Source organism: Xenorhabdus sp. TS4, from assembly GCF_014467265.1.
In the GTDB taxonomy this organism is placed as follows: domain Bacteria; phylum Pseudomonadota; class Gammaproteobacteria; order Enterobacterales; family Enterobacteriaceae; genus Xenorhabdus; species Xenorhabdus ehlersii.
The window spans coordinates 1-46605 of record NZ_NKHQ01000017.1; the positions used below are offsets into that span (position 1 = coordinate 1).

The 46605-nt window shown below is 43.4% G+C and carries 38 protein-coding genes, 1 tRNA gene, 4 pseudogenes and 1 CRISPR repeat array; of the genes and pseudogenes, 20 read left to right on the forward strand and 23 right to left on the reverse strand.

What is annotated here, in order from left to right; all coding sequences use genetic code 11:
* Nucleotides 1-96, forward strand: a pseudogene (locus Xets_RS09855) (IS5/IS1182 family transposase); the annotation flags it as partial.
* Nucleotides 97-106: 10 nt separating this feature from the next.
* On the opposite strand, the pseudogene Xets_RS09860 reads toward Xets_RS09855, so the two are convergent.
* The 3 genes and pseudogenes from Xets_RS09860 to Xets_RS09870 all read right to left on the reverse strand — a co-directional run.
* A pseudogene (locus tag Xets_RS09860) lies at nt 107-1351 on the reverse strand (DUF5906 domain-containing protein); the annotation flags it as partial.
* 138 nt (nt 1352-1489) lie between these two features.
* Nucleotides 1490-2764, reverse strand: a pseudogene (locus Xets_RS09865) (tyrosine-type recombinase/integrase).
* A 164-nt stretch (nt 2765-2928) separates the two neighbouring features.
* Nucleotides 2929-3013: transfer RNA gene (locus tag Xets_RS09870), tRNA-Leu, on the reverse strand.
* Between the two features lie 397 nt (nt 3014-3410).
* Here Xets_RS09870 and ampH point away from each other — a divergent pair.
* Entirely contained in the window at nt 3411-4616 is a 1206-nt protein-coding gene (gene ampH, locus Xets_RS09875) for a D-alanyl-D-alanine-carboxypeptidase/endopeptidase AmpH (RefSeq protein ID WP_187651532.1), read from the forward strand.
* Nucleotides 4617-4687: 71 nt separating this feature from the next.
* Here the strand turns inward: ampH and lptG are convergent, their stop codons facing one another.
* Nucleotides 4688-5764 carry an LPS export ABC transporter permease LptG gene (lptG, locus tag Xets_RS09880; protein ID WP_099133876.1) on the reverse strand — a complete coding sequence of 359 codons (1077 nt, stop codon included), beginning with the start codon at nt 5762-5764 and terminating at the stop codon, nt 4688-4690.
* Nucleotides 5764-6861, reverse strand: a complete 1098-nt coding sequence (gene lptF / locus Xets_RS09885; RefSeq protein WP_099133877.1) for an LPS export ABC transporter permease LptF — start codon at nt 6859-6861, stop codon at nt 5764-5766. The genes lptG and lptF overlap by 1 nt, the downstream gene beginning before the upstream one ends.
* A gap of 280 nt (nt 6862-7141) precedes the next feature.
* Here lptF and pepA point away from each other — a divergent pair, with 280 nt between their 5' ends.
* The 5 genes and pseudogenes from pepA to Xets_RS09910 all read left to right on the forward strand — a co-directional run bounded on the left by pepA (nt 7142) and on the right by Xets_RS09910 (nt 13023).
* Nucleotides 7142-8650 carry a leucyl aminopeptidase gene (gene pepA, locus Xets_RS09890; protein WP_099133878.1) on the forward strand — a complete coding sequence of 503 codons (1509 nt, stop codon included), beginning with the start codon at nt 7142-7144 and terminating at the stop codon, nt 8648-8650.
* Between the two features lie 81 nt (nt 8651-8731).
* On the forward strand, nt 8732-9208 hold the full coding sequence (locus Xets_RS09895) for a DNA polymerase III subunit chi (protein ID WP_187651533.1): 477 nt from the start codon (nt 8732-8734) through the stop codon (nt 9206-9208).
* Between the two features lie 13 nt (nt 9209-9221).
* Complete coding sequence (locus Xets_RS09900) at nt 9222-12119, forward strand: valine--tRNA ligase (protein WP_099133880.1); 2898 nt, start codon at nt 9222-9224, stop codon at nt 12117-12119.
* Nucleotides 12120-12392: 273 nt separating this feature from the next.
* A pseudogene (locus tag Xets_RS09905) lies at nt 12393-12552 on the forward strand (type II toxin-antitoxin system HicA family toxin).
* 63 nt (nt 12553-12615) lie between these two features.
* On the forward strand, nt 12616-13023 hold the full coding sequence (locus Xets_RS09910) for a type II toxin-antitoxin system HicB family antitoxin (protein ID WP_099133881.1): 408 nt from the start codon (nt 12616-12618) through the stop codon (nt 13021-13023).
* A 93-nt stretch (nt 13024-13116) separates the two neighbouring features.
* Here the strand turns inward: Xets_RS09910 and Xets_RS09915 are convergent, their stop codons facing one another.
* The gene (locus tag Xets_RS09915) at nt 13117-13446 is read right to left on the reverse strand and encodes an AzlD domain-containing protein (protein WP_099133882.1); all 330 of its coding nucleotides are present in this window, start codon (nt 13444-13446) and stop codon (nt 13117-13119) included.
* On the reverse strand, nt 13443-14123 hold the full coding sequence (locus tag Xets_RS09920) for an AzlC family ABC transporter permease (protein ID WP_187651534.1): 681 nt from the start codon (nt 14121-14123) through the stop codon (nt 13443-13445). The genes Xets_RS09915 and Xets_RS09920 overlap by 4 nt, the downstream gene beginning before the upstream one ends.
* Nucleotides 14124-14361: 238 nt before the next feature.
* Here Xets_RS09920 and Xets_RS09925 point away from each other — a divergent pair, with 238 nt between their 5' ends.
* The 5 genes from Xets_RS09925 to Xets_RS09945 all read left to right on the forward strand — a co-directional run bounded on the left by Xets_RS09925 (nt 14362) and on the right by Xets_RS09945 (nt 19119).
* Nucleotides 14362-15135 carry an amino acid ABC transporter substrate-binding protein gene (locus Xets_RS09925; RefSeq protein ID WP_187651535.1) on the forward strand — a complete coding sequence of 258 codons (774 nt, stop codon included), beginning with the start codon at nt 14362-14364 and terminating at the stop codon, nt 15133-15135.
* Between the two features lie 156 nt (nt 15136-15291).
* Nucleotides 15292-15999 (forward strand): amino acid ABC transporter permease, encoded by a 708-nt coding sequence (locus tag Xets_RS09930; protein ID WP_099133885.1) that lies wholly within the window; start codon nt 15292-15294, stop codon nt 15997-15999.
* Nucleotides 15977-16741 (forward strand): amino acid ABC transporter ATP-binding protein, encoded by a 765-nt coding sequence (locus Xets_RS09935; protein ID WP_099133886.1) that lies wholly within the window; start codon nt 15977-15979, stop codon nt 16739-16741. The genes Xets_RS09930 and Xets_RS09935 overlap by 23 nt, the downstream gene beginning before the upstream one ends.
* Before the next feature lie 56 nt (nt 16742-16797).
* On the forward strand, nt 16798-17571 hold the full coding sequence (locus Xets_RS09940) for an amino acid ABC transporter substrate-binding protein (RefSeq protein ID WP_187651536.1): 774 nt from the start codon (nt 16798-16800) through the stop codon (nt 17569-17571).
* A 573-nt stretch (nt 17572-18144) separates the two neighbouring features.
* Nucleotides 18145-19119 (forward strand): methyltransferase, encoded by a 975-nt coding sequence (locus tag Xets_RS09945; RefSeq protein ID WP_187651537.1) that lies wholly within the window; start codon nt 18145-18147, stop codon nt 19117-19119.
* Between the two features lie 178 nt (nt 19120-19297).
* Here the strand turns inward: Xets_RS09945 and Xets_RS09950 are convergent, their stop codons facing one another.
* Both Xets_RS09950 and Xets_RS09955 read right to left on the reverse strand, forming a co-directional pair.
* On the reverse strand, nt 19298-19687 hold the full coding sequence (locus Xets_RS09950; protein ID WP_187651538.1) for a DUF4440 domain-containing protein: 390 nt from the start codon (nt 19685-19687) through the stop codon (nt 19298-19300).
* Entirely contained in the window at nt 19687-21069 is a 1383-nt protein-coding gene (locus Xets_RS09955; protein ID WP_187651539.1) for an MFS transporter, read from the reverse strand. Before Xets_RS09955 ends, Xets_RS09950 begins: the two co-directional genes overlap by 1 nt.
* A gap of 108 nt (nt 21070-21177) precedes the next feature.
* On the opposite strand from Xets_RS09955, the gene Xets_RS09960 reads away from it, so the two are divergent.
* On the forward strand, nt 21178-22083 hold the full coding sequence (locus Xets_RS09960; protein ID WP_187651546.1) for a LysR family transcriptional regulator: 906 nt from the start codon (nt 21178-21180) through the stop codon (nt 22081-22083).
* Between the two features lie 146 nt (nt 22084-22229).
* On the opposite strand, the gene Xets_RS09965 is transcribed toward Xets_RS09960, so the two are convergent.
* Both Xets_RS09965 and Xets_RS28655 read right to left on the reverse strand, forming a co-directional pair.
* Nucleotides 22230-23435: a PrpF domain-containing protein gene (locus Xets_RS09965; RefSeq protein WP_187651540.1), complete on the reverse strand. Its 1206-nt coding sequence runs from the start codon at nt 23433-23435 to the stop codon at nt 22230-22232.
* 902 nt (nt 23436-24337) lie between these two features.
* Entirely contained in the window at nt 24338-24418 is an 81-nt protein-coding gene (locus tag Xets_RS28655) for an inverse autotransporter beta domain-containing protein (protein ID WP_222941555.1), read from the reverse strand.
* A 478-nt stretch (nt 24419-24896) separates the two neighbouring features.
* Here Xets_RS28655 and Xets_RS09975 point away from each other — a divergent pair, with 478 nt between their 5' ends.
* On the forward strand, nt 24897-25847 hold the full coding sequence (locus Xets_RS09975; protein WP_099132570.1) for an Rpn family recombination-promoting nuclease/putative transposase: 951 nt from the start codon (nt 24897-24899) through the stop codon (nt 25845-25847).
* Between the two features lie 47 nt (nt 25848-25894).
* Nucleotides 25895-26398 carry a GNAT family N-acetyltransferase gene (locus Xets_RS09980; protein WP_187651541.1) on the forward strand — a complete coding sequence of 168 codons (504 nt, stop codon included), beginning with the start codon at nt 25895-25897 and terminating at the stop codon, nt 26396-26398.
* Between the two features lie 82 nt (nt 26399-26480).
* Here Xets_RS09980 and rraB read toward each other — a convergent pair whose 3' ends face one another.
* Nucleotides 26481-26903: a ribonuclease E inhibitor RraB gene (gene rraB, locus Xets_RS09985; RefSeq protein ID WP_099132572.1), complete on the reverse strand. Its 423-nt coding sequence runs from the start codon at nt 26901-26903 to the stop codon at nt 26481-26483.
* Nucleotides 26904-27135: 232 nt separating this feature from the next.
* Between rraB and argF the strand changes: the two genes are divergently transcribed.
* The 4 genes from argF to Xets_RS10005 all read left to right on the forward strand — a co-directional run bounded on the left by argF (nt 27136) and on the right by Xets_RS10005 (nt 31149).
* Nucleotides 27136-28149, forward strand: coding sequence for an ornithine carbamoyltransferase (argF, locus tag Xets_RS09990; RefSeq protein WP_099132573.1), 1014 nt, complete (start codon nt 27136-27138; stop codon nt 28147-28149).
* A gap of 475 nt (nt 28150-28624) precedes the next feature.
* Nucleotides 28625-28930: a hypothetical protein gene (locus Xets_RS09995; RefSeq protein WP_099132574.1), complete on the forward strand. Its 306-nt coding sequence runs from the start codon at nt 28625-28627 to the stop codon at nt 28928-28930.
* Between the two features lie 44 nt (nt 28931-28974).
* The gene (locus tag Xets_RS10000) at nt 28975-29397 is read left to right on the forward strand and encodes a hypothetical protein (RefSeq protein WP_099132575.1); all 423 of its coding nucleotides are present in this window, start codon (nt 28975-28977) and stop codon (nt 29395-29397) included.
* Between the two features lie 471 nt (nt 29398-29868).
* Complete coding sequence (locus Xets_RS10005; protein ID WP_187651543.1) at nt 29869-31149, forward strand: bifunctional O-acetylhomoserine aminocarboxypropyltransferase/cysteine synthase; 1281 nt, start codon at nt 29869-29871, stop codon at nt 31147-31149.
* Between the two features lie 105 nt (nt 31150-31254).
* Here the strand turns inward: Xets_RS10005 and Xets_RS10010 are convergent, their stop codons facing one another.
* The 7 genes from Xets_RS10010 to Xets_RS10040 form a co-directional block, all read right to left on the reverse strand.
* Entirely contained in the window at nt 31255-34269 is a 3015-nt protein-coding gene (locus Xets_RS10010; protein ID WP_167450609.1) for an inverse autotransporter beta domain-containing protein, read from the reverse strand.
* 442 nt (nt 34270-34711) lie between these two features.
* The gene (locus Xets_RS24640; protein WP_099132580.1) at nt 34712-35188 is read right to left on the reverse strand and encodes an RtcB family protein; all 477 of its coding nucleotides are present in this window, start codon (nt 35186-35188) and stop codon (nt 34712-34714) included.
* Complete coding sequence (vapB, locus tag Xets_RS10020) at nt 35188-35370, reverse strand: type II toxin-antitoxin system VapB family antitoxin (RefSeq protein WP_099132581.1); 183 nt, start codon at nt 35368-35370, stop codon at nt 35188-35190. The genes Xets_RS24640 and vapB overlap by 1 nt, the downstream gene beginning before the upstream one ends.
* A gap of 84 nt (nt 35371-35454) precedes the next feature.
* Nucleotides 35455-36726, reverse strand: a complete 1272-nt coding sequence (locus tag Xets_RS10025; RefSeq protein WP_099132582.1) for a F390 synthetase-related protein — start codon at nt 36724-36726, stop codon at nt 35455-35457.
* Nucleotides 36723-37529 carry an MBL fold metallo-hydrolase gene (locus Xets_RS10030; protein ID WP_099132583.1) on the reverse strand — a complete coding sequence of 269 codons (807 nt, stop codon included), beginning with the start codon at nt 37527-37529 and terminating at the stop codon, nt 36723-36725. The genes Xets_RS10025 and Xets_RS10030 overlap by 4 nt, the downstream gene beginning before the upstream one ends.
* Complete coding sequence (locus Xets_RS10035) at nt 37522-38541, reverse strand: NAD(P)-dependent oxidoreductase (RefSeq protein WP_187651544.1); 1020 nt, start codon at nt 38539-38541, stop codon at nt 37522-37524. Before Xets_RS10035 ends, Xets_RS10030 begins: the two co-directional genes overlap by 8 nt.
* Nucleotides 38538-39536, reverse strand: a complete 999-nt coding sequence (locus Xets_RS10040) for a 3-oxoacyl-[acyl-carrier-protein] synthase III C-terminal domain-containing protein (RefSeq protein WP_099132585.1) — start codon at nt 39534-39536, stop codon at nt 38538-38540. Before Xets_RS10040 ends, Xets_RS10035 begins: the two co-directional genes overlap by 4 nt.
* Before the next feature lie 832 nt (nt 39537-40368).
* Here Xets_RS10040 and Xets_RS10045 point away from each other — a divergent pair.
* Complete coding sequence (locus Xets_RS10045; RefSeq protein ID WP_187651545.1) at nt 40369-41241, forward strand: phosphorothioated DNA-binding restriction endonuclease; 873 nt, start codon at nt 40369-40371, stop codon at nt 41239-41241.
* 59 nt (nt 41242-41300) lie between these two features.
* Here the strand turns inward: Xets_RS10045 and potD are convergent, their stop codons facing one another.
* The 4 genes from potD to potA form a co-directional block, all read right to left on the reverse strand.
* Nucleotides 41301-42353: a spermidine/putrescine ABC transporter substrate-binding protein PotD gene (gene potD, locus Xets_RS10050; RefSeq protein ID WP_187651547.1), complete on the reverse strand. Its 1053-nt coding sequence runs from the start codon at nt 42351-42353 to the stop codon at nt 41301-41303.
* A gap of 203 nt (nt 42354-42556) precedes the next feature.
* A complete protein-coding gene (potC, locus tag Xets_RS10055; RefSeq protein ID WP_099132589.1) occupies nt 42557-43336 on the reverse strand; it encodes a spermidine/putrescine ABC transporter permease PotC in 780 nt (259 codons plus the stop codon).
* Nucleotides 43333-44193 (reverse strand): spermidine/putrescine ABC transporter permease PotB, encoded by an 861-nt coding sequence (gene potB / locus Xets_RS10060; RefSeq protein WP_099132590.1) that lies wholly within the window; start codon nt 44191-44193, stop codon nt 43333-43335. Before potB ends, potC begins: the two co-directional genes overlap by 4 nt.
* Complete coding sequence (potA, locus tag Xets_RS10065; RefSeq protein ID WP_099132591.1) at nt 44177-45292, reverse strand: spermidine/putrescine ABC transporter ATP-binding protein PotA; 1116 nt, start codon at nt 45290-45292, stop codon at nt 44177-44179. The genes potB and potA overlap by 17 nt, the downstream gene beginning before the upstream one ends.
* Before the next feature lie 598 nt (nt 45293-45890).
* A CRISPR array of direct repeats spans nt 45891-46469; the repeat unit is 29 nt; unit sequence CGGTTTATCCCCGTACTCACGGGGAACAG.
* The last annotated feature ends 136 nt before the right edge of the window (nt 46470-46605 follow it).

Consider the following 46605-nt stretch of genomic DNA (forward strand, 5'->3'; position numbering starts at 1 on the left):
TGGCGTGGTATAGCCACTCGCTATGCAAAAAATAGCGCGTCTTTTCTTGCCGCAGTGCAAATCCGTTGCCTTGTCCTTTGGCTGAAAATCTCATGACGATAGCATCTAGTAAACGCCTAGCTAATTGTGGATCAGCGAACTGATGCAGCAAATGCCGGATAATCACGGGCAATTCTGCCGCAATTTTATCCCGCAGGAGTGGATCACGCTCGTTTTCTGGCACGACTTCGGAAAAGTTGAAAATCACCCGGCGGCGCGATACTCCACCACTGCGATCACTGAAACTCATGGCATTATTGTTTACTGCCAATACCACCGCTGGAATACGAGTTGAATAGGGTTGTTTGTGCTTCGGATCGATAGCAACTTCATCACCACCCGTGATTGCCTTGATGCCGGAACCATCGCCCACATAGCGAGTTTGGTCTGGCAGGATAATCAGCGAATAACCGACAATCAACGCCCGTTCCCGTGGGTTTTCCAGTGCTGCCATACTTGCGGAAACGGTATTACCTTTACCTGCCAGCATGGAACAAATTTTGGCAAAGATACTTTTGCCACTGCCTCCGGCTCCGGTGACTTCCAGAAAAAGTTGCCAGTCATAACGGTTACCTGCGTCTATTGCAGCCAGAACGGTGCCTTGATGTAATTGGCTAACGGTCAATGCCGTGGCGTAACCTTCGGTAATGATCACTGTGTCTGGATGTTCTCCCAACTTTGATAATGCAATAAAAGCACTTTTCTTTTGGCTACCAGACAGTAATTTCTTTGTTCCATCCAGTTTGATGATCTGCGCACCTGTAACTTTTTTATCCAGTGTGATCAATGGCAATAATAACGAACCATCTTTCAGTAATCGCTGGTTAGAACAATGCAATCCTTTTGCAGTTAAATAGGGAGATTCTCCGGCGACAGTTAGCGTCATTAGTGCCGCTACTCTTTCGGCAATTGGCTGTGTTGTTTGAATGGTTTCTTTGGCTGGTTTATATTCTGGCAAAGGCAGCGCCAGCACGTTAGCCACAACTTTAGCAGCTTCCGTAATCGAGATCCTGTTGGTTTTTGCCACTAAATCCAGTCCATCGCCATAGTTTGGAGCGTCACACTGGCGACAATGCCAGTTGCCGTTATGGTGATCATCAATAAAGTGAAAACGGTCAGTTCCGCCGCAAATAGGACAGGAGCCATGTTTGCCTTTTGCGGGAATATCAACACCACAGGCAGGTAGAAGATTTTCCCAATGATACATAGCAGATTTTTTCACGGATTGGATTAGGTCGAGCGGTTTTTGTCCGCCTGTTTTATCTGAATGTGTAAATTTAGGGTGAGTTTGGGTATGCTGTATATCAGCCATCATCGTTACTCCTAATAACGGTCATTGGTTAGACGCCTCAGATGTGTATCAGCACATTGGGGCGTTGTTTTTTTATGTCATTCTTTTATGCAATATGTAATTGGTTATCCCATCAGTAAAAAATTTTCGTTGATCGAGCTACTGCTTTTTTCTATCACGAAACGGTTTGGCAAAATCATAAGGAGTTACAAATTGCTCCTTGTTAGCATCCAGATAATCCGCCCACCATTGCACCATCAGCCGCCGTTCATCCAAATGTTTGGATGTGTGAATATATGCCGCTCGGATATTATTTCTTTCTATATGGCTTAGCTGGCGCTCGATTGCGTCATCACTCCACAGGCCAGATTCTCCCATTGCACCACGTGCCATTGTGCGGAATCCGTGTCCGCAAACTTCTGTTTTGGTGTCATAGCCCATTGTACGTAACGCATTATTGACGGTGTTTTCACTCATTACTTTCTTTGGATCGTGATCGCCGGGAAACATTACCCCACTTTCTCCGCTCAAGTTGTGCAAAGTTTCGATAAGCGAAATAGCCTGACGGCTCAACGGTACAATGTGTTCTGTTTTCATTTTCATACCACGTTGAGAATGCTTAACACCATCAATGGGTTTTCGTGTCGCTGGTATATGCCAGACAGCCCTTTCAAGATCGATTTCATCTCAACGGGCGAATCTTATTTCACTGGAACGAACAAATGTTAATAAAGTCAGTTCTACTGCAATTTTGGTCAGTAAACGCCCGCGATAACAGGAAAGACGAGTTAAAAATTCAGGTAGGCGTTCATGAGGCAATGCAGGGTGATGTTTGGGTTTTACTATAGTGAGAGTGCCTGCCATATCATTGGCAGGGCTATATTCAAGGATGTCATTTTGAACCGCATAACGCATGATGGCAGCTACACGCTGTTGTAATCTCTGGGCTATATCGTGTTTGCCATCAGTATCAACGGTTTGGATCGGTGCTAACAGTTGGCTGGTTCGCAAAGTGCGAATATCGAGAGTACCAATGTAGGGGAAAATGTATTGCTCGAAACCTCGCATAATTCGGTCTCGATGGTCTTCACTCCACCGTTTATTGCTGGCGTGCCATTCACGGGCGATCCGTTCAAAAGTATATGCCCCCTTTGATTCGGCTTGTGCGTCTTTTTTCTCTGCTTTGGGATCAATCCCTTGAGCGAGCAATTTTTTAGCTTCATCCCGTTTAGCGCGAGCATCAGCTAATGAAACGACAGGATAGACACCAAAGGCCAGCCGATCTTCTTTTTTATCGGTGGGGCGATGATACTTCATGCGCCAGTATTTAGAACCGCGTGGCGTGATTTCGAGATATAGGCCAGCGCCATCCGCTAATTTATAGGATTTCTCTTTCGGTTTTGCAGTCTCGATTTGTCGGGCGTTTAGTTTCATTTTTGGGGCACATTTAAAATCGAAGTGTAGGTGCCCCAAATTATGCCCCTTGCTGCATGTTGATTGCAACAGACCACAGTAGACGGCAAAATAACTAAGTATCTTGATTTATTGGGTTTTTTTGGGAGTTTGTAGACTTGGGTAGACGTTAGTAAACTAACGAATGGTGCCGAAGGCCGGACTCGAACCGGCACACCCGAAGGCGGTTGATTTTGAATCAACTGCGTCTACCGATTTCGCCACTTCGGCACTGAAATGATTCGGAGAACGGGGGTTATTATACCTGTCAGAAGCGCATTCGCAACACTTATCCTTTCGATTTTGTTCAAGTGCTGAAAAAAGAGTCGCCTATTCTATTTTTTCACCAAATCTTTACCCGTAACGCTTAAAACCCAACCAACTTTGCCATCACACCCCGCAAATTCCTCTTCACACAATTCCCTCCAATCAATAGACAACCCATAAACTCCTTATATAATTCAAAACAATAAACTGCTATGAGGGAAATTATCATGACTATTATCAGTTGGATTTTTACAGGTATCCTGTTGGGTATCGTTATTGGTGCCATTATGGCGATATTTAAGAAAAACAAATAACAGCTTTATTCCCCCACTTGAATGCTCCCTGATTGGTTAATCCAAAAATGAAAAAACGGCTATATAAACTGTGTGCAGTTTCCGTCATGACATGGGCGATTTCAGCTTGTGCAGATTCTGGTCATTCACACCAGAAAAAATTTCAGCAATCCAATGCGCAACCTGCAAAATGGGAAGTGTTCGAGAGTAATGGCAATATCAAGAAAATGGCTACGGCATTGGTCGATCAGTATTCCCAATCCATCTTCGAAGAGAGCAATCCTTTGGGAATGGCGATGGTGGTCATCGATAATAATCAAGTCATACATCGCAGTTTTGGAGAAACTTATCCGGGGAGCGGCGTTCGGCCACGCCAGGATTCTTTAATTCGTATTGCTTCTATTACCAAATTGATGACCAGCGAAATCATGGTTAAGCTGGCACAGAAGAAACACCTCAAAATTACCGATCCGTTGCAGAAATACACTTATTACGGTGTCCATGTGCCGAATTATGGTGCAAATCAACCAATCCGACTATACCATCTGGCGAGTCATACCAGCGGGTTGCCTCGGGAACAGCCTGGTGGAAAATGGGGACGCCCTGTGTTTATTTGGCCGACTCAATCGAACCGTTGGACTTGGCTGAAAACCGCTAGAATAGATGCTATACCCGGCACGACGGCTTCGTATTCCAATCTGGCCTATGATTTATTGGCTGATGCCCTTTCTAAAGCAACAAGAAAACCCTATTCCCGTCTGCTGCAAGAGGAGATTACCCGTCCTTATCGCATGAAAGATACGACACTGACGCCCACCCCATCCCAATGCGCCCGCTTGATGGTAGGGGTTAAATCCAGCCCTTGCGTAAACACCATTGCCGCCGCGGGTAGTGGCGGGATTTATTCCACTCCCACAGATATGCAGCGCTGGATGCAGCAATTTTTATCTTCCCATAATCAGTTAAGGAAGCAGACTGCCAGCCGTGAACAAGGTATCTACTTTAAGCGTGCCGATCTGAAATCAATCAAAGGGATGGATGTTGCGGGTCTGGTGGATGGTATTGGGCTTGGCTGGGTATATATGGATGCCAAAGGTATTTACCAGAAAACGGGCGGCGGCGGTGGGTTTAATACCTATATGGCAATGATCCCTGAAAGCAATATCGGTGTATTTGTGGTAATGACCCGCAAGGAGCAAAGTAAATTTAGTCGTGTGACGAGTGGAGTTAATAAATTAATTGCCGCATTGGCGAGCAATCATAATCAAATTTAGTTTTTTACAAACAAATCGCCTCCACTATTGAAGGTGGAGGCGACGGATAAGTTTGCTGAGATATCAGGTTATTATTTTCTATATAAAAGTAAGTAAACACTCACAACGAAAAATAACAGACTCGGCAACAGTGCTCCTAATATCGGTGGCATACTATAAACCAGACTGAGCGGGCCGAATATCTCATTCAAGACATAGAACACAAAGCCCATGCTGATACCCACCACAACCCTGAATCCCATCGGCACGCTACGCAGTGGCCCGAAGATAAAGGAGAGTGCCATCAGCATCATCACCGCAACCGATAAAGGTGCGAAGATTTTCTTCCACATATTAAGCTGGTAACGTCCTGCATCCTGTTGGCCCTGTTGCAGGTAGGTAATATATTGATGCAGGCCGCGTATGGAAAGCGCTTCAGGATCGAGGGAAACGACGCCTAACTTTTCTGGTGTCAGCCGGCTTTTCCAGTCCGCAGAAATACGTTGTGACCCAGTGATCCGCCCATCTTGGGTTAAATCGGATTCTTCAACCTGAGATAACTTCCATTGATGGTTATCTTTGTCATACACCGCTGAAGCCGCATACCTTATGGATAACAGTTTTTGGTTGTCATCAACATGATAGATGTTAACGCCGTTCAAGGTGTTATCCTTCCCGACACTCTGGATATAGACAAAATCATAGCCATCTTTCGCCCAAAGCCCTTTAGTGGTGGACATCAATGAGCCACCATACATTTTTTGCGAGCGATAATTACGGGCTAATTGCTCTCCTTGCGGGGCAACCCATTCGCCAATGACCATCGTCAGCAAGACCAGCGGGATCGCGGTTTTCATGACTGATCCCGCCACTTGCAGGCGGGTAAAGCCAGAGGCCTGCATAACCACCAGCTCACTACGTGTTGCCAGTGCTCCCAAGCCCAATAAAGCCCCAAGCAGAGCAGCCATTGGGAAGAAAATCTGAATATCTTTGGGAATGCTCAGCAAGGTATAAATGCCGGCGGAAAGTGCGGTATATTCCCCCTGTCCGACTTTGCGAAGCTGATCGACAAACTTAATAATGCCGGAAAGCGATACCAGCATAAATAAAGTCATCAAGATGGTTTGCAGGATGGTCCGGCCGATATATCTATCCAATACCCCAAACATTATGACGCTCCTTGAGTCTTAAAGCGTGAACGCAGTTTGCGCATGGATACGGTATCCCACAGATTAAGCGCCACAGCCAAAGCAAAATACGCACTATTGATCAACCACATCCATAACAGGGGATCAAGTTTGCCTTTACTGCCATTGGAGTGCAGGGAGCTTTGCAACAGGAAGAAAATCAGGTAGAGCAACATGGCTGGCAGCATACTGAGTATCCGCCCCTGACGCGGGTTCACGACACTTAACGGCACGACCATCAACGCCATGATCAACACCGAAGCAACCAACGTCAGGCGCCAGTGAAATTCTGCACGGGAGTCGTTATCGGTGTCACGCCAAAGCTGTTCAATCGATTTTTGCTCAACTTTGTTATCGATATCTGCTTTTTGGTGCCCAATCACGGCCTGATAATTAGTGAACTCAGTAATGCGGAAGTCACGCAACAGTGCCGTACCTTCATAGCGCATTCCTTGATGGAGTACCGCCACCTGATTACCATTCGGGCGTTCTTCCATATGCCCACCATCTGCAATGACCACAGAAGGGCGCTGGTCATTCGCCGGACGGAGCTGAGCCAGGAAGACATTTTCAAAAGAATTGCCCTTCACGTTACCGATATACAGCACCATGTTGCCATCACGGGAAGGCTTAAACCGCCCTTCCATGATCGCCGCAAGGCTTGGATTGGCTTTTGCATCCGCCAGGACTTGCGCTTTATATTTGGCAGACCACGGCGTGATCCAGATAACGTTAGCTGCCGCCAACGCTGATGTGAATAGAGCCAGAATAAGGGCTGATTTCACCAATACATTTTTGCCCAACCCGCAGGCATGCATGACGGTGATTTCACTTTCGGTATAGAGTTTACTAAAGGTCATTAATACCCCAAGAAATAAACTCAGGGGCAAAATAAGCTGCGCCATCTCTGGCACACCTAAACCTAACAAGGATAAAACCAAATTTGCAGGAATATTTCCTTCCACCGCCGCACCCAATACGTCAACTAATTTCTGGCTGAAAAAGATCAGCGATAAGATGAACAGTATTGCGATTTGGCTTTTCAGGGTTTCCCGTACTAGATATCTAATGATGATCACGCTTATTACGCCTGTGAAAACTTGTCTTTTTGCAGGAAAGTCGCTAACTTCGTCGTATATCTACCATTTATATGAATCAGTTTGGCTTCCCCATCGCTAAAATGATACCAAAGCATTCCATATATTGGTTCCCAATTAGAACATAGTTATCGTTATCTAAGTACCAAAAAATAATATGCTTAGCTTAACATAACCGTTAATTTTCTTTGGGATGAATGAATGCGGAACGCGGTATTTTAGCGATTGTATCCGTCTTTGTCTTTAAGATTCAGGAGAACTCATGGAGTTTAGTGTAAAGAGCGGTAGCCCGGAAAAACAGCGCAGTGCCTGTATTATTGTCGGCGTATTTGAACCCCGCCGTCTTTCCCCTATCGCAGAGCAACTTGACAAAATAAGTAATGGCTATATCAGTGCCTTATTACGCCGTGGTGAACTTGAAGGCAAGGTAGGTCAAACCTTGTTGCTACATCATGTTCCGAATGTACTGTCTGAGCGTATTTTGCTGGTTGGATGTGGAAAAGAGCGCGAACTGGATGAACGCCAGTATAAGCAAATTATCCAGAAAACGATCAATACTCTCAACGAAACCGGCTCAATGGAAGCAGTTTGTTTCTTGACAGAACTGCATGTGAAGGCACGTAATAATTACTGGAAAGTACGTCAAGCGGTCGAAACAGCCAAAGAGTCACTGTATGTTTTTGATCAACTCAAGAGCAGCAAAAATGAACTGCGTCGCCCACTGCGCAAAATAGTGTTCAATGTACCGACCCGCCGCGAATTGACCAGCGGTGAACGCGCTATTCAGCACGGTCTTGCCATTGCATCGGGTATCAAGGCGGCGAAAGATCTCGCCAATATGCCACCCAATATCTGTAATGCTGCGTATTTGGCATCACAGGCGCGCCAGCTTGCTGATAACGTGGCTAATCTGACCACCAAAGTCATTGGTGAAGAGCAGATGAAAGAGCTGGGTATGAATTCTTATCTGGCGGTTGGTCAGGGTTCGCAGAATGAATCCCTGATGGCAGTCATGGAGTATAAAGGCAGCACAGACACCAATGCGAAACCGATCGTATTGGTGGGCAAAGGGCTGACGTTTGATTCCGGCGGTATCTCGATCAAACCCTCCGAAGGCATGGATGAGATGAAATATGATATGTGCGGCGCCGCTTCTGTCTATGGCGCCATGCGCGTTGTTGCTGAACTGCAATTGCCAATCAATGTCATCGGTGTCCTGGCAGGTTGTGAAAATATGCCTGGCGGACGCGCCTATCGTCCTGGAGACATTCTGACTACCATGTCCGGCCAGACCGTTGAAGTGACAAACACCGATGCGGAAGGTCGTCTGGTACTGTGTGATGCGCTGACTTATGTTGAGCGTTTTGAGCCGGAATCGGTCATTGATGTCGCAACCTTGACCGGCGCCTGTGTCGTCGCTCTGGGTGGCCATTATACTGGCCTGATGTCTAACCATAATCCACTGGCACATGAACTACTGAATGCTTCAGAGCAAGCAGGCGATCGTGCATGGCGTCTACCGTTGGCTGATGAATATACCGAGCAGTTAGAATCCAATTTTGCGGATATGGTAAACGCGTGCGGACGCTCTGGTGGTGCAATTACCGCAGGTGCTTTCTTGTCCCGCTTTGTCAGCAAATACCACTGGGCACATCTGGATATCGCGGGTACAGCATGGCGTTCAGGTAAAGCGAAAGGAGCAACAGGTCGTCCGGTTGCACTCTTATCACAATTCCTGTTAAATCGTTCAGGTTTGAATTCTGATGATTAATGCTCCTGCCGCTTAATGGAATTAAGGGTATTGCAACTGCAATACCCTTACTGTTTCCAGTAATCTTGCAACCAAGAAACTATGAAAAACGCCACCTTCTATTTATTAGAAAAGCTGTCACCGGAAAAGCGGTTATCGGAACAATCATCGTCAGATGATCTACAGCCACATGAATGGCTGGCATGTCAGCTTGCTGCTGATCAATGGCGTGCAGGAAAGCGGATCCTGATTGCTTGTGAAAGCCAACAACAGGCCGAAAAATTGGATGAAGCATTATGGCAACGAGAGCCGAGCCAATTTGTACCGCACAATCTTGCCGGCGAAGGTCCCCGCTATGGCGCCCCCGTGGAGTTGTGCTGGCCGCAAAAAAGAGGCAATGCTCCCCGCGATGTGTTGGTGACACTGCTTCCTCATTTTGCAGACTTTGCCACAGCTTTCCATGAAGTGATAGACTTCGTTCCTATTGATGAAAATCTGAAACAGTTAGCGCGCGAACGATATAAATCTTATCGTAGCGTCGGCTTTAATTTGACCATGGCAACCCCGCCAACCTATTGAATATCAAGACACAATGGAAAAGACACCCGCTAATCAAACGCAATCTGAGCCATCTCTCGATAAAACATACAACCCGACAGAGATAGAGCAACCCCTTTACAACCACTGGGAACAGAGTGGTTACTTCAAGCCGAATGGCGATACCAGCCGTGAAAGTTTCTGCATCGTCATTCCGCCACCAAACGTCACTGGTAGCCTGCATATGGGACATGCATTCCAGCAGACTATTATGGATACCATGGTGCGTTACCAACGTATGCAGGGTAAAAATACCCTGTGGCAAGCAGGGACTGACCACGCGGGTATCGCGACTCAAATGGTTGTTGAACGCAAAATCGCGGCAGAAGAAGGCAAAACCCGCCATGATTATGGTCGTGAAGCTTTTATCGACAAGATTTGGCAATGGAAAGCAGAATCGGGTGGCAATATCACCAACCAGATACGCCGTCTGGGTAACTCCGTAGATTGGGAGCGTGAGCGCTTCACGATGGATGAAGGTTTGTCCAAAGCGGTTAAAGAAGCCTTTGTTCGTCTGTATCAAGAAGATTTGATTTACCGTGGCAAGCGCCTGGTTAACTGGGATCCGAAATTGCGCACTGCGATTTCTGATCTGGAAGTCGAAAACCGTGAAGTGAAAGGTTCCATGTGGCACCTACGCTACCCGCTGGCTGACGGCGCTAAGACTGCGGAAGGCAAAGACTACCTGATTGTTGCCACAACTCGCCCAGAAACCATGCTGGGGGATACCGGTGTTGCCGTGAACCCGGAAGATCCACGTTATAAGGATCTGATTGGCAAAGAAATCCTCTTACCACTGGTGAACCGCCGCATTCCTATTGTTGGCGATGAACACGCAGATATGGAAAAAGGCACTGGCTGCGTGAAAATCACCCCAGCCCACGATTTCAATGACTATGAAGTCGGTAAGCGCCACAACCTGCCAATGATCAACATCCTGACTTTCGACGGCAATATTTGCGAAGCCGCAGAAGTCTTCGATAGCAACGGCGAAGCTTCCGCTATCTACTCGACTGACATTCCTGTTGAATACCGTGGCATGGAGCGTTTCGCTGCCCGTAAAGCGATTGTGGCCGAATTCGAAAAACAGGGCCTGCTGGTTGAAATAAAACCTCATGACCTGACAGTTCCTTACGGCGACCGTGGTGGCGTAATTATCGAGCCAATGCTGACCGACCAATGGTATGTTCGTACCGCACCACTGGCGAAAGTGGCGATTGAAGCGGTTGAGAACGGTGATATCCAGTTCGTACCAAAACAATACGAAAACATGTACTACTCCTGGATGCGTGATATTCAGGATTGGTGTATTTCCCGTCAGTTGTGGTGGGGCCACCGTATTCCGGCGTGGTATGACGCACAAGGCAATGTTTATGTTGGCCGCGATGAAGAAGAAGTTCGCCGCGAGAACAATTTAGGTGCAGATATCATCCTGACTCAAGATGAAGACGTCCTGGATACCTGGTTCTCCTCTGGACTATGGACATTCTCCACCCTTGGCTGGCCTGAGCAAACTGAAGCGCTGAAAACCTTCCATCCAACTGATGTGCTGGTCAGCGGCTTCGATATTATTTTCTTCTGGATTGCCCGCATGATCATGCTGACCATGCACTTCATCAAAGATGAAAACGGCAAGCCACAAGTGCCATTCAAGACAGTCTATATGACTGGCTTGATTCGCGATGAAGAAGGCCAGAAGATGTCAAAATCCAAAGGGAACGTTATCGACCCTCTGGATATGATCGACGGTATCTCTCTGGAAAACCTGCTGGAAAAACGTACCGGCAATATGATGCAGCCACAAATGGCAGAGAAAATCCGCAAGCGTACCGAAAAACAGTTCCCGGAAGGCATAGAAGCCCACGGTACTGACGCCCTGCGTTTCACTCTGGCAGCACTGGCTTCTACCGGTCGTGATATCAACTGGGACATGAAGCGCCTGCAAGGCTATCGTAACTTCTGTAATAAACTGTGGAATGCCAGCCGTTTCGTGCTGATGAACACTGAGGGACAGGATTGCGGCCAGAACGGTGGTGAAATGTCGCTATCACTGGCAGATCGCTGGATTCTGGCAGAGTTCAACCAGACCGTTAAAGACTATCGTGAAGCACTGGATACTTATCGTTTCGATATCGCCGCTAACATTCTATACGAATTCACATGGAACCAATTCTGTGACTGGTATCTGGAACTATCCAAACCGGCAATCAACAAAGGTACAGAAGCTGAAGTCCGTGCAGCTCGCCATACCCTGATTGAAGTTTTGGAAGGTTTGCTGCGTCTGGCACACCCAATCATTCCATTTATCACTGAAACCATCTGGCAACGAGTAAAAGTCGTCAAAGGCATCGAGGCAGATACCATCATGCTGCAATCTTTCCCTGAATTCGATCAGGAGAAAGTCGATGAATTGGCGCTGAACGATCTGGAGTGGATCAAGGAAACGATCATTGCAGTACGTAACATTCGTGCAGAAATGAACATCGCGCCAAGCAAACCGCTGGAAGTTCTGCTGCGTGATGCAAATGATGATGCACAACGCCGTGTCGCTGAAAACCTCAATTTCCTTCAGGCAATGGGCCGTCTTTCTTCTGTTACCGTATTAGCGGCAGGAGAAGAAGCACCTGTTTCTGTCACCAAACTAATCAATGGGGCTGAAGTGCTGATCCCAATGGCCGGTTTGATTAATAAAGATGCAGAACTGGCGCGTCTGGATAAAGAAATCGAGAAGCTGGATAAAGAGATTAGTGGTATTGAAGTCAAACTGACTAACGAAGGTTTTGTCAGCCGTGCACCGGAAGCCGTAGTTACCAAGGAGCGCGAACGCCTGGCAACCAACAAGGCCGCAAAAGAGAAATTACTGGCGCAGAAAGAGACTATCGCTGCACTGTAATTTTTCTTAGTTGAAATTTATTCATATAAGCCACTGTAATTTAGTTTGCAGTGGCTTTTTTTGTGCAATCTATTCTGCATTAACAGTATGCCGCCATGAATGCCCCTCCCCTATTTCGTCAGTGAAGTTGGGGAATATGTGTCATATTTATGACTCTCTTTATGGGTATAACACCCATAAATATATTGATCACTGGAAGCTTTATAGGCATTATACCCACCAATTAGCAAAATGGAGGGTTGATGAGTAGTACAAAAGTTAATCAAACGCCTGATGGTTAACGGGTGGACAAAGGCACGGCAAGACGGAAGCCATATCACGTTAACCAAACCGGGGATCGCAAAGATAATCACCGTACCGCATCCCCGAAAGGATGTGTCAAAAGGCGTTATCCCGGCAGGCACAGAACATTTCAGGATTGAAATTGTTGTAACAAAAAGGAACGGTATAACCGCTCCTTCTCTGTACTACTTATCATAAATGACGAGGTAATATTATGATTTATCCGCTTTTTATCTTTAAAACAGAAGATGGTTTCGACGGTTACTTTCCCGATGTTGACGGCTGTTTTTTCGCTGGCAATACCTTGGAAGAAACTATCCGTGATGCTGAAAGGGCTTTCGGACAGCATATGGAGGTTTTGACTGAACAAGGCGGGTATGTCCCTGCACCCAAAAATCCATCGGATTACATCGGTGATGACCGCTTATCTGAAGATGGCGGGGTTATTGCGCTCATTGAGTTAGATCCAGCGAAATACGAATCAAAGGCGGTGAAATTCAACTTGACCATGCCCGGCAATTTATTAACTGCGATAGATCGCTACATTGAGAAAAATGGTCACTATAAAAACCGTTCTTCTTTTCTCGCTGAATTAGCAAGAAAGGAAATTGCTCATCCTTAACCTACAGGGCAGGAAACTGCCCTGACTTCCAACTTAGCCAATCACAGACTAATACTTTTGTTTCAGCCCATCTGAATTTATAGGCCAACTCCTTTACCACAACCATTGCATCAACATAAAAAATAGCAGGGAAAGCACCAAACTCTTTAATATTGAGTTCGTATATTTACTAATAAAATAAGCCAACATCACCGTAATCAATGCGAACACATATTTAATATTAAACTGTTCAATTAATTCACTTAAGGATAAATTATTTAATGAAATATTAACGATAATCGTCCCCAGAATAAAACAGATGGCATAATCCAGGGAAGTAATTAGCAATCCCTTTCCCTTAAACCAGCGATTATTATTCATTAAAAAAGGGGCTATCCTTAATATGAAACTTATTAATCCCATCAATACGATCAACAGCATCATGAGCTTCTATCCTTTCTGATTTTCCGTTCAATGAACGCAATCACTATTCCGCATAAAATAGGGACTGCGAGATCCATTAATTTCATATCCACTTCATTCAATAACGGGGCGCAAACCCCTCCCATCACTGTCGCCAAGACAGACATATCCTTGCCCGAACGCTTGGCAGTCAGGGAAGCAAAATGGATGGGAACCAACATCACGAGGAACAGTGAAAGGGAACCATAATCCAGATATTCTGCCGAAATATACCCCAGTAAAGTGGCACAAAATGTAATCACAAAACAAGGTACTGCAACGCCTAGATAAAAATGAAATTGGGACTTTCCATCCGTGATATTTTCCGCAGAGAGATGTGAATGCGTCACTGTATAAGTGCTGGCGCTAAATCCCAGCATCGACAGCAAAATGTTTCGCTTAGGGATGCCATGAAAATATTGTGACATCACTATTGCCATCAAGAAAAAGCGGAAGTTGATCAACAATGCCAGAATGATAACAGAAAGTATCGCCCCATCAGTCAGATAACCCACCGCAGCGACTTGTAACGGTGCAGCATATATCAACAATGATCCGACTAATGTTTCCATTAATGGAATACCGTGACTTTGATAAAGAGCACCAATCGAAGTAAAAATAAGGAAAAAGGAGATACAAACCGGCAAAGAATCAACCATGCCTTTCCTAAAGAATGAATTCAACACTGGGCACCTATATTTAACGTTATATTTAGGGTAGCTGAGAAATCGATACATTTTATGATAAATATAATTAAACGATAATCAATATAAATCTTATTGATTAGCAATGACATCAGGATATGATATAACTTTATTTTATATATAAATCTTATGATATTACCTCTATAGTAAAAATAATTTAAAAACAATAATTCCCCTCGGAGAAATAGATAACATGAAATCCATACTAAATATATTATTAGCGGGCATTATTCAATTGGGTTTCACCCACTTCGTTTATGCACAATCTACTCTTGATAACATTCATTCCACGGGAATATTCAGGATTGGAACTGAAGGTGCCTATGCCCCATTCAGTTATCATGACGCCTCTGGAAACCTGACCGGATTTGATGTGGAAATCGGTCGTGAAATTGCTCAGCGCATGAAAGTGAAGCCTGAATTTATTGAAGGCAAATGGGATGGTTTGATTGGTGGGCTTGATGCCGGACGTTTCGATGCCGTGATGAACCAAATCGCCATTACACCGGAACGTGAGAAAAAATACAGCTTCTCTTTACCTTACGTTATTTCAGAAGCCGTACTGATTACCCGAAAAGATAACAACGATATTAAGACATTTAGCGATTTAAAAGGAAAAAAATCGGCACATACCCTGACCAATAACTTTGCCCAGATCGCCAGGCATTATGGCGCCGACATTATCGGCACTAATGGTTTTAATCAGGAAGTAGATCTGGTAAGTACAGGTCGTGCTGATGCCACCATCAACGATAAACTTTCTTACCTCGATTACAAAAAACATCGCCCGGATGCTCCGGTAAAAATTGTTGCCGCAGATACCCGGGCAGCACAAACTGCCGTGTTATTGCGTAAAAACGACACTGAATTAAAAACCGCAGTAGATAAAGCGATTACTGAGATAAAAACGAATGGTACTTATCAACGTATATGGGATAAATATTTCGCTGAAAGGACAGACCAATAATTAAAACAAGAGCCTGATGGAATGGGCTCTTAACGTACATTTCAGGTTCTAAGCTATAACTTTATTGTATATAACGTTCACCTTTTCTTGCCATATCATCATTAAAACAACCCCATAAAAAATAAACATATTTTTAATATCTATCAGGAAGGTTCTATGACCCCATCATGGCTCAATTTAGCGTTGGATTCTCTATGGCCGATGATTTATGCCGGCCTGACATTCACTATTCCCCTCACGCTGATTACATTCGTACTTGGGATCTCATTGGGATTTATCGTTGCTTTAATCAGGCTATATGGTCCTAAACCCCTGATTGCTGTCGTTCGGTTTTATGTCTGGTTGATTCGCGGTACACCTCTGTTGGTACAGCTATTTTTGATCTTCTACGCCCTGCCCAGCGCAGGCATTACTTTGGAAGCATTCACTTCCGCCATTATCGGCTTTACCCTGAATGTCGGGGCTTATACCTCAGAAGTGATCCGTGCTGCGCTGATTTCTGTTCCCAAGGGGCAATGGGAAGCCTCTCATTCTATCGGCATGAGTTGGTGGCAATCACTGCGCCGGATCATTCTGCCTCAGGCGGCACGGGTTTCCATTCCTCCTTTGTCTAATACCTTTATTTCGCTGGTAAAAGATACCTCTCTGGCTTCCGTTATTACCGTGCCAGAAATGTTTCTGGCGGCACAGCGCATCGCCGCCGTCACTTATCAACCGTTAATCCTGTATACCGAGGCCGCCATTCTCTACCTGCTCTTAAGTTCAGTATTGTCAGCACTGCAAGTCCGGTTGGAAAAGAAATTCACCCAGCAAAATAGCAATAATAATAAGGAAGCCAAAGATGATTCAGCTTACCAACATTGAAAAAAGTTTCGACGGACAGAAGGTGCTGAAAAATATTAACCTGACCATTAAAGAAGGCAGCCTGACGGCACTTATTGGCCCTTCCGGTAGTGGAAAGAGCACCCTGCTGCGTTGTATTAATCTGTTGGAGATCCCACAGGCTGGCAAGCTGGAAATTGGTAAAGAGCAGATCACCTTTACCGGTAAGGAACGATTGCCACATCGGGAAATCCAACGTTTTAGCCTGCAAACTGGCATGGTATTCCAGAACTTCCAGCTTTTCCCTCATCTGACGGTGATTGAAAACATTATGGAAGGGCTGATTTGGGTACAAAAATGGTCCCGCGAACGCGCCAGAGAACGGGCGCTGGCGTTGCTGGAAAAAGTCGGATTATCCCACAAAGCGGATGTTTGGCCAGCCACATTGTCAGGCGGTCAGCAGCAACGTGTGGCAATCGCCAGAGCGATGGCTCCGTCCCCCAAAGTGCTGCTGTGCGATGAACCAACATCGGCACTTGATCCTGAATTATCTAAAGAAGTCGTCTCGGTTTTGAAACAGTTGGCAGGAGAAGGCACTACCATGTTAATGGCAACGCATGATCTGCGTCTGGCTGCCAATCTTGCTCATAATGTCGTATTTCTGGAATCTGGCGAGATTATTGAATCGGGGGCGGCAAAAACCCTCTTTACCCGCCCTGCTAAGGTGCGTACTGTCGAGTTTATCTCAACCCTGACAGAAACCTTACCGGACTGGGAAATATAGCAAACAGTCACGGTACATTATTTATCCAGAGAAACACCGTTACTTGGAGAAAAGCAATGAAAAAAATTTTGAGTCTGTTACTGGCGAGTGCGACTGCCCTTGCTATTTCTGCCCCTGGCTATGCCGGCGAAGATTTTGATGCTATCAAAGCCTCTGGCGTCTTTAAGGTTGGCACGGAAGGCACTTATCCTCCTTTTACCTACCACGATGCCAGCAATAAATTAGTCGGCTTTGACGTGGATATCGCCCGGGAAATAGCCCAGCGTTTGAATGTCAAACCTGAATTTATGGAAGTTAAATGGGATGGCTTGATTGCCGGGTTGGATGCTAAACGTTTTGACGCTATTATCAACCAAGTCGGCGTCACCCCCGAACGGGCAGCGAAATACAGTTTTTCCATTCCTTACACGACTTCTCAGGTTGTGTTGATCACCCGTAATGATAACAGTGATATTAAAACCTTCGCAGATATTAAAGGTAAACGCTCAGCTCAATCACTGACCAGCAATTACGGGCAATTGGCAACGTCTTACGGCGCGAGTTTGGTTAGTACAGACGGTTTCAACCAGGCCATTGATCTGGTCGCTACCGGACGCGCTGATGCCACACTCAATGATCGCCTATCATTCCTTGACTTCAAAAAACAGCGCCCTAATGCACCAGTAAAAATTGTCGCCCAACAAACCGATGCGAGTAAATCAGCCGTTTTGCTACGTAAAGGGGATGCTGAGTTACTGGAAGCAGTGAATAAGGCTCTGCAAGAGATAAAGGATGACGGTACATATGCCCGTATCTCTAAGAAATATTTTGGCGTGGATATTTCTAAATAAATCTTTCTTTGCCTGAGAATATGGCGTTGTTTTTATCCAGAAAACCCCGTTCTTTAGACGCTGTCACAAAAGGACGGGGAGAATGACACTACATTCTGACGTAATTTCCTTCCACTCCCAAACATTCGTCGTAATTTACTGTATTAGTCGTGTTACACCTAACCTACTTCTCAATTTCATAAATGACTTGATGATTATATAAAGAGGGTCAGTGTGTGGGAAATAACAACAACAAAATTATTTGACCAGTGGTTTAATGAATAATCTGATAAACTACAGGAAGATATTTTGGCTGCTATGCATGTACTGGAAATTAAAGGGTCAATGCCAAGACGACCACTAGCTGATACTTTGAATGGCTCACAGTATCCAAATATGAAAGAACTGCGGATACAACATCTTGAAATCATTATTAAAAAATAACACCCCCCTTCGCAAATCAACATCATTTATTAATGTTAATTAATATACTTAAATAAACTAAAGTATTTAACCAAACGCTATAAAATTTTATGATGCAATTTATTTCACTGAAAACAAAATAACCTACAAATGAGTTAAGGAAAATAAATAATGCTATCAGACATGACCACTGCTTATCGTAAATCTAACGCACTGTTTGCTTTTGTAGAAAGCAAGGCACCACTATATTTAAGCACCCAAGATGGAAAGACTCTGGAGCAACTTGCTCAACTATGCCATGTTTCCCAGGATAGATTCCATCGGCTATTGAATTATATGCAATCCCTTAATGTATTAACAAAAAAAGATAATAAATTTTACCTTACTGAGCAATGTTCATCACTAAGTGATCCAAACAGCCTTGAAACATTACATGTAAAATTCGAATTAAGTCCAATCAGCTGGAACGCCTGGTCACAATACAGTGCGTCCTTAAGTGAAATAAATAGCAAGTCGGCTTTTGAACTTAATCATCAAGAGAAATTTTTTGATTATTTAAGTCATGAACATAATAAAATCCTTAAAACTACTTTTGATAATTTAATGACAAAAATTACCGATGCAATGAATAAACATATTATTGAGCATATTCCTCTAAATGGTATTTCTTCAATCATGGATATAGGAGGAGGCCAAGGCTCTTTAGCCCAAAATATAAAAATGCACTACCCACATATCCAATTTCACGTTATGGATCAGTATAATTTTACTAAGCGAGAATCAGAAGGAATCACTTTTATCAATGGCGATTTCTTTTCCTCTATTCCATCAGGATATGATGCTTATTGCATAAAAAATGTTTTGCATAATTGGCCAGATAATCAAGCCATTGATATTCTCAAGAATTGCCATAAAGCAATGGGTGAAGATTCCGTTTTATATGTTATCGACATGCTTAAAGATCAAAATGATGCAGAGGCAGAATCATTTGATTTACATATGGATATCCTTTTATCAGGTAAAGAACGGTATCAATCAGAATTTGAATCTATAGCAAAACAGGCTGGACTCTCTATCACAAATACATACAACCTGAATTTCTCCCTGACGGGAGGCAGCCAATATATTATTGAAATGAAAAAATAAAGTCTCAATAACCTGAACTCTGGGTAAATTAGGTGAGCTTATTGCTTACTATCTTAAATGGAAGAAACCGTCACTGAATATTTCCCATTCGGAAGAAGATTTCTTAGTGACGGGCTTAAATAGAACTCAGATACCGTCTCAGTAATTAGACTGTAACCTGATTCCCATAATTATCCATTTAATCTGGATTGTTTGGCTGTAATGTTTCGTGCAAATGAAGCCAGACAGGTGTATCTGCATGAAGATCAAAGACAGCGGTTGACCAGCGAATTGTAGTCTCTTTGTCGGGTTCAGTCTGCTGTTCACGATATAAAATTATAGCCCCATTCTCCCACTCTTCCAAAACACACAGCGAATCCACGACAATATGTAATCCCGGGCGGCTTGCACGTTTAGCAACAAAAAAACGGCTCAGAGACTCATGATCAAGCATCGTGCCTGTTATCGTGATCATTGAATAATCCTGACTGAAACGGTCAAGGAGTGTCTGCACGTCTCCTTCACCTTTACCAAGCCAGTTCTCAATGGCAACATGAGCCTCCAACACTTCATTAATATAATGGTTCATTATCTATTCTCTTCTGATGATAAAAGATTAAGTTTTATGTTCCGGTTATTAATACTCAAGCTGAGCAGGAGTGGAATAAGGGCACCGGCTGCTGCTGTATAAAATGTCCACATATAAGCCTGTCGCAGTGCGAGATGGCTAATAAACAGATTGAGTAGCAGGCTCAACAGCGCTACACCAAAGCAGAAACTGAGCTGACGGTTTATGTTCCACAATGCACTTGCTTCAGGCATGGCTGTGGCTGATACCTCAAGGAAAGCACTACTCTGGGCGGTACTGCTACACAAACTCCCCCCCATCCCCATCAGTGCAAAAGCCGTCACTAACAGGTAGTTTTGCCCGTCGTGAGTCACCACCGAAAGTAACAAAATGCCTATCGCCTGTAACAGACAACCGGTCATGATGAGTGGTCGTGGTCCCAAGCGGTTAAATGTTTTGCCTGTAACAGTGATCGCTAGAAACGAAGCCAGTGACCAGGGAATCATTAATGCTCCTGTCTCAGCAGCGGACATACCGAGAAATGTCTGCAGATAAACGACGCCAACCAGACTTACCCCCATAAACAGGCCTGGCACGAACTGATAAACCAGCATTGAGAAGCGCATTAATGGGTCAGAAAGGAGATGAAAGCTGAAAAGTGGTGCAGAATGCCGACTACTGCGAATAATGAAAAAGGCCAGCAGAATGATACCTGATAAGAAAAGAATCGTGCCTTTTGCAATGCTTCCCGCCTCACTCATTTTTGTCATTCCGAGTAAAATGAGAAATAGGCCAACACATCCGATTACAAGACCAGAGAAATCGAGAGCTTTATTTTTTTCAGACGTGATCCCGTCATGTAACCATATAAAAGCCAGTATCAGTGTCAGCAGGGTTAGCGGCAGACTGGCAAAGAACACCCAGCGCCAGTTGAGCGTTTGGACCAGCACGCCACCCAAGGCAGGAGATAGTGCAGGGGCTAGTAGCGCTACCAACATAATTGCAGATGAAAGTTTAGCTCGCTCATGTTTTGCATAAAGCGGCCATGTCAACGCCTGACCGACTGGTATCAACAGTCCACCGCCAATGCCCTGCACAACTCGACAAAAAACCAGTTCCTCAAGTGAATGTGCAAATCCAGATGCCGCTGTTCCCAGTGCAAATAAGGCTAACGACAGTAAGAACACCCGCCGGGCACCTGCACGCTGTGTCAACCACGCACTGAGAGGGATAATAAGCGTAAGCCCACATATGTAGCCATGACTGATCCATGCTAACTCTGCCACGGAAACATGCATTTCCTTACCTATAGTAGGATAAGCAACATTGGAGATAAACATATTTACTAAGTCGAGGAAAAAGCCAAGAAGGTAAACGATCGCAACTTTACTACGATAATTCATACTCTCTTCCCTGTTAAAAATGAATAATATAATTCCGGTAATGGGAGGGATAAAGAGCTGGCGCAGTGATACACTGTCAAAAAATATTTGACAGTAAATGGGAGATTTATGCTCAATTTACAGCGTGTAGCAATGTTTGTAGCCGTAGTAGAGACGGGAAGTTTCACATCAGCAGCTACCACGCTCAGACAAACGAAGGCAGTAGTTAGTTTTAATATCCGGCAACTGGAGGAGGAGCTTGGGGTATCGTTGTTGCTACGCACAACCCGACGTCTAGCACTGACGCAAGCGGGGGAAGTTTTTTACCGGCGTAGTGTTCATCTTCTAAAAGAAACAGAAGATATTGTGAACGATGTGCAATTCAGTCATAGCGGATTTAGTGGTGAGTTACGAATAACCAGTACACCGGAATATGGCTCTATAATGATCATCCCCGCTTTAGTGGCATTCGGGCAGGCACACCCGAAGCTGAGTATTCGCCACGTTTCGTCTTCCTATCATGCCGATCTTATTTCAGAGCACTTCGACGTTGCCATTCGTCTTGGCAAATTGGCTGATTCCAGTTATCACGCAGCGTTAATAGACAACTTTTCAATAATCCCAGTGGCCGCGCCGAAATGGATTAAAAATCACCCGATAGATTCGCTTAATACATTAGGTAAGGCAGAATGGGTTATTCATACTCGCCTCCAGTCCCCTCTGCGCTGGCAAGTAACAGGTCCTGAACAGCAGAAGATCGATTTTTCTATCACTGGACCTGTCAGGTTCTCAACTGACAGTGCTTCTGCGCTGATGAGTTTCATACTGGAAGGCTGCGGTGTTGCGCTGCTACCGGAGTGGCTCGTCCGGTCCGCTCTAGCAAGCGGGGAACTGCAACATTTGCTGCCCGATTACCATTTCCCTTTGCAGGGCGTGTATGCGGTTTATCCTAATACCCGCCACATCTCCGCTAAGGTACGTGCTCTGATTGATTTTCTTCAGAGACGCTCAAGGGACTGGGCTACTAAAAACTGACATCTAATTACCAGTACAGTTTATTTTCAATATGCCAATGGCGGCGTATGGCACACGCGATAAATTCGGCCAGGGCATCACGGTGGCTGGTAATATAATAGCGCCTTTCATAACGCGCTCTTTCACCTGACCAAAACAGAGTTGATTCACCACCGCCCACGCGCTGACCAAATGGGTAGCCGGGGATCCGATGAGATGTCCAAAGGTATTGCTTGCGACAAGATTAATTCATCACTGGGATTATAAATAAAAAATTCACCTTTCATCAGAATTTGAGCATTTCGCGGCGCGCTTGCATACTTTATATGCTCACCATCATGAGTGATGCTAAACTCAGATATTCCAGACAAATGTTCAATCCGTACAATAGCGTTGCCATTCACCCTATCAGAATAATAGATATGACTGGCAACAGTTCCAGAAAAACAGCAAGCAGCGGCTAAACAACAACCACCGGATACTGCAATAGATAAATGAACATTTTTGGGTGTGAGATACCTGATATTAATATCCCCTTCGGATAAAGGAGGGGCAACGATGGCGACTTTGGGTTGGGTGATAGATTCGCTTAAATCCTTTTCATTCATCACTGCTCCATTTTTCTTACGAATTTCCATTTTAATCCCCATCTCTATCCTGATTTCCATGATTTTCTCTTGTAAAACTTTATTATTCTTAATTTCATTGGGATTTTCGTAACCTGTAATCCCTAAACTTTCTGCGTTGATAATAATCATTGGTACAGCAACATCGATACCAGTGACTGGAATACCATTAACTTTGTCAATCAAGTTCCCTGTCGGAAAAAGAGCTTTTGTTTTTGAACATGCGGGATCTTCAAATGACACATTAACTTCTGGGAAATCACCAATAACGCCAGGCATATGTGCCAGTTGGTATTTAGGTGCTACATTCGTCATCGTACACACAATATTTTTATTGGTGTTTGTATTAAAAATACTTAATTTTCCATCAGGCATTAACCATTTTTCTTCCGAAAGATCTCTTATCACCAAAGGTATTGATGAGGTCATATTTCCGCAATTAACCTCCCACGATACGGTGCTACTTTCTTTTTCAAGTTGTGCAAAAGTACTTATCACCTGTTTAGATTGATAATCGATATCAATGATAAAGGCTTTATTGCTAGTGGTTATTCCTCTACCTAACCCCTGTAGTTGTTTATTATTTTCATTTCTTCCTTCCAGGGGCACTCCCATTATATGCCTGAGAATCTCTTCCTTGAGTTCTTTTTTTTCTGGCAAATATTTTTGTAGTAAAACGATACCTGTTGAAGTTCCGCCTCGCACATAATAGAGAGGAATGCGAATTGGAAAAGATAATTTTTTCATATTATTACTACGATTAAATTGCAAAAGTTATTTTTCCAATGACGGTTATAAATATCAGATATGTAATTTTTCCTTATGTAAGTTTTAATATCAAAAATAAAAACCATAACATAAGAAAATAATTAATCATCATACTTCCTAGATATAAATCCACATAATCACAAGACAGGAAAAATGTATTGCACATATATTCAATAAAACATAAACAAAGACTATATTTTTTAGTAATGAATAGTTAAACACCAATATAACTATCTAATCATACTGTCTTTTATTTATTTTTCAGAAAAAACTGAAGCAGTTATTAGGAGATTACTGACTGTACCCACTAATACCCTCACCGCAACCACATTTCATTGAGGATAAAAGCCTATCATAGACAGAATGAGGTTACTGTGCGATAGCGATTTTAGGTGTTCTGCTATAATTGGACATAAAGACCCCCAACGCTGGTTGCCCAACTCTATTGAAGGCCACTTCATGGAGCACGACTCTTGGATTCAAGGTGTAAATTTGGGTGGTTTATTTCCAGTTGAGGCAAAAACGAAGAGTTTTACCTACATGTTGTTTCATCATGACACCTAAGTTTAATCAACATGCCAGTCAGATAGCTACCTCTACAATTACGTTAGCAGAATTGATTTTTAGAGCAGAAAAAAAGTGCAAATACTATAAAAAATCTCGCTACTATTTCAGATTTCGTTTCCAGACTGACTGCCTTTCATTATGGAGATATTCTAACAACACTTGAAAAACAAGGAAAAAAATAGGTGATAATGATCTTCATATTGCAGGACACGCCAGAAACAAGGGGTTGATTATTGTGACTAATAATACCAGAGAATTTAATAGAGTGGATGGATTAAGAATCGAGGGGTGGATAAAAGAATAAGTGCAATAATTTACTCCGTCAAGTCGTAGTCATAAAAGGTATTCAGGCCATGCATCCAGTCCTGATAAAAATAGTGTCCACCGAATCCCAAGTTTTTTATGAGTATCCGAATTCAGAAGTCTTTTACTTGATTTATTAACTCGCACACCGATTTTATCTTTATTCTTTGCTTTTCTCTTATATCTTTCAGTTATGAGCCCCCTCTGCAAAGGCATTCGTTATCGTATAAGGTACCAATAATGTGTAAAGAAAAAAGAATAAAAATATGATTCTGCCTGGATATGATAACATATTCACACACCTCATATTAAATAATTAGGATCTACTCCTATTTATGATCCTAGTTGTGTATTTTCCTTTTACGTTATTAAAAATAGTTATCACTTAATGACTATTTTTAATAATACAATTAATTAATGAGTTGATTATTTTGATTGAACTTTTATTAAGATCAGGTTAAACGTAAACGAGGTTTATTTATATAGTATAAGATATAGGGGTATATTATATGTTCCATCAAAGTAAAGCGTTTATAATCAATCGAACTCAAAAGTTAACGGGCGAATATAATGAATAAAAAGACCACATCCACACCCCATGATGCGGCTTTCAAAGAATTCATGACTCAGATTGAAAACGCTAAAGATTTTTTTGACATTCATCTGCCGGAAAAAATCAAGCAATTGTGTGATCTTAGCACATTAGCGTTAACCAACTCGTCATTCATCGACCGACAGTTGCGTTCGAAAATGTCGGATGTCCTCTATTCGGTGAAAACACAACGGGGGGATGGCTATATCTATGTCCTGGTTGAACATCAGTCTACCCCAGATAAAATGATGGCGTGGCGAATGATGCACTATTCGTTTATGGCGATGAATCAGCATCTGCAACAGGGAAACAAGGCACTGCCGCTGGTTGTACCCGTTTTGTTTTACCACGGAAATCGCAGCCCTTATCCTTTCCAGCAGACTTGGACGCAATGCTTTTCATTGCCCGAATTGGCGGAAGAGATATACTTTAATCCGTTTCCGTTAGTCGATGTGACTGTGATTGATGATAACGAACTGGTGAATCATCGCAAAATCGCTGTGATGGAACTGGCGATGAAGCATAAAAATTTGCGGGAGGAGTTTAAGGCAGTGACCACGCTGTTGGCGCAGGTCCTTAAGCACAATTATAATAGTGATAACGATGTGGTTACTATCCTTAATTACCTGTTTAACACGATGGATTCACCGTATTTTGTACAGGTGCTCCAACTACTGATTGAACAGGCAGATAGTCATCAGGAGGCGATTATGAGTATTGCTGAACGATTACAGGAAAAAGGTCGGAAAGAAGGTCTTCAACAGGGTATTCAGCAAGGCATGCAACAGGGTATTCAGCGAGGTGAAGAAAAAGGTCAACGTGAGGCACGACTAAAAATAGCACGTAGTTTGTTAAAAAATGGTGCTAGTATCGAACTGATTATGGAAAGTACCGGTCTGAGCCGTGAAGAACTGCTTTCCCTGCAATAACTCCTCACTCACCTTTACCCTCTTTTTAAAAATATGCAGAGAAAATAATGACAACAAAAACAACACACAATTACGTTATTCGTCCCATCACCCAACAAGACAATGCAGGCATTGCCGCTGTGATCCGTGAGGTCTCTGCTGAGCATGGCTTAACCGCAGACAAAGGCTTTGCCGTCGCTGATCCAATTCTGGATACCCTGTACGAAGTTTACAACCAGCCACACAGCGCTTATTGGGTTGTTGAAATGGATGGCGAAGTCGTTGGCGGTGGCGGTGTTGCTCCTCTGGCTGGTGGTGATGGCGGTACTTGCGAATTACAGAAAATGTACCTTTCATCGGTACTGCGGGGAAAAGGTATTGCCCGGCAAATCGTGAAGCACTCTCTCAAATTTGGCACAGAACAAGGCTTTAAACGCTGCTATCTGGAAACGACAGAGAATCTGAAAGCCGCCATTGCCTTGTATGAAAAGCTGGGCTTCAGCTATCTTGATGAGCCTCTTGGCAATACAGGCCACAGCGACTGTGAAGTCAGGATGCTCAAAGCATTATGATGCTATGATAGCTTTCAATTAAAGATAGTCAGCCCCACGGTTTAAGTGGGGCAATTTGGTTTGACGCAATCTTCAAAAGATCTTAATGGAGTCTGGGTTCATCGTCCTCAGGGGGAAAGAGATCACCGTCATCTTCATCATCAGGCGCATTAGGGTCTTCAAAGTACGTTCCCCAACCGTCGTAATTTACACCGATCTTTCCAGCCAGATCCATGAGCTGTTCAACCTGTACGTCGATCAATTCAGCTTCCAGACGACTTTCGCTGATCACATCACAACACATCAAAACAACACCATCTTCTGTTTCCAGTTCTTCTGCATCCGTTACTTCATAGCCTAATTTAAAAGCTTCAAGGGCTGCCTTTTCCAGTTGGTCGAAGTCTTCTGCCGAAAAATGGTGCTCAATAATATAGAGTGCATCAGGATCACTGCCATCTTCCAATAATTCTTCGATGATCAAGCGAGTTTCTTCACACTGTTCTTCTAAAGCATGTGGGTCTGCCATGCCAATCCCCTCTGTCAGTTGGCTGTCTTGTTTTGCATTCTCCCATCTTTTATGTACAAAGGATATATCTATCCAATTTTGTTCAAAAAGAAATGCATAACATAAGCGGCTGATCTATAACCTGTCTTGATACCTTCACTCCTATAAACTCTGCACACAGGGCTTGTAATTGAATTTTTTATCGATATATAGTGAATATAAATTCAATATTGCCTAATGGAGACAATGCATAATGAACCCATTTTTCAAGCGTTCTTTCCTAAGATTACTTGACATTACTCCCACAGAAATTGATACCCTTTTAACTTTGTCTCATGCATTAAAAGCGAATAAAAAATCAGGTTCTGAATCTCTCTTACTCACAGGGAAAAATATTGCCCTGATTTTCGAAAAAGACTCCACTCGTACACGCTGCGCATTTGAAGTCGCAGCTCATGATCAAGGTGCCAATGTTACTTATTTAGGCTCAAGCGGCAGTCAGATCGGGCACAAAGAATCCATCAAAGATACTGCGCAGGTACTTGGGCGTTTGTATGATGGTATTCAATACCGTGGATATAGTCAGAAAATTGTCGAAACGCTTGCGCAATACTCAGGAGTTCCGGTTTGGAATGGCCTGACTGATGAATTCCATCCAACCCAACTTTTGGCTGATTTAATGACGATGCAGGAACACAGCCAAAAACCACTATCTGAGATCAAATTCGCCTATTTGGGCGATGCCCGCAATAACATGGGCAATACCCTACTGGAAGCGGCTGCACTGACGGGTATAGATCTCCGTTTGGTTGCTCCAACAACATGCTGGCCAGACAAAAATTTGGTTGCGGAATGCCAAAAACAGGCAGAGAAAACTGGCGGTCAGATCACTCTGACAGAAGATATTACGCAAGGTGTAAAAGGGGTCGATTTTCTGTATACCGATGTTTGGGTATCAATGGGAGAACCGAAATCGGTCTGGCAAGAACGTATTGCATTACTGAAATCCTACCAGGTCAATATGGAGGTTGTGAAACTCACAGGGAATCCAGAAGTTAAATTCCTGCATTGCCTGCCGGCTTTCCATGATGAAGAAACAACACTTGGTAAGCAACTGGCAGAGGAATTCAATTTATATGGTGGCCTGGAAGTCACAAATGAAGTATTTGAATCAAAACACAGCATTGTGTTTGATCAGGCTGAAAACCGAATGCATACCATTAAGGCTGTCATGGTAGCAACATTGGTGGAAAACCTCGTGTTGTAATAGTTGATTTATATTTTGCGTCCGCTCATATTGGCAAAAATCAAAATGCTAATATACCCAGCTTATTTAAAGGACGCACCATATAGATCTATATTTTCAATTTAAAGAAGATAACTAAATAAAAATAGTGAATTAACTCACTATTTTTATTTGCATCAACTAATGACACTAACAAAAATAATTTCAAGCATGTTTTTTGATTTTGATACTATTTAAATTGGATTGATAATCAATAATCAGAAAGATTTTGGAAAGAAACAATATTTTAGCAGTAAACTTCGAATTTACCCCCCAACTCATCTCCGCCACAGCAGATAGGCAGATTTTATAAAAAAACACTTATTTTACTCCCATATTAATTACTTTTATATCTCACATTATTGAAATAAAAAATTTACCTAAGTAATATGTGCTGGCGGATTAGCAGTAGGATGAAATTACCTTGAATTTTAATGAATAATTAAGTGAGGGATTTATGTCTGAACTCAGTAAACCAGAAAATATGAATGCCAGCCTTAAATATCCATTCAATCTTGCCCAAAATAAGTTTGAAGGTTTTGGTGGTGAAGTCACTGTACCAATCGGTTCTTTCGCATGGGCGCTAAGCCATGTATATGTAAAAAAACAACTGTTATGTCGTACTGGTTGGCATGTTCCTAAAGAACATATACGCCTTGCTCATCAGTCGGTAGCGAATAGTGAAGGTGATGGGTCTGCTTATATTGAAAAGAGTGATAAAGATAGTTATTGGCTTCCCTGGGACCCACCCAAGAAGATTTAATAGCTTGTGATTGGAAAATACTGCTATTACCAGCACCATATTGGATGTCTTTTGATCTTAAAATAGGACTACCGCATGATCGTTATGATAATATCGGTACTCTATCTAACTTCCAGAATAAGACAACTATTAAGGAAATCGTAGGATTTGTTTGCGGCCTCATGACGCCTGGTCTAGGCTCATTTAATTTGATGCTTATCGTATCCTGTGATGAAGATCACTGCCAAAAAACAGTAGAATTACTTAGCAAAGAGTTTTATGTAACAGTCGATAATAGAACCTATAAACTTAATGTTTCCGATATATTATTACCTCTTAAAGTAAACGGAACTACAATCACTGTAGTTTATGATAATAATAGTCATGGTAAAGAATACTCTGCTAGTGAAGCTATAAACGTATGCTCCATACTGAAGGATAACATAGGTAAAACCAAGCATTTCCGCTTTGGCTGGTACGATAAATAATCTCCACCCTAACTTTAAGGCTACTCTCCGGTAGCCTTTTATATCCACCACCGCAATTATCCCCTATTGTGGCAGCAAATATATTAAAAACGCTAACCGACACCAATATTAAACCCATCAATGGCATGATCTTTTCCGCTATATTTTGCGGATACTCCTTCATAACCCGCATAAAGGCTGAGGTTTTGAATAAGCAAAACCCAACAAAGCATATACATTCACACTCTCATCAATGCGGTATGCTGAGCCAATCATCAATAATTACCTTTTATATTTATTAAATGTTTTAACCATTTAAAGTATAAATAGTTCTTGTAAGGCAATCGGATAAAATGCAACAAATGGGAGTAATATTGAATTATTGATTCAGAATCATTTTTTGATATCAACAAAGTCAAAACAAACGCGTTACTATTTTTAATTGTCAGTCTCAAACGTCAGTACCACTTCACTTAACTAAAGGAAATGGCAATGAAATTAGAAACTTTATCCATCCATGCAGGTTATTCACCCGATCCAACAACCAAAGCCGTTGCTGTCCCAATTTACCAGACAACTTCCTACGCTTTTGATGATTCCCAACATGGTGCTGATCTGTTTGATTTAAAAGTGGAAGGTAATATTTACTCCCGCATCATGAATCCAACCAATGATGTATTGGAAAAACGTGTCGCCGCTTTGGAAGGTGGTATCGGTGCACTTGCGGTCGCTTCGGGCATGGCGGCAATCACCTACGCCATACAAACCATCGCCACGGTCGGGGATAATATTGTCTCTGTCGCAAAATTATATGGCGGAACTTATAACCTGATGGCACACAGTTTCCCAAATATGGGGATTGAAACCCGTTTTGTTGATCATGATAATCTCGCTGTCGTTGACACCCTGATCGATAAAAGAACCAAAGCCGTCTATTGCGAATCCATCACTAACCCAAGTGGGAATATCATTGATATCCAGGCGCTGGCAGATATTGCCCATCGGCACGGCATTCCTCTTATTGTCGATAATACCGTCGCAACGCCCTATTTATGCCGCCCATTTGAACATGGCGCCGATATTATCATCCATTCTCTGACCAAATATATTGGCGGACATGGCACCTCAATTGGAGGGATGATTGTCGATTCAGGCAAATTCCCCTGGATGGCGCATCAGGATCGTTTTGCCATTTTAGGCACACCAGATCCTTCGTATCACGGCATAACCTATACCGAACATTTTGGTGCCGCTGCCTTTATCGCTCGCTGTCGTGTTGGGCCACTGCGTAGCACAGGCGCGGCCTTGTCTCCATTCAATGCCTTTTTGATGTTACAGGGACTGGAAACATTGGCGTTACGGATGGAGCGCCATACTGAAAACGCCCTGAAGATCGCACAATATCTGGAAAAACATCCTCAGGTATCCTGGGTGAACTATGCGGGATTGCCTACACATCCTGAACATGATTTGGCTATCCGTTATATGGGGGGCAAACCAGCGTCTATTCTGTCTTTCGGCATCAAAGGCGGAGAAGAAGCAGGTATACGCTTTATCGATGCTCTGCAATTGATTGTTCGTTTGGTTAATATTGGTGATGCTAAATCTCTGGCTTGTCATCCCGCCTCAACAACCCATCGTCAGCTAAATGATGAAGAAATGGTAAAAGCAGGCGTTTCACGTGATTTAATTCGCTTATCCATCGGTATCGAACATAGCGATGATATTATTGCCGACCTGGCACAAGCGCTGGAAGCAGCAAAGACGCCGTAAAATCGTTGTTAAAAGCGATAATCCCAGAATATTGCAAATGTAATAAAAACAAACACAGGCTCTAATTTTGAGCCTGTGTTTTTACTATTTATTCCTATTGGTTTGTTAGTGTGTAATCAAGCAAGTTATCAATTTATTAACGCTTGATTTGTCAACTATTTCATGTTTCACAACATCAAACCCAACAAAGTAGTTATGCTTGCTAACTTCTGGATTTATGTTGTTAGACACCAGTATAGCGGGATTATTTGGATCAGTTCCATTTCCGTATACCCCTGTCTGACCTATAAGACCCCAATCCATTATATTGGGAAACTCTTCAAGTAGAGTTGTGCCATATTTCTCATTATGGACACGAGAACTTGATAATGGCCACAAATCCGTCACTGTCACTGATGCATAGTTATATGCTTGATTATTCTTACCAGCAAATATCTCACATGCATGATCTGTTTGTGAATTCATTTTATGATTCTGTGGATCAAATGTGCGAAAATAACGCAGAGGCTTCACTGTATAAGTGTAGGTAGCTATTGCCCCTGTCTGCTTGTTAGTAGCAGTCGCCTTGAGCTTTGTAGGCGCCAGTGAAAAGTGCAGACCATCAAGCACAAAATCGAACACATTATCAGAACCCATACTCTGTTCGGCTACTTGCCCTGAAACTACGGTATATTTGCCTTCTTCAATGTTAGGATCAATAAGAGGAGTATTTGGATCACGTCGTAACTCTGCGTTTAATGCATCGAAGACATTATAAGGTCCATTCTCATCACTCTTGTAGAAGTGATTGACAGATGGATTATTCCCATTGTAAATATACAACCCAACAGGCTGCTCTACCGGTATAAATTTCACGGTAGTGTTAGCAATCGATTCCTGTTTTCCCTCTTTTTTCACAAGTTCCAGCTTGACATTGACATTGTCAACACCGACAGAGCTGGTCAACGTTGTCGTCAAGTATCCCTGATCATCCGTGGTTAGCTGTTTATTGCCGAACACCAGCTTACCTTCCTCTACCAGTTTATTGTGGTCAAACTTGTCATTAACCATGCTCCAAATCACCTTATCGTGATCAAAGGTCAGATTTGGTATAGCTAAATCAGTAGCAGCATCCTTAATTTTTGCTTTATAGAGATAAGCCTCTTTTCCGTCACCATTGAGATCCTTATTCGGTGTCACTTCAATGTCGCCAATCTTAATATCACCGACGAAAGCCACGGGTTTTTCAGTGTATGTCGTCGTTTTACCACCATCAATTGAGGCACCGACTTTAATATCTTTTACAGGTTTGGTACTGGTTAAGGTAGCAAACAATTTCCCTTCGGTATTTGTGGTGTTTTGCACTGATGACCACTTCATACCATCCGGTAATGTCTCAGGATACCATTTGACATCCACCTTCTGATTTTTCAGGGCAATACCATTCTTATCTTTTACAACGGCCGTAAAGGTATAGCCATTATCTCCAGCGAGAAGTGGCCCAGATACGAACGGAGTAACGGATTGAATCTTAAAGTCAGAAATCAGGCCACTAAAGCCAATATCACCAACATGAGTTTTTGGCATTCCAGGTATTTCCAGGAAAACTTTCACATCTTTCAGCGGCTGGGAGGTTATTACCGTTGCCTGCAACTGCCCCTGAGAATTGGTTCTGCTGGGGTTTTCCCAATTCAGACTAACATCTTTACTTTGTGGCTCAATCGACCAGGTGACATTATCAATCACGCCATTGCGGATAATATCTTTATCAGCAGCACCATGAGCGATAGTCGCCAGTAAATTATAACCCCCCTGAGCACCCGTATTAGAGGTTGTTAATTGTTCAGCCTTAAATTGTCTGACAACAAAAGGCTGTACTGTCACATTCAAAATAGCGGGCTTACTTACCTTACCGTTATTTCCTTCCGCAAAGATATTTACCGTATGCGTATTCTGTCCATCAGGAATATATTTAGGCAATACAAGCGTAACTAGCTCATTACCGCCACCAATAGTGGCAATACTGCCGCCATTTTGGGTAAATGCATTATCTGCCTGAAATATGATTTTTTTGACGCTTGATTTTATGTTAGCCGTTATAGGTAATGGTGTTGGCCATGTTTGCTGGCTATAACCAAAGATAGTGTTTTGCGACATCGTCAATTCCAGTTCATCTGGCTTCTTCCGATGATCAAGCACAATATGGTTATTTCTTTCCACTAAGTCATAACGGCTACCTGCCAGTGTACGCATGGAAGCAACACTACCAGGCGAGAACTGCGCGTCCCAAGGTACACCAAAGCGGTAGTTCAGGTTGGCCTGGAACAGAGTTTCACTGTGTCCGCTGCCCCCATATTTGTAATCTACCCCCATTGTCACCAACGGGATCGGTGTATAATTCAGGCCAACTCTGCCCAGGCTGGGGTTTTTCTGTTTGCTGTCACGATTGAACAAAGCAACGTTATCACCAAAGTATTGTTCAAAGCCTAACTTACCCCCCAGGTTCGGGTAAGCGGGTAAATAAAATTCACCTTGAAGATCAAAACCGTTGGCAGGACGTTCTTCCCAATCATGATCTTTCAATGACTGGCGCCATTCAGTCAGACGCAAGTATGAATTGGCAGAAAGTTTGACATAATCTGTCCAGGCTTCTGCCCCTACACCGAGGCGCTGGTTTTTACCGGTGACATCATGGTCAAAGAAAGTATTCAGCCCATACATCCAATGAGGCGTAAAATAGCGTCCCCCCAAACCGACATTCACAGTATGACGGCTGTCTTTATGGCGATAACCAAATTGGGAGAAAACCAACCAATCGGCTTTATTGTCATAAAGCGGAAGCAACATATCCAGGGAGCCATTATCCAATTTACCTTTTCTATCAAGGGCAAAATTAATTCTGGCTGTACCAAACTGTGATAACCATTTCTGTGTCTCGCTGGATATCGTCCCATTGAGCTTTCCTAACGCATAGGATTTAGCTTGTTCGGTAAGTTGAGAAGGTGAAGATGACAATACCCGACTCACCGTCTGAATATTTTGCGCAATTAAACCTGCTGTTCCATCGCCCCTATTATCTAACTGATTTTCATTTGCCACTGTCTGTGTTTGCTGTTCAGTGTTTTTTTCACCTATAGCCAATGTATTCGTGGCTATAAATGGTAAAAGCAAAGAACCTATATATAGAGAAAACCTAATGAACTTATTACTAATATATGAACTCATATATAGTACCTCATGGAATATTTGATGTCCCAACACTGAATAAGAATAAAAAATTAATCTTTTTGTGCACTTAAGATACATTAGGTGACTTATTACTAATCTGCTTAATGAAAATTTTTTATTAGCTGATAAAAGATAGTTATCACTTTCTGTTTCGAATATCAGGTTATTACATGAGGGAGAAATTAGAATAATAAGTTAGTCTTGGTATTCAATGAAATATGAAATTTTAATGTTGTGTTTTTTATATTTTATTTTTCAAAAAAATTCTTTAGTAAGAAATATCAAGTTACTGTTTTATAGACTGCAACTTGAAAAATAATGGTTGTAGACTTAATTCGATATTAGGCTTTAAATGTTATCCACGACCTAAATAGGAATAATCTCCCATTGAACCGGGGATCAATGCCAATTCCCCTGCCCGCGCTGGTGTTACACCTTTACGCAGACCTACCTCATACGCGGCATACCTATCCAAAATGGTATCGACAATTTGCAGTTCAACAAAGTGATTGCCTGAACCCACAGTGCCTAAACTCGCTGGACGGATAGCCTGACAAACCTTGGCATCACTACCAGGAGTACGGATTTGCCCTGTATGCACAGCCGCATCAAAGCCATAAGTCATAACTTCTAAACGTGCAGCGAATCCCTCAATAATATCCAGATTCTTTTTAGGATTCGCTGATCTTTCAGAACGATAAATTAATTCCATCAATGTTACAGAACTGATGCAAAGCTGACCATAATGCTGATAAAAAGCTTCTCTGACTTTCTGCGGCTTATTCTTGATAGTATAAATACAACTATTGGTATCAAGCATATACTTAATCATCAAAACTCCTCCCTGAGCTGCTCACTTGGCTGCTGTCTGTCAGCCATAAAATCAGAAGTGACATTTTCGCCATCAAACCAACTATCCCATCCCTCTCCCGCCGGAGTTATGATACGAACTCGACCAATAGCAATAATATCAACATGTTTTACATCTTCCGGGAAAGCAACGGCTTTGGGCAAATAAACTCAAATGTCACATGCAAATTTCCTGATACAGTAAAATAAAAACGCGCAATCAACCATCTCCAGTGCGATTGCGCAGTTTCACTTCCTAATTATCCGGCGGCGCTTATTAAACAGATCCGGTAATATCGCCTGCGATACGCATTGCCATTCAATTTTATCAATATCAACTCCCTGTTTGGCAAAGTAATCTGATAGCGCCGACTGGCACTGTTGGAGAACTTCAACAACACAATCCCCTTCCAATTTCAGCAACCACTCAGTTTGGGTTAGCCGGTAATCACTTGTTAGCGGCAAGGTATTGGCAATGATCCGCGAACAAGGATCAGCGAAAATATTTACTGTTCCCCCTGCCAGAGCAGGTAAAATTAGCTGATCATCATTGCGCCCTTCTATGCGCTCTATCGCCAATGCAGGATTGCCACAATCACACGGGGCTTTCTTTACCACCAAAATATCATCAAGCTTGTAACGCACAATGGGCTGGGTTTCCCGCGTAAAATCGGTAATGATCGGGTTAAAACGCGATTCATCGATCCATTTTGGCTCAATATGCAGAAACTCTTCATTAAGATGCAGCGTCCCATGCGAGCAGGTACATGCCAGGAACCCTTCCGTGGCCTGATAAATTTCTCCCACTTCCCTGAATACGGTTTTCAATAGTTGTCGATCTTGCGGCTCCAGCACTTCTGCCACCGAGATCACTTTAACCGGCGGCAATGATGCTTCGCCTTGTTGGATCTTCAATGCCAACGCACGCAATACTTGAGCTGGCGCTACGACAATCGTTGGTTGATACTCTACTAACGCTTGTACTTGCTGATTAAAGTCAGCGAACAAGTCAAAAAAACGGAAGGATATCCAACGGTTCTGGACACTATCGTAAAGATTGTTCCCCGCCCGTAAGAACAGTGCAACTCGCTCACCATGAAATAAGCCATTTGGCAGCATCTTGGCAAGCAGGGTTCCTGCCCAAATGCTCCGCTCTTTCGGGCTGGCAACAAAAATACCTCGCTGCCCTGATGTCCCCGATGACATGCCAACGCTGAATTTGCCGACTGTCGGTTTGAAGTCCCGTGACTGTTCGCTCAGCCGCGCACAGGCCAACAACTCATCGCGTTTGAGACCCGCCGTATTCATCTGGTCGAAATTTTCCATCATGATGGCTTTATTCATAAGCGGATATTCCACCAACGATAAATCACCGAATGAGGAGAAATAAGGGCTTTTCGTCAGAACCCTATGCCTGAATCGCGCCAATTCTCGCCATTGATGTTGTTCAAGCTGCTGTCGGTTGGCAAATTTCCACCGTTTCCTGGCCCGCCAATAGTACCAAAGCGTCTTAAATATCATTCTAAATCTCCCTCATGGCATAGCTGGATAGGGATCTGCTTTTGATCAATTTGATGCAGCTTATTCAGTGTCTCGTAATAGGCACGGCTGTTATCCATAATAAGATTCGCCAATTTTGCAGGCCCACGCAGTTCACGGTAATTGGTCGGAGACCAGGCGGCATCTCCTGCCAACAACACCCAACCCTGTTCAGTCAATACACAAAGACCAAGGTGCCCTGCCGCATGGCCAGGCAGCGGAACAATAAGTATCTGTTTCTGGCTTTCTGGCACGGCATAACCTTCCCCCAATACCGCTAATTCCTCTGGCAATGGGCTGGTTTCAAACCCTTCATAAAAACTGACTCTGGATTCGAAATCTTCCGGGACTAACCCCCGCACAAATGCTTTTTGTAGCGCAGCAATACCGCGTAAGTTACGAGTTTGCCGCCAACCTTCCCCCGAACAGATAAATTGGGTCTGCGGGAAATCTCGTAATCCGGCAATATGATCACCATGAAAGTGAGAAATGATGAGGCCATCAATATCACGAGCCTGAATCCCTTCCTCTTTTAGTTGCATCACCAATGCGTCTTTGGTGTCAAAGTAGACCGGTGTAACCATGCGATATAATCGAATAATTCCATTGCGGGTATGATCGTAAAAATGGCTGGCGTATCCGGTATCAAGCAGCCAACGCTTATCATTACACTCCAACAACCACGCACGAGCCGGAAATTTGCATACGCGAAGACTGGCACCTTTCAGTGCCATGCAACCGGAATGAGTGCAATATCCCACTTCAAAAACACGTATCTTAACCATGTGCACCCGTTTGCTGATCTATCTGTTTTAGCCAGTTGGCCGTTAAATGAATACCTTCTTCGATGGTATAAATCGGCGAATAACCCAGCTCTTCTTGCGCTTTTGAGTTATCCAGTGTCATAGAGAAATAAGCCGCACCAATACCATAACGCGTCAGCAACGGCTCTTTTCGGGTGAGCATGGCAACGCCTTCCAATATTGCCGCAACACCATACAGAAGTGGGTAAGGCAATGATTTGATCCGGTAATCAAACTGCATCTCGTTAAATAACTGCCCTAAGATCTTCGCCAATGGCTGTGGCTGTTGATTGGTAATGTTATATATCGCCCCACTTTGCAACCCTTCGTGATGAGTCGCCAACGACATGGCATGGACAACATTCATTACGTAAGTGAGATCCAGAGCATTCCTTCCCCCCGCAGGCAAAGCCATAACGCCTTTGCTGGCTTTAACCTGGGCCAGCAAACGCGGCAACAATACCCTGTCATGCGGGCCAAATAATCCACGAGGGCGCAGGATAATGTAAGTTGTGTCAGGATAGCGGGGGATCAGTTGGCGTATGCTCTCTTCCGCCAGAAACTTGGTTCGGGCGTAATCATTGGCAAAACGCTGGCTGCGCTGATTTTCGGTAACATGCTGTTGGTGTGAAAAATTAAAATATACAGCTGGAGTAGAAATATGGACAAATCGCCGAATACCACATACTCCTGCTGCCTGTGCCAATGTATGTGTCGCAGCCACATTGATACGTTCAAACTCATCAGGATCGCCCCAGGGAGAGGATTTGGCAGCACAATGCCAGACTGCATCACACTCTGACATCAGTTCGATGGCTTCACCCTCCGTTAGCGTCGCCAGTTCAGCGCGACGAAACTCCACACCCAATTGAGTCAATAACTCACCCGCCTGCGGGTCACGTCCGGTTGCCACCACCGTCTCTTCATGGGATAACAGGTAATCAACGGCATTACGACCTAACCCACTCGTGGCTCCGGTTACAAGAATTTTCATGGTCTTAGAATCATCTCACTTAATGAAAGCCCAGCCGCTGTACCAAGTAACATCACATAATCACGACCATAATAGCGATCTGTCATAATGGCTTCATGCAGCGCGCTTGGAATGGATGCCGCGACCTGATTACCACGATAACGATAGATATTCACAAATCTCTCATCCTTGATATTCAAGCGTTTGAGAATATGTTTCAATCCCAAATGACTTGCCTGATGAGGTATCACGGTATCGATATCGGACATTGCAAGATTGGCATCATCCAATACACGCGCTGTAAATTCTTCAATCAATGAGGCAGTCAGTTTAAACAGTGGCTTACCCTGCATCTGGAACAGAAAATCGCTATCTTCCATGCCTGCACGCAGATTCTTGCGGGTTCCGCCAGCCCGAATCTCACATAATTCGAGACCTTCTGGATAGGTTTCATGTTTGTAGGTAACAATCCCGCTTTTCCCATTCCCTCTTTCAACGATCACACAAGCCGCCCCATCACCAAAAATCAGTGATGATTCTTGATGTGACCAGTCAATGCCACGGGAAGCCATCTCTGAGGAGACAATGGCAATTCGCCGATACTGTCGGGTTGCTAACAATCCACTCGCAACATCCAGGGCAGAAATAAAACTGACACAACTTGAATTAATATCAAAACAGGCAGTTCCGGCCTTTAAACGGCTCGCTTTTAAAATATGTGCTGCGGAATAAGGTAAGGCTTGAATCGGGATAGCAGAAGCTGAAATCAGCAGATCAATTGAATCTGGCGAGATTTGATGTGTTTCTAACGTATTATGCAATGCATTTGTGGCTAATTTAGCTGGGGGGACGTCATAATCCGAATGATAACGATACTCTATTCCAGAATGTTTTTCGACAAACCCCTTCGGTTTATTGAACTTTAAATCTAAATCGGATGAATACACTTTGTTTTCTGGTAAGGCAATACCAGACGCAATGATCTTTAATGGGATCAATTCATTTATATTTTTCATTTTTTTATAACTTCCAAGTGTTAATTTTTTGTTTAAATTTGCTGCCAGAATATGAAGTGAATTCTGAGTAGGGTGAGAATAAATGAATATTTATCAGATAGCCGATTAAACAGGAAGTATATATTTATGATACATCATATTATTAATTTGAAATATTCAATGCAGTTATATGAAAAATAAAAAATTTTCTCAGTTCATCATTTCAATATCATAAAATTTTTTTAATGCAGAAAACATATTATGAAATTTAATCATGGCGTTTGTTGTCTATATGTAAAATAAAGGTCAATATTAATTTACAAATAAACTAACTTGATTTAATTAATGAGAAATAATCATTTCCAGATTTTGTTTCATTGATTAATTAAATAAATATAGTCACCCTAAAATTCTGAACAAGCATTAGTCCAATGTTTTTATTATTTTTTTAAATAAAAGTAAAACATTAAATTTACAACATATATATCTTTTAAAAGTAAAAATACCGAGTTTATTCTTCTGAGTAAGAAGTATTTATTCAGAAGAATAATTCTGCTAATTGAAGTAACTAAATTATATAAATCTCAGATCACTTGTTGGTCAAAACAAGCCGTTGAAGAAGGTTATATTAAAAAGCTTAATCTCCCAGTCTGATATCAATCAATGGAACGATAAATAATCCCCATATCAACTCTAACTAAAAGATATATAGCAATATGTTTTTACTGTCTACACACCATTTTCAGCGGATCTTCATATAACCCACCCCAAATTTCTTCCAAACCAACATCTTGCCTCTCACCACTTTTGCGAGCATGATCGCAATACCGTTACCATTAATCAAACAACTTACATGCCTGCAATCAAAGAACTCCAAGTCGCAATTTCAAACCTTTCTGTATGGCGCAAAGGTGATCAACGTGCGCCACATAAGCCGTTATTGCTACTGTATGTACTCTCGCAATATCAGAAAGGTCATGAACGACTGTTTGATTATGGGGAGGAGATCCACCAGCCACTACTGGAGCTACTCAATAACTTTGGCCCAAGACGCAAAACCCACTATCCCTCTTTACCCTTCTGGCGCTTACGTGGCGACGGGTTTTGGGAATTGCAAAATACCGAACTCTGTACGCCACAAAAAGGTAGCAAGGAGCCGCCAAAACGTGAACTCATTGAATTTAGCGTCAAAGGAGGTTTCGACCCACAAAGCTACCAGTTATTACGCAAAAAACCCGCTACCATCAATAAATTGGCACAACAAATCCTGAGTGAACATTTCCCTGACAGCATACAAGAGCTGCTCGCCAACCAATTGGATTTCTCTTTAAACGATATCCGCAAAATGCGTGATCCCCATTTTCGCCAGCAGATACTGCGCGCCTATAACTACCAATGCGCAATATGTGGTTACAATCTGCGACATGACAGTACCCCCGTTGGCCTGGAAGCCGCACATATCAAATGGAAACAATACGGCGGCCCCTGTACGGTAAACAACGGGCTTGCCCTTTGCTCTCTGCACCATTCTGCATTCGATATGGGATCAATCAGTATTGACGATAATATGAAGTTACTGGTTTCAGAAAGTGTCAATGGTGGCACGATAGTGAAGCAACTTTTCTGGAATTTTGCAAAACAGCCAATATTGCGTCCCCAGAATAAAGACTATTATCCATTGGAAAGTTTCATCGCCTGGCATCGCAACCAAGTCTTTAAAGAATAGCTTTCAAGCATATTAAAAAGGGGAGCCAAAGCTCCCTCGTAATTCAAACTGATTTTAGGTCATTGACCTGCTTTCAATTTTTGGAAGTACTCTTCGTACAGAATATTGGCATTGCCAACATCACTCTGCCATTCGCCTTTTTTGATCACGGCAGCATCTGGATACAAAGACTTATCTTCTGTCATGGATTTCGGTAGTAATTTTTTCGCTTCCAGGTTCGGAGTCGGGTAGCCAATTTTCTTAGCAACCTGCGCCGCAATTTCTGGACGTAACAAGAAATTGATCAATTTCATCGCGCCATCGACATTTTTAGCATTCGCAGGAATAGCCAAACTGTCCATCCAGAAAATCCCACCCTCTTTCGGCCAAATAATCTCAACCGGTGTACCAGCCTGACGCGCAACATAAGCAGAGCCGTTCCACATCATACCGATATCCGCTTCGCCTTCCATAAATGGATTGGCAGGATTGTCAGAGTTAAATGCCAGTACATTTGGCATCAGTTTTCTCAGTTCCTGATAAGCAGCGTCAATCTCTTTCGGATCAGAGGTATTGCCGGAATATCCCAATTTCAGCAACGCCATCTGGAAGACTTCACGCGCATCGTCAGTCAGTACTAAACTGTTTTTGTATTCTGGTTTCCAAAGATCAGCCCACGAAGAGAGGGATTTGGGATCAATATTATCGCCATTGACGCCAATCGCCGTTGCGCCCCAAATATAAGGGATAGAGTAATCGTTATTCGGGTCAAAAGACTTATGGAGCAGGTTAGGATCAAGGTTATGGAAGTTGCTCAATTTACTGGTATCGATTTTTTGCAACATCCCTTCTTTACTCATCTTTGAGACAAAGTAAGTGGATGGAACCACTAAATCATAAGCGCCGTCTTTATAGGTTTTCAGCTTGGTGTACATGCTCTCATTGGATTCATAGGTGGAATAAATCACCCTAATTCCAGTCTCTTTGGTGAACTGGTTGAGCAAACCAGGCGGAACATATTCAGTCCAGTTGTAGAAATACAGCGTTTTGCCATCATCAGCGGCAGCAGCATTCACCGAACCAATGCTTAATGCCATCATCCCAGCGGCTAACAGACAGAACCACTTTTTCATGTTGTTTTTCATGTCGTGTTTCCCCTCGCAGTTGGTGCGTTAGTATTATATATAGGTTCGGCGTGAACCTATCCCCGAAAAGGGGGCTATTATAAAAGTGACATTTAATGGGGTAAAGCGACTTATTTCTTGCTGAATCGGTGTATATGAAAGAAATTCTGAAATAAAAGCGTGGCCAACCCACAACCACGCTGAAAAGAAGATTAAGACTTCCCTATGCGATCACGCATCACAAATTGGCTAATCAGCACCAAAACCAACGACATAAGTAACAAAATCGTTGCTAATGCGTTCACTTCCGGCGAAATTCCCACTTTTACCATGGAATAGATCTTAAGTGGCAAAATCTCGTAGCTTGGCCCTGTCACGAATGAGGAAACAACCACATCATCCATCGATAAGGTAAAGCTCAGTAACCAACCTGCCATAACCGCCGGCATCGCCAGCGGCAGAATGATTTTTCGCAGGATAGTCAATTCGCCCGCGCCCAAATCACGTGCCGCTTCCAGCATTTTGACATCGAAATCTTTCAGACGGGAGTAAACCGTTATCACCACAAACGGCAAGCAGAAGGTGATATGCGAAAACAGCAATGACCAGAATCCCAGTGAAACGCCGAGCAGCATAAACAGTACCAGCAGTGAAATCGCCATCACGATATCCGGCGACATCATCACGACAAACAGCATACCACCAACAAACTTTTTGCCACGGAATGAGTAACGATACAAGGCGACCGCAGTCAGGGAACCAATCAAAGTGGCAAACGTGGCGGAAGTTACCGCCATCGTCAGGGAATGGCCTGCCGCTTGAAGCAGGCTGTCATTGGCGAACAGCAAACTATACCATTCAGTGGTAAAACCCTGCCAGCGAATGCCGAAACGTGATTGGTTAAACGAGCTTACCAACAGGATAATAATCGGGATATACAGGTAAGCATAAACGATGGTCATGAAGCCACCGCGCAACAGGCGTCCGATCATTCCAGTTCCACCTTCTTGTTCAGCAGCTTGGCCGCACGATAATAAACCAATAACATCAATCCCATTACCAACGTCAAACAGATGCTGGTCGCCGCGCCAAACGGCCAGTCACGGATATTGAGGAATTGGCTCTTAATCACGTTCCCGATCAGCAGATTCTTCGCCCCGCCCATCAAGTCAGCCACGTAGAATAGCCCCATCGCTGGCAGCAATACCAGCAAACAACCGGCGATAATGCCCGGCATGGTCAATGGCACAATGATGCGGATAAAGGTCTGCAATTTCCCCGCCCCTAAATCGCGTGCCGCTTCCAGACAGGATTTATCCAGCTTCTCAATGCTGGAATAGAGTGGCATCACCATAAACGGCAGCAAGATGTAAACCAGACCCAACACAACCGCTTCGGGGGTATACATGATGCGAAAGGGTTTATCGATAAGCCCCATCCACATCAGAAAATCATTCAAATACCCGCGGGTGCTGAGGAACATCTTTAAACCATAAATACGGATTAACGAGTTCGTCCAGAACGGCACGATCAACAGGAATAGCATCAGGGGACGCAGTTTCTCCGGCATACGGGCCAGAAAAAAAGCGAACGGATAGCCAATCACCAGACAGCACAACGTCGCTATAATTGCCATATTCAGTGAATGCAGCAGCACCTCGGCATACAGCGGATCGAACAAGCGGCTATAGTTATCCAGCGAGAATACCATCTGCACTAAATTGGCATCATCACGGGTCAGGAAGCTGGTTCCGATGATCATCAGGTTCGGCAAAAAGACGAACAGCATCAGCCAGGATACGATACCCGTAATGACGATATTCTGGAATAGTTTACGCGTCTTCTTCATCGACCAGCACAACCTCCCAGCTTTCTACCCAAGTAACGGCAATCTTCTGGTTCAGGGAATGGTCAACATCAGGATCATCTTCGTTGAAGAATTCGCTCACCATGACCATCTTGCCATTTTCCATTTCGACCACGGAATCCAGCGTCATCCCTTTGTAGTTACGCTCACGAACATAACCAATCAGTCCCGATACCTGCTCACCGTTGTTGATCTCTTCCACGCGCAGGTCTTCCGGGCGCAGCAATACTTTCAACGTTTGCCCAACTGTCACTGGCAGCGAAGTGAAAATATCACACTCGTGGCCTTCAACATTGGCGCGTATCCGTTGATCATCAATACGATGCAGTACTTCAGCATCAAAGATATTGATTTCGCCGATAAAGCGGGCAACAAACAGGTTTTTCGGCTCTTCGTAAATCTCACGCGGAGAGCCATCCTGTTCAATACGTCCGTTACGCATAACCACGATACGGTCTGACATGACCAGTGCCTCTTCCTGATCGTGGGTCACGAAGATAAAGGTAATGCCGAGCTTACGCTGGAGCGCCTTTAGCTCATTTTGCATCTGCTTGCGCAACTTGTAATCTAGCGCGGATAGTGATTCATCCAGCAGCAAGACTTTCGGTTTATTGACAACCGCACGGGCAATCGCCACACGTTGCTGTTGACCGCCGGAAAGCTGGACAGGTTTACGCTGGGCAAACTCTTCAAGCTGAACCATGCGCAGTGCTTCCTCAACACGCGGAGCAATCTCTATTTCCGGTGTTTTCTGCATCCGAAGTCCAAAAGCGACATTTTCAAATACGGTCATGTGGGGGAACAGGGCATAACTTTGGAAAACCGTATTAACGTGACGGTGCTCGGCGGGAATATCAGTAATATCCTGCCCTTCCAGTAAAATTTTGCCGCTGTTTGCATCTTCCAGCCCGGCAATCAGGCGGAGTACTGTGGTTTTGCCACAACCGGATGGCCCAAGAATGGTCAGGAACTCGCCATCATTGATTGTCAGATCGAGCTGTGAAATAACTTGTTTACCGTCGAAGCCCTTACTCAAGGCTTTCAATTCAACGAGTGGTGTCAGAGAGGTGTTCTCAGTCATTTATGCTATCATCTATCCCTTGGAATAATGCAGATAGAACCGCCACGGGAAAAGACTGTGTTAGCTAGCAGGAGGCATCATTTCTCCGCTAAAGCTCAAAGCCAGTGGCGCCGGTTGAAAATACGAAGCGCGCATCATAAACGCAGTAAGCCCAAATTGAAAGCTGAAACAATGACAATATGTCATTTTTTATTACTATTTTATGAATGATAACAACGTGCCCTATTTTGCTCCGGATTTTACCGGATGGAAATAGTTTACTATAGGACGATTTCAACCATTTTTTATCTTTCTTATTTTCAATAGGATATAACATGTCCCTCCCATCATGCTGGAAACTCGCTATTCCCTTATACCTCAACGACTCAACGATATTTTTATAGCGATACAGATTATCAATAAGTTGCAAAGATTAAATAGAAAAGATGTTTGATATATCACCATAAGCTCCTATCACACTGAAAAGCCCTCCATGACTTGAGTTCTCCACAGGCTATAAACACCTCTATCTGCAACAAAGTGATATGATAAACACTATATTTATTTCCGTATGTATGGGGAGCAGTAAAATGAGAGAAGGGAACCTCTCTCGCTATTGCGGTTTATCCCCGTACTCACGGGGAACAGTAGATTGTCTATCCTGCATTGATGTTACTACACGGTTTATCCCCGTACTCACGGGGAACAGATAATAATCCTCGATGGGTGAATGGCAAGCTGCGGTTTATCCCCGTACTCACGGGGAACAGGCTGCTACCCAAAATCCGAGGAATATGAGGTACGGTTTATCCCCGTACTCACGGGGAATAGGAGCACATAGGTTACAAAATCAGCATTGGAATCGGTTTATCCCCGTACTCACGGGGAACAGACATTGAAGATGTGAGTTTCCATGTAAACAGGCGGTTTATCCCCGTACTCACGGGGAACAGACATTGAAGATGTGAGTTTCCATGTAAACAGGCGGTTTATCCCCGTACTCACGGGGAACAGACCCCAAATGTATTGGGTGAGCTGTCTTTTTTCGGTTTATCCCCGTACTCACGGGGAACAGGCCGCCTCCGCTTGAGTTAAGCCTAACTCAAGCCGGTTTATCCCCGTACTCACGGGGAACAGTGTGGTTACGTTAATGTCTCCATTCAAGTCTACGGTTTATCCCCGTACTCACGGGGAACAGTGATGGCTGATATCCACCTCAATACGCTCAGCCGGTTGGTCGTGACTCCAATGGTTAGATTGTCCTATAAAGAATAGTATTCCCGTTCGATGAAAGTCCCTATCACTTTATCGTGCATCTCCTCTGATTTGGAATA

Excerpts from the sequence above, each read along its gene's own strand:
- potB (WP_099132590.1), bottom strand. The coding sequence starts at position 44,193 with ATGAAGAAGACGCGTAAACTATTCCAGAATATCGTCATTACGGGTATC.
- Xets_RS09950 (WP_187651538.1), bottom strand. The coding sequence starts at position 19,687 with ATGAACCATTATATTAATGAAGTGTTGGAGGCTCATGTTGCCATTGAG.
- potD (WP_187651547.1), bottom strand. The coding sequence starts at position 42,353 with ATGAAAAAGTGGTTCTGTCTGTTAGCCGCTGGGATGATGGCATTAAGC.
- Xets_RS10035 (WP_187651544.1), bottom strand. The coding sequence starts at position 38,541 with ATGAAAATTCTTGTAACCGGAGCCACGAGTGGGTTAGGTCGTAATGCC.
- Xets_RS10045 (WP_187651545.1), top strand. The coding sequence starts at position 40,369 with ATGCCTGCAATCAAAGAACTCCAAGTCGCAATTTCAAACCTTTCTGTA.
- Xets_RS10025 (WP_099132582.1), bottom strand. The coding sequence starts at position 36,726 with ATGATATTTAAGACGCTTTGGTACTATTGGCGGGCCAGGAAACGGTGG.
- Xets_RS09945 (WP_187651537.1), top strand. The coding sequence starts at position 18,145 with ATGCTATCAGACATGACCACTGCTTATCGTAAATCTAACGCACTGTTT.
- Xets_RS09960 (WP_187651546.1), top strand. The coding sequence starts at position 21,178 with ATGCTCAATTTACAGCGTGTAGCAATGTTTGTAGCCGTAGTAGAGACG.
- potC (WP_099132589.1), bottom strand. The coding sequence starts at position 43,336 with ATGATCGGACGCCTGTTGCGCGGTGGCTTCATGACCATCGTTTATGCT.
- ampH (WP_187651532.1), top strand. The coding sequence starts at position 3,411 with ATGAAAAAACGGCTATATAAACTGTGTGCAGTTTCCGTCATGACATGG.
- Xets_RS09915 (WP_099133882.1), bottom strand. The coding sequence starts at position 13,446 with ATGATGCTGTTGATCGTATTGATGGGATTAATAAGTTTCATATTAAGG.
- Xets_RS09965 (WP_187651540.1), bottom strand. The coding sequence starts at position 23,435 with ATGAAAAAATTATCTTTTCCAATTCGCATTCCTCTCTATTATGTGCGA.
- argF (WP_099132573.1), top strand. The coding sequence starts at position 27,136 with ATGAACCCATTTTTCAAGCGTTCTTTCCTAAGATTACTTGACATTACT.
- Xets_RS09980 (WP_187651541.1), top strand. The coding sequence starts at position 25,895 with ATGACAACAAAAACAACACACAATTACGTTATTCGTCCCATCACCCAA.
- Xets_RS09975 (WP_099132570.1), top strand. The coding sequence starts at position 24,897 with ATGAATAAAAAGACCACATCCACACCCCATGATGCGGCTTTCAAAGAA.
- Xets_RS09895 (WP_187651533.1), top strand. The coding sequence starts at position 8,732 with ATGAAAAACGCCACCTTCTATTTATTAGAAAAGCTGTCACCGGAAAAG.
- Xets_RS10000 (WP_099132575.1), top strand. The coding sequence starts at position 28,975 with ATGTCTTTTGATCTTAAAATAGGACTACCGCATGATCGTTATGATAAT.
- Xets_RS09925 (WP_187651535.1), top strand. The coding sequence starts at position 14,362 with ATGAAATCCATACTAAATATATTATTAGCGGGCATTATTCAATTGGGT.
- Xets_RS10030 (WP_099132583.1), bottom strand. The coding sequence starts at position 37,529 with ATGGTTAAGATACGTGTTTTTGAAGTGGGATATTGCACTCATTCCGGT.
- Xets_RS24640 (WP_099132580.1), bottom strand. The coding sequence starts at position 35,188 with ATGATTAAGTATATGCTTGATACCAATAGTTGTATTTATACTATCAAG.
- potA (WP_099132591.1), bottom strand. The coding sequence starts at position 45,292 with ATGACTGAGAACACCTCTCTGACACCACTCGTTGAATTGAAAGCCTTG.
- pepA (WP_099133878.1), top strand. The coding sequence starts at position 7,142 with ATGGAGTTTAGTGTAAAGAGCGGTAGCCCGGAAAAACAGCGCAGTGCC.
- Xets_RS10040 (WP_099132585.1), bottom strand. The coding sequence starts at position 39,536 with ATGAAAAATATAAATGAATTGATCCCATTAAAGATCATTGCGTCTGGT.
- Xets_RS09920 (WP_187651534.1), bottom strand. The coding sequence starts at position 14,123 with ATGGTTGATTCTTTGCCGGTTTGTATCTCCTTTTTCCTTATTTTTACT.
- Xets_RS09955 (WP_187651539.1), bottom strand. The coding sequence starts at position 21,069 with ATGAATTATCGTAGTAAAGTTGCGATCGTTTACCTTCTTGGCTTTTTC.
- Xets_RS09900 (WP_099133880.1), top strand. The coding sequence starts at position 9,222 with ATGGAAAAGACACCCGCTAATCAAACGCAATCTGAGCCATCTCTCGAT.
- Xets_RS09995 (WP_099132574.1), top strand. The coding sequence starts at position 28,625 with ATGTCTGAACTCAGTAAACCAGAAAATATGAATGCCAGCCTTAAATAT.
- Xets_RS09935 (WP_099133886.1), top strand. The coding sequence starts at position 15,977 with ATGATTCAGCTTACCAACATTGAAAAAAGTTTCGACGGACAGAAGGTG.
- Xets_RS09930 (WP_099133885.1), top strand. The coding sequence starts at position 15,292 with ATGACCCCATCATGGCTCAATTTAGCGTTGGATTCTCTATGGCCGATG.
- Xets_RS09940 (WP_187651536.1), top strand. The coding sequence starts at position 16,798 with ATGAAAAAAATTTTGAGTCTGTTACTGGCGAGTGCGACTGCCCTTGCT.
- Xets_RS10005 (WP_187651543.1), top strand. The coding sequence starts at position 29,869 with ATGAAATTAGAAACTTTATCCATCCATGCAGGTTATTCACCCGATCCA.
- rraB (WP_099132572.1), bottom strand. The coding sequence starts at position 26,903 with ATGGCAGACCCACATGCTTTAGAAGAACAGTGTGAAGAAACTCGCTTG.
- lptG (WP_099133876.1), bottom strand. The coding sequence starts at position 5,764 with ATGTTTGGGGTATTGGATAGATATATCGGCCGGACCATCCTGCAAACC.
- Xets_RS09910 (WP_099133881.1), top strand. The coding sequence starts at position 12,616 with ATGATTTATCCGCTTTTTATCTTTAAAACAGAAGATGGTTTCGACGGT.